Source organism: Acinetobacter sp. UBA991, assembly GCF_002292065.1.
In the GTDB taxonomy this organism is placed as follows: Bacteria; Pseudomonadota; Gammaproteobacteria; order Pseudomonadales; family Moraxellaceae; genus Acinetobacter; species Acinetobacter higginsii.
Map to the genome: position 1 here is coordinate 1 of NZ_DBBF01000040.1, position 57,671 is coordinate 57,671.

Consider the following 57,671-nt stretch of genomic DNA (forward strand, 5'->3'; position numbering starts at 1 on the left):
TATCGACAGCGAAAGATGTGACCTTCGACAAAGTGACTGTAGGTAATGTAGTTGTTGATAAATCAAGCAATACAATTGAAGGCTTGAGCAATAAAGACATTACGGCAGGTGATTTTGCAACTAAAGGTAGAGCTGCAACTGAAGAGCAATTGAAAGTTGCGATCAGTAATAACATCACTGAAGTTGTTGATGGTAATGGCAACAAGGTGAATATCATTGATCAGGTTGTAAATAAAAATCCAGATAACAAGAATCAAGATTCATTGTTCTTAACCTACGATAAGCAAGGTCAAGAAACGACGGATCGCCTGACGATTGGTCAAACGGTACAGAAGATGAATACCGATGGTATTAAATTCTTCCATACCAATGCGGATACTTCTAAAGGCGATTTAGGAGCAACCAATGACTCAAGTGCAGGTGGTATCAACTCTACTGCGATTGGTGTAAATGCAATTGTTTCAACTGGTGCAGACAGTGCAGTTGCTTTAGGTCATAACAGTAAGGCTGGAGGAAAAGAGTCAATTGCAATTGGTCAAGGTGCCGAGGCATCTGGATTACAATCAATCAGCATTGGTACTGGTAACAAAGTGAAAGGTGATCACTCTGGTGCAATCGGTGATCCAACAATTGTTGATGGTGCGAACAGTTATTCTGTGGGTAACAATAATCAAGTGCTTACAAATGATACTTTTGTCCTTGGTAACAATGTAACCAAAACAGTAGCTGGATCAGTTGTGTTGGGTAATGGTTCAGCAGCGACAACGGGTGCGGGTGTTGCGGGTTATGCATTATCTGCTATCACAAGTGCAGATAAGACAGCAATTGATAAAACAACTTCAACTACTGGTGCAGTTGCAGTGGGTGATGCGGCGAGTGGTATTTATCGTCAAATCACGGGTGTTGCAGCAGGTAGTGACGATGCCGATGCCGTGAATGTTGCTCAGTTGAAAGCTGTGGGTAACCAAGTTGTCAAGACTCAAACTGCGCTTGTAGATAGTTTGGGTGGCGGTGCTAAAGTTAATAATGACGGTACAATTACAGGACCGACTTATAATGTAGCCCAAGGTAATCAAACCAATGTTGGCGATGCATTAACGGCACTTGACAAAGCGATTGGCTCTGTAGGAACAACATCGAAAACGACTGTAACCAATGGTCAGAATATTGTTGTGAATAAGAGCAAAAATGCAGATGGCTCTGATAACTATGAAGTTGCAACAGCAAAAGACTTAACTGTTGATTCTGTGAAAGCAGGTGATACTGTTCTGAATAATGCTGGTATCACAATTGGTAATAATACGGTTGTGTTAAACAACACTGGATTAATCATTGATGGTGGTCCAAGTGTGACGACTAAAGGCATTGATGCAGGCAATAAGCAAGTTATCAATGTTGCAGCAGGTACGAAAGCAACTGATGCAGTAAACAAAGGTCAATTGGATAGCGCAATCAGCAATGTGAATAACACTGTGAATGAGCTTGCTAATAATGCAGTGAAATACGACGATGCCAACAAAGACAAGGTTACATTGGGTGGTGGAGCCAATGGCACCACGATTACCAATGTGAAAGATGGTACTGTTGCTCAGGGTTCTAAAGATGCTGTGAATGGTGGTCAGTTGTGGAATGTTCAGAAGCAAGTTGATCAAAACTCAACTGATATTCAGAACATTAATAACAACATTAGTAACATTAACAACGGTAAGTCTGGTCTGGTTCAACAGCAGACTGCCAATGGTGAAATTACGGTTGGTAAAGACACTGGTGGTACAAGTGTCAATGTGGCTGGTAAAGATGGTGATCGTGTTGTAACTGGCGTTAAAGATGGTGCAATTAGTGCGACATCCAAAGATGCGGTGAATGGCTCTCAGTTGAATGCAACAAACAAAAAAGTTGTTGAATTCTTAGGCGGCGGAGCTGGTTATGACAACATTACCAATAGTTTCACCAACCCAACCTACAATGTTGGGGGCAAAGATTACAACAATGTTGGCGGAGCAGTTGATGCTTTAAACAAAGCCGATCAAGCATTGAATAGTAAAATTGACAATGTAAGTAATCGTCTTGAGCAAGCATTCTACTCAACCAATCAACGTATTGATGACGTAGAGAAAAAAGCCAATGCTGGTATTGCCGCGGCAATGGCATTGGAAGCTGCACCATATATCGCTGGCAAATATACTTACTCAGCAGGTGCTTCTTATCATGGTGGTGAAAATGCAGTCGGCGTAACCTTACGTAAGACTGCAGATAATGGTCGTTGGTCAATCACGGGTGGTGTAGCTGCTGCATCACAAGGTGATCCAAGCGTACGTATCGGTATCAGTGGCGTAATTGACTAAGGGACTCGTTATGTAGGAGAGCCCTTAGGCTCTCCTCATCTCCAATAGATAAAGAGAGTTAAAATATGAAAAATATGATAAAAGCATTGGTTATCGGGATCACATCTTCTTTCGCAATGGTGACATTTGCAGCAGATGATGAAGTTGTTGTTCAACAAGAGGAAATCAAATTTCCAGCAGTTGAAAAGAGCTATCTCAAACAAGTGCAGCGTTATGAATACGATAATGTTGCTCGTTTAGGAACAGGTTTAACCAAAGACCAAATCCGACATGTATTGGGAAATCCTCAATTTAGTGAGGGTCTGTTCTTTGTTAAAACTTGGAACTACGTATTAGATGTTCGTCAGCCGAATAGCCAAGATTATTTACGTTGTCAGTTGCGTGTAGACTTTGACAAGCAAGCATTATCAGAACGCTTATCGTGGAAAGGCGAGGCCTGTGAAGGTTTAATGGCTTGGGGAGCGAATAATCAAGTTCCAGCAGATACCAATTTAAATAGTCTACGTTCATCAAGTGTATTTTTTGCATTTGATCGTTCAAATGCCAATGCAATTGAACAGGGACCTAGTTCAGTGGCAGCAATTGCACAACGGATCAAACAAGCGCCAGCGAATAGCCCTGTAATTGTTGCTGGCTTTGCAGATCCTTTAGGTAAATTTGCCTATAACCATCAATTATCAGCACAACGTGCCAATACCGTTGCTAAGCTGTTGGTCAATGAAGGGGTTGATGCGAATCGCATTCAAATTCAAGCTAATAGCCAAACGGATCTATACCAGCAATGTGCTGGACATAGGGCAAATAGTCAACTTGTAGGCTGCTTAGCTCCAAATCGACGTGTAAATATAAGCTGGTAAATTTATTCAATAAGAAATGGCTGCTTAAGGGTGGCCTTTTTTATTCCCGTGTAATACCTGATGGTAAAAAACTCTCCTTAATTTGAACGGTGTTCAGTACTTTGCTATAAGTGGCATTAATATTTGTCTATTTTTTTAATCTTCCTTTTTGTTTTAATTTATTGATTTTATGCGGTTTTTAATTTTCTGGTTTTATTCTGCATAAATAATAATTTTTGTGAACTGTCTGACAATTTGCTTTAATTTTGTTTAAAAAGTGATCTAATATACGCCGCATGAAATAACATTTTCAGATGTCAGTTTCATGTATCTAAATAATTAGATTGAATATTTGTGGGGTAAGTAACGAGAGTGGTTTCACTTCTTGGCTTGATAAAAATATTCAAATTTTTTAAAGCAGTTTTATAGAGGGAAAAACAATGTTGGATTCTAAAGAACTTATTGTACTCGATCAGATACTTGTCCTCACCAAAGAAGGCAAAAATGATTTAGTTTATGAAAATGACACATTACTAAAAGTAAAGATGATCTCGAATCAACACATTGTGGTCGAAGATGATTATCAGACCAATTTTCTATTAAAGCGACAAGATGAAAATGTCGTTTGGTCGTTTATTTAAGCTGAGAAGAATCGCATCTGAGTCGAAAAATTGGTCATAAAATTTTATTATTCAATGGTTTATTTTTATAGTGCAATTCTGTGATTTGGATGTTTATTCTCGTATAGTCAATATTTTTTTGTATTTTGACTCAATTGACACCATCCAAAGAAAAGCAGTCAATTCTATTTCTATGCTTTATCCTTAATTTGAATAAAACTATTGGGAAATAGCTAAGGATGGAACAGGTGATGCAAAATAATAAATTCACGACATTTTTGAGGCCTTTCGCTGTGTCATGTATCTTGGCATCATCATTTGGGGTGATAAGTCCAAGTTATGCTGCGCCCGAAGGGAAACTAGATTTAACGCTTTCTCCGCATTCACAAAATAAAGTTAAGCAATTATTAAACGATCCCAAAACTTGGCAACAGATTCCTAAACAAGTCACTTTATGCGTGTTTTCTCCAAATGGTGAGCATAGTGAAGCATTTGAGCAAGCAACCAGTTACATCACAGAAATTCCAAGTATCGTCCGTGTAGCCAAACAGTTTGGTGTAAACATGAACGTGACACGTCCTTCGCATTTACAATTCAAATTAGACTTTGATTACCCAAAATTGAAAAAACAGGCATCGACTGTGGTCAATCTCAAGGTCTATACCAATGAAGCTGTATTAACTGAAGATTTCCGTAGTAAACGTTGTGATGGGGCTGGAATTAGTAATTTACGTGCAAAACAGTTTAATAAGTTTGTGGGCAGTGTCGATGCGATAGGTGCATTACAAACCTATAAGCAGCTCAGTTCAGTGATTCAGGTTTTGGCTAATCCAAAATTTGATGAAAAGATGACAAATAATGATTATGAAGTGGTTGGAATTGTACCGTTAGGTGCAGCCTATATCATGGTCACAGATCGTAATATTAATACCTTGGCAAAAGCCGCAGGTAAGAAAGTTGCCGTGTTCCAATTTGATGAGACCCAAAAGAAATTGGTACAGAACGTTGGTGCTCAACCTGTCTCTGTTGATTTGGTAACTGTGGGTGGGAAATTTAATAATAAAGAAGTCGATATTATGGCAGGTCCAGCCATTTTATTTGAGCCACTTGAATTGCAAAAAGGCATGACTGATAAATCAGGCAAGGCCGTCGGTGGGATTATTAAATTTCCTGTGATTCAAGTGACAGGGACGCTGATTATGCACCGTAATAAGTTTCCAGCAGGTATGGGATCGATTGCACGTGAAGTCATTTCTAAGCAGTTAAATCCTGCATTTGAATTTGTCGACAAGATTGAAGCAAAAATTCCTGATAAATTTTGGTTGAAATTGAATGAAAGCGACAAACCTGGTTATGTTCGATTGATGCGTGAAGCGAGGATTCAAATGACCAAAGAAGGTTTTTACGACAAAGATATGATGAAGTTGTTGAAACAGGTACGTTGTTCACAAGACCCAAGCAATTATGAATGTGCTTTGAAAGATGAGTGATAAGTCATATCCAAAGAATTGATCATTGAGTCTGCAGAAATGATTTACTTTATTTAGATTGATATCTATTAGAGTAAATCATGGATGTGATTAATAAGATTAAAAGTAAATTACAAAAACAGAATGTAAGCTTGAATACACCGGCAACATGGCAGGAAATTTTGGCTTTTGAATACAAGTATCAAGTCAAATTATCGCCAATTTTAAGAACTTACTTCTTAGAGTTTAATGGTATAGCTAACCGAGATATGGATGATAACTATTTTACATTTTTGTCGCTGGCTGACTTTCAATTATTCGAAAGTATTTCAAGCTACTATGATAAAGATAAGTATTTATATCCGAACTGTTTTGTATTTTCGGACTATCTAGTCTGGTGTTGGGGGTATGTGGTACAACTCGATCAGCTTGGTTTGGATGGTGTTGTATATCAAGTGGGAGGGGTAGAAAAAGTAAAAATTGCAGATTCTTTCACAGCATTTTTAAATCAATATTTAATCGATAGTGATGAATTATTATAAAAATAATTAATGGGGACTGTTAAAAGCATAAGGTTCATTCGAGATAAATGCTTTATTAAAGATATAATTAGAAGTTAAATTATTATTTTAATTATATTTAAAAAAGATACTCCAGAGGTGCCGCTGCATGGTCGTTACCCTGAACCCGATGAGTTCAAGGTGGAGGTGACGCATACTTAATGGGTTTCCTACTCGAGGCAGGCATACACTCAAAATACACAGAACACATCCATAAATTTAAGTATCGGCAGGGGAATAGACGTACTGGCGAACACCCTAGAGATGTTTCCTATTATAGTTAAATCAACAACGACCACAAGAGTTAAATATTGTGATTTGTATGTTTTACTAACAATTAGAAAATTAAGTTTAATAAGATTATAAAATCTAAAAACAGGATAAATCGTTATTTGAAATCAAATATGGGTCTCCAAAATGCCGCTGCATGTCTTTACCCTTGAACACTAAGGTTCAAGGTGGAGAGCGCTGTATATTATCTGGGTTTCCTACTCAGGGTAGGCATACACGCTAAATATTCAGAAACGCTTTCCGATTAAGAAGGATATCACGGCTCAGGGGAATCAGACCGGCTGGCGTACACCTCAGAGATGTTTTTAATTATAGTGAAATTAGGGGCTGTCGCAAGGGGAGAAAATAGAGAGATTTGTAAGTTTAAGTTTACAGTTAAGATGTTAAATAGAAGTGACTGAATTGAAAAATATAATAAATAAATCGATTTTTTAATTAAAAAATAATCTCCAGAAGTACCGCTGCATGTCTTTACCCTTGAACACTAAGGTTCAAGGTGGAGAGCGCTGTATATTGTCTGGGTTTCCTACTCAGGGTAGGCATACACGCTAAATATTCAGAAACGCTTTCCAATTAAGAAGGATATCACGGCTCAGGGGAATCAGACCGGCTGGCGAGTACTCCAGAGATGGATTGCATTATAGTGAACTCTGACGATGTTGCAAGGACTCCACTAATATTATTTGTAAGTATAGCTTAACAATGTGTAAGCTTATGTTTAGGTCATTTATGCAAGAAAAGAGCAGGATTATTCATTTTTTCCTGAATAACATTTAAAAAATAAACATATGAATTGACTCTATGTTAATACTTTGATTGAGGTCAAAAGATAGAGAAGTGATAAAAATTACAATGGGAGTAAGATAAAAAGGAAAAATTATTTTTGTGTGAAAGCTTGTTTAATAAAAAAGCCTGAAATTTGCATTTCAGGCTTTTTTCATTCAGATATTTTGTTCAACATCTTCTAGAATAGTTTCTAAAAGCCGTTCGCAATGAGCGTACTGTTGCAAAGATTTATTTAAGCTAAACACTTCTTGTGCCATCTGTAACGCAACCATAATCACAAGCTTATTATGTTCAACTCGTGGGGCACTACGACGCATGTCATGGAATTTTTGATTAAGTAGCTCTGCGGCACGCTCTAACTCTTCACGTTTTTCTTCTGTCGTATTAAGACGGAAAGTCTGTTCAATTAAGCGAAGTTCGACAACGATTGGTTCACTCATGATCAGATCTCCTCTTGGGTTTCAGCATTAGGGTGAGCAAGCTGCTGAATTTCTTGTGCATGCTGATCCTGTGCTGTGCCTAAAATTGAAAGGCGCTGAATAATAGCCTCGACTTTAGATTTTGCTAGCTCATTTTTTTGTAATAAGCGATCACGATCTTGTTGTAAATCTTGAATCTCTTGCTGACTATGGCGTTGTTGTGCTTGTAATTTTTCTTTATTGACACGTAGGTCATTACGCTCAGCCAAGATTTCTTGAAAGCGATTTTTCAAATCAGTGGTGCTTTTCTCTAAACGGCTATAACGTTCCGCTAAAGTTGTTGCATCTTGATTCAGTTGTTTAAATTGATCTTGTAACTGAGTCAGTTGTTCAGTTAAGTTATCAACTTCTTCCTGCTTTTGCGTGATGATGCTATTTTTCTGCACAATTTGTGCATGTTGGTCCGTTTCAGCTAATTGCTTAGCTTCGGTGAGCGAAGTATTTTCTCGCTCTAAGTGATGTAAGCGTGTTTTTAAAACACCAATATGCGCTTGTAGACGCTGTAATTGTTCTAACATAACGAAGGTCGCACAGAGTTGCAATCAAAGGTAATATATACAGCAGTATAGAGGTTGGATAAACGAATGCAAGACGATATTTCAGGTTGGACAGAATGGAATGCTCATTTTGATGGGATTGAAGAAATTTCAAGCCCAAGTGAGTTACACGGTTTACTAACTGGTATAGTTTGTGTGACACAAGCGCCGACTGAAGATGAATGGTCACAAATCTTAAACACCCTGAATGTGCCTGCTTTACAGCCAGAAGCACTGCAAAGTTTAACCGATGAAGCAGAAGATGTGGCACATGCTTTATCGGATGATGAATTAGATTATTTACCGATGCTCCCAGATGACAACCATTTGCTAGCTGATCGTGTTCAAGCCTTGGCAGATTGGTGTGCAGGGGTGGTACTGGGTTTTGGTTTGGCTTCTGGTCATATCCGTGCTGAGGAACAAGAGCTGATTGAACATTTACAAGATGTTGCAGCTGTTGAGTTCGAAGACTCGGATAATGATGAAGAAGGTGAAGAAAGCTATCAGGAACTGTATGAGTTTGTACGCTTGATTCCTGTGAGCTTATCGATTGGTCGCACCAAGATTCCTGTAGCCGAAAGTTCTTTATTGCAAAACTTTCATGCCAAAAGCAGAAATCAAGACAATCCAGCTGATCCACAAACAGTAGTAGAAATGTTTACCCCACATCGTCCGAGTTAACTCGGGCGGTGCCTTAACACCTTATAAATAAAGATACTTACAATCATTCATCTTCATCAGAAGGACTATATGAAATTAAGTCAAGCCGATTTTAAACAACGTCGTGATATTCTCGCTAAAAAAATAGGCAGCAATAGCATTGCAATTATTGCGACACGAGCAGAAATGTATCGTAATCGCGATGCTGATTATAAATATCGTGCCGACAGTAGTTTTTATTATCTCACTGGATTTGCCGAGCCCGAGGCGGTTGCGGTTATTGAAACCTTTGCCGAAGGTGAAGAGTATAGCTACAGTTTGTTCTGCCGTGAACGTGATCGTGAAATGGAAATCTGGCATGGCTATCGTGCTGGTATTGATGGTGCGATTGAAATTTATGATGCAGATGAAGCTTATGCGATTGACTTATTAGATGAAGAAATCATCGAAAAAATTCTAAATAAACAGCGTCTTTACTATCGTATTGGTCAGCAAGCTGAGTTTGATGCACGTGTTAGTCAGTGGATTCAAAAGGCAGATGCAGAACAGCGGCGAGGTAGTGCTGCACCTGCTGAGTTGATTCAGCTTGATCGTATTGTTGATGAAATGCGTTTGAAAAAATCAGCCCAAGAAATTGAGTTGATGCAGATCGCATCGAATATTAGTGCCGAAGCACATACTCGTGCTATGCAAACTGTTAAACCTGCGATGATGGAGTATGCACTGGAAGCAGAACTCAATTATATTTTTGGGAAAAACGGTTGCGTACCGTCATATAACAGTATTGTTGGTGGCGGTGAAAATGCCTGTATTTTGCATTATGTTGAAAACAACAAGCCACTCAAAGATGGTGATTTAGTACTTATTGATGCAGCGTGTGAATATGAATTCTATGCGTCAGATATTACGCGTACATTCCCTGTCAACGGTAAGTTTAGTCCTGAACAGAAGGCGTTATATAATATTGTTTTAGAAGCGCAGCTTGCTGCAATTGATGCGACACGTATTGGCAATCATTATAAATACCCACATCAAGTTGCAGTGAAAATCTTAACTCAAGGTTTGGTTGATCTTGGTTTGATGAGTGGCGATGTTGATGAATTGATTGAAAGCGAAGCATTCCGTCAGTTCTTTATGCATGGTACAGGTCATTGGTTGGGTATGGATGTACATGATGTTGGTGCATACAAGACTGGCGAAGACTGGCGCGTTTATGAAGCAGGTATGGTGGTCACTGTTGAACCCGGCTTATATGTTGCACCTGATGATGAAACCGTCGATGCAAAATGGCGGGGTATCGGGATTCGTATCGAAGATGATATTGTCGTTACGGAAAATGGTCCATTGGTTTTGACCAAGAATGTAGTGAAAACTGTTGAAGAGATTGAAAGCTTGATGGCAAGCCATTAAGTTGAGATTGAGAAAAGGCTTATCGATCGATAGGCCTTTTTTATTTCGTTTGATGACCAAGACAACTTTTGAATATATTTTAAAAACATAGACCAAACAAAGTACAAATTCCAATCCTGATTTGAGTTAGAGTAAGATAGTCCCGAAACATCAAGTCATGAAAAACTGATAAGGAATAATATTATGCAGCAACAAGTCATCATTGTCGGTGGAGGTATGGTTGGACTCAGCCTTGCTTTAATGTTGGCAAAATCTAATATCGCAGTAAAGTTATTAGAAGCTGTGAAATATCCGAATTTTGATGATGAAAATGTTGCGCCTTATCATTCCAGTTTTGATGCGCGTAATACCGCATTATCACGCCGCAGCGTACAGATTTACCAAAAGTTAGGTTTGTGGGAAGCCTTACAACAACATGCTACCCCAATTCTGCAAGTGCATATTACTGAGCAAGGCAGTTTTGGTAAGGCTCGTCTCGTTGCAGAGCAAGAAAAAGTAGAAAGCTTTGGGCAAGTGATTGAAAATGCTTGGTTAGGTCGAGTATTACTCACCCAAGTGCGTCAACAGCCGTTGATTGAGTTGATTGATGGTGTGCAAGTAACTTCACTGACGCAAGATGCAGATCAGGTACAAATCGAAGCCATGCGTAATGGCGAATATATCCATTCCTTAAAGTCCAAGTTAGTCATTGCTGCTGATGGTCGCGATTCTTTCTGCCGCCAAGCCATTGGCGTGGGTGTAGATGAACATGATTATGACCAAGTCGCGATTGTGACCACTGTACAGACTTCTAAGCCGCACCAGCAGGTTGGCTTTGAACGTTTTAGTGCGTTGGGACCATTGGCACTTCTACCTTTACCAGGCGAATACCGCCGTTCAGTAGTTTGGCCTGTGAAAAAAGGTACTGAAGCAGAATGGTTAGGTGAAGAAAATGATCAACATTTCCTTGATGCTCTACAGGAAACCTATGGGGATCGAGCAGGGAAATTTGAAAAAACAGGCAAACGTTTTAGCTATCCATTGTCGCAAGTGTTAGCAGATAAGCAGGCGGTTGGACGTGTGGTGTTGATGGGGAATGCAGCACATACCATTCACCCAGTGGCAGGGCAAGGTTTTAACCTGTGCTTGCGTGATGCAGATGTGCTGGTTCGGTTCCTGATGGAGCAGTTAGCAAAATCAGATGATATTGGCGCGCCTGAAAATTTATTGGCCTATGAACAATCACGTTTGAAAGATCAGCAACGTGTAATCAAGTTCTGTGATTCGGTGGTGCGTGGTTTTAGTAATCAGAATCCAATCCTCAAATTATTACGCAATACAGGATTGATTGCTTTTGATGTGATTCCAGGTGTTAAGCCTTTGGTTGCCAATTATGCAATGGGGCTAAAAGCATGAGTGAAATCTTAGATGTCGTTATTGTCGGTGGTGGTTTAGTTGGCGGTTTAACAGCTTTATTACTCGCGCAAGGTGGGGTACAGGCGACGGTGCTAGATGCTGCACCTGTACTTGATCAGGATAAAACTTTGTCAGTCATGAATCCAAGGGTATTGGCACTCAGTCAAGCCACCATTCATTTACTCAAAACAGTGGATGTCTGGGATGATTTAGCACGCCAAATGCCCTATTCAGGCATGCAGGTCTGGAATAAAAATGGCTATGGTGAAATTAATTTTGGTCATGCTTCGGAGCAGCAACCTCAATCAGATCAGGCATTAGGTTCAATGGTTGAGCCAAGTGTTTTGAATGTTGCGATTCAACAAAAAATGCTGCAACAGCTCAAAGACTATCGTACCCAAGTCAAAGTCATTCGGATCGAACAGATTCCGCAAGGCTGGTCAATTCAATTGGCAGATGGCACGACATTAAAAACCAAGTTGCTGATTGGTGCAGATGGTGCGAATTCTTTTGTACGTGAGCAGGCGTATATTGATTTAGATGTACTGGATTATAAGCAGGCTGCGATCAGCTGTGCGATTAAAACCACGCGCCCGAATCAATATGTGGCTCGACAGATTTTCCTACCGACAGGACCATTGGCTTATTTACCGATGGCAAGTCTTGATCCTCAAGAAAACGGTTATTGGCAATCAATTGTTTGGACTTTACCAGATGATTATGCTGATGAGTATTCAGCACTCAGCGATCAAGCATTTATGCAACTATTGACGCAAGAAAGCCTACATATGTTGGGTGAGGTGGTTGAGGTGCGTTCTAGAGCACAATTCCCATTAAAAGCACGTGCAGCGCAACGCTACATCAAATCAGGCTTAGCACTGATTGGTGATGCCGCGCACGTGATCCATCCTTTGGCTGGACAGGGTGTGAATATTGGTTGTTTAGATGCCGCTGTGTTGTGTGATGTGTTACTACACGATTTAAAACGTGGTGTGTGGGCCAACGAACAGACTTTATTGCGTTATGAACACCAACGTAAGGGTCAAAACGACGCCATGATGCATAGTATGTCTGCGATTGGATGGATTGAAAGTTCAGAATTATTTCCCTTTGTTTGGGCAAGAAATTTTGGTTTGAAACAGGTTGAACAGTTCGATTGGTTTAAGGATCGTTTTATGCAACAAGCCAATGGATTAGGGACATTGAAAGACACACAATATGCATGTTAAAAAATAGTAGATATTTTTTAAACAATCATTTATAAATCAGAGTGAATTTGGTCATAAAAAGTACGTTTTAACAAATATTGTGCTTTGCTAAATCTGAAGAGCTTGCTAAATTCCACCTAGTTCTGATGGCCAAATAGCGATGATGAGAGTTGAGTCATTGTGGGGAGATGAAGATGACGGAAATGAATGATTACGACGAAAACACAGAAGATTCTGCTGTAGACGACGAAGAGGCGAAAGCGGCAGAAAGTGGTGCAGAGAGTGAAGAATCGAGCGCCAATGACGCTGATCTTGCTGAAGCGGAAACTTTAACCGTGACTGCGAAGCAGAAACAACGCCAAGCTTTAGAAGATGAAGTGGCTGCGTTTCTTGCACGTGGTGGGCGTATTACTGAAGTTCCGCCAGGTGAGCATCAAGATTAAGTCTGAATTGATATAAAAAAGCATCACGGTTGTGGTGCTTTTTTATGTTGGTGTGACTCATGTTCACACTCAAGTGGTTGGTGTAACTCTTTTAAAATGCCACATTGTTCAATGGTACGATGTTGTGAACATTGTTGTTTTAAATGGCTTAGATCTTGTTTGAGATGTTCCAGATTCTTAATCTTCTGTGAAACCTCGGCAAGATATTGATCAATCAGATGATCGACCTCCATGCAGGTTTGATTTGGATCTTCGGCTAGACCCTTAAGCTTTTGAATATCTTGTATGGTGATGCCCAGTTCTCGGCAGTGTTTTAAAAATAACAATTCTGAAAGCATTTGTTCCGAATAATGACGGTAATTTCCCGCCGTTCGTTGGGCTTTGTCCAGCAACCCAATTTTTTCGTAATAGCGAATCGTATCTACAGATACACCTGACTTTTTTGCTAATTGTCCAATGCTAAAACTGATCATGCTTGACTCTGGAGTTACTCTAGGGTTTTAAATCACTATAAAATATTCAGTGAGAAAAGTCATGGCAGGATGTGGATGCAACACAACGTGTTCGCCAACACAAAAAATTAGTCCAAAGTTTAGAAAGGCTTTATGGATTGCTTTAGTTTTAAATGCATTGATGTTCTTTGTCGAAATTATCGGAGGATCACATGCACGTTCTGTGTCGCTCTGGGCGGATGCCTTGGACTTTGCGGGTGATGCAGCAAACTATGCCATTTCTTTAGCTGTATTGTCCATGACCTTGTACTGGCGAGCGACCGCAGCCTTAGTCAAAGGAATCACCATGGCTGCCTTTGGTATTTTTGTGATTGTTAAAGTATTCTGGTCATGGTGGCTAGGTGTAACACCTGAACCAATGCTTATGGGGGCGATTGGTGTACTGGCATTGGTTGTCAATGTTATCTCTGCATTGATGCTCTATGCATTCCGTGATGGCGATGCAAATATGCGCTCGGTATGGTTATGTAGTCGGAATGATGCGATTGCTAATATCGCCATTATCATCGCAGCTGTTGGTGTATTCGGCACAGGAACCATGTTCCCTGATTTATTTGTAGCCTTTATTATTGCGTATTTAGGTGTTTCTTCTGGTTTGGCAGTGATTAAGCAGGCGAGAATGGAAAGAAAACGAGATCAGGTTAATATCATGACTAAGGCCTAAAACACATTGTTGTTATTTCATATTGAGATGATAAGGGGAGATTTAAAAAATCTCCCTCTTAGGTTTTATTGATCTTGTTGGGTGAGTTCCAAAGCACGTTGGTACGCCACTTTCTTTTTTATACCCGTCAAATCAGCAGCCAATTGTGACGCCGCTTTTACCGATAAATCCTGTAATAAACGTTTCAACAACGCATCCAGTTTATCCTGCTCCATATCTTTTTCCGCAGATGCTCCACCGACCACAACCACAATTTCACCCTTTTCTTGGTTGTGATCATTTTCGATAAAAGTAACCAATTCTTTTAAAGTCATCTTCTTGATGGTTTCAAAAGTTTTGGTAATTTCGCGGGCAAAACCAACAGGTCGCTCTTCACCAAAGACTTGCACCATATTTTTGATGCTGTCCAAAATACGATGAGGTGCTTCGTAGAAAATCAAGGTCTGGGTTTCATCCTTGAGCTTTTCAAGCTGGCTGATTCGTTGCGATGCTTTCGATGGTAAAAAACCCTCAAAGCTAAAGCGGTCACTCGGTAAACCCACTGCACTTAATGCCGCAATTGCTGCACAAGCACCCGGTACTGGAATGACACGAATGCCATGTTCTTGAGCGGCACGAACCAGCTTAAAACCTGGGTCGCTAATCAGTGGAGTACCAGCATCACTGATTAATGCAACATTTTCTCCTTTTAACATTCTTTGGAGAAGTTGATCAATTTTGTTACTTTCGTTGTGATCATGACACGCTGTGAGTGGAGTTGAGATATTATAATGTTTGAATAATTGAGCAGATTGACGAGTGTCTTCTGCGGCAACTACCGATACAGATTTTAAAATATCAATTGCACGAAAGGTCATGTCATCTAAGTGCCCAATCGGGGTTGCTACAACAAATAATTGAGCACTCATAAAAGGTAACTCCCTAATGTATTACAAAAAATATTGGCTGCTACTATGTTTGGCGGCATGTGTGAGTCCAGTTTATGCGGACGTACTGGTGATTCTACCCGAATCTGGTACGATGGCGCGAGCTGGTCAAAGCATCAAACGTGGTTTCTTGAGCGCTTATACAGCATCTGGCAGCAAAGAAAAAATCATTTTTGTAGATTCAGCGAAAAATAACATCGATACGATTTTTAAGAAAAGGGTCAACAGTAAGACTCGACTGATTGTTGGGCCATTGGCACGGCCTGAAATTGAAACTGTGATGCAACTGAATCCAGCAATTCCTGTAATTGCATTAAATGATGTGAATAACCAGACCACCAATGTATGGCAATTTAGTTTGGCAAAACAGCATGATGCTGTTGCATTAACTCAATTATTGAAGAAAGACAAAATTAAAAATCTATTGGTATTACGTCAAGCTGGAACTGAATCTGCAACAGAACTATTTATGATGGCACTCATGTCTGAATTTGGCTCAGATATTCATGTGGTCAATGAACGTCCTAAAAAACTTGCGCGTAAAGAAGGGCTGTTATTGTTGGGCGATCAACAGTGGTTAGAGCAACTAGGTCCTTTACCTGAAAAAAATATTTATGCTACTGCGTTGAGTATTGAGCAAGACAAGAGCATTCCGATGGGACTCAGTTTTTGTGATACACCAGCTTTATATAACGGACAATGGGCAGACCTAGTCGCTGCATATAAAGAACAACCAGAAAATATGGCATTTCAACGCTTATTGGCCTTTGGTGGTGATGCATGGAGTATTAGTCAGCAATTTTTAAATAGTCCAGATCGACACTTTTCCTTTGAAGGTCGAACTGGGGCAATTGATGTGAAAGACGGGAAAGTTTATCGCCAACCTTATTGCTATCAACAGCAGAAAAAGGGTATTCAAGCATTAAAATAAGATCGGGCAGGTATGTCACAATCAGTACATGATTTAGGGCAATGGGCTGAACAGAAAGCACTTGCTCTTTTACAGTCCCAACAATATCTATGTGTAGCGCGGAATTATCATTCACGTTATGGGGAAATTGACTTAATCGTTGAACGGGAAAAGGAACTCGTTTTTGTCGAAGTCAAAGCCAGATCGAAAGCAAGTTATGCGAAAGCCTATGAGGTGGTTTCACTCGCCCAGCAACGTAAAATTATTAAGACAGCTCAATTGTTTTTACAGAAATCTCCACATTATGAGGACTTTGATTGTCGTTTTGATGTGATTTGTTTTGATTTTCCACAGAAAATTGCAAAAACAGTACAACCAGATTTTTCAAAATTGCAGTATGATCAGCAATGGATTGAACACGCATTTACTTTAGATTAATTAAGAAGTCTAATTTAAAGCTAAATATTGAAAATTGAACAAATTTGTTTGTAGATAGGGAGTCTTGCCAAGTGTTAAAACGTTTATCGATTACGTTGCTTTGCGCTGCAAGTTTATCGGGATGTGCTAGTTTTATTTCTGGTGGCACAGGAAGTTCACCCGTTGGAACGAACAGTGGTGAACGCAGTCTTGGGCAGATTTTTATTGATTCTTCGATCAAGCGTACTGCAAATATTAATTTGTACAAATTAGATCACCGCTTTAAACAGTCTCGTATCAACATTGAAAGTTTCCACAGCAATGTTTTATTGACTGGACAAGTCCCTGATCCATATTTAAAACAATTGGCAGAAGATAACTTACGTTCGATGTCAGATGTAAAAGCCGTACATAACTATATTACGGTAGGTGACAAGGTCGGTTATAACACCATCATGCAAGATGCAACGGTGACTGCAAATACCCGCGGTTTGTTGATGAAAGCCCCTGTAGTATCTGACAGCAAAGTATTAGTGCATACTGAAAATGGTGTGTTGTACGTGATGGGACGTTTAAATACTGCTGAATCAAGAGATTTAGATGACGTCTTACAAAAAGTTGGAAATGTGACTAAAATTGTGACACTCATCGACAACACGGATCAACCTTCAGGCACTGTTGCTAGTTCAACAGCAGCAGCACCAATGGTGGGCACTGTGACTACACAGCCTTTAGTTGAGACACCTGTTGCAATTGATCCTGATCAGGCGGAACCTGCGACCATTACTCCAACTAATCCTTAATTTATGAAGCAACTTATTCAACAAGTACAAGAAAATGTAATAAAGGCGAAAAACCTCTATCAGGAGTTTCGCCTTTATGATTTTGCCAGTTATTCGATCAATTACCTGACACCCAAAGATACCTTTGAAAAAGAAGAGCATCTTGCCTATGGATTGAAAGCAAGACAGCGTTTGGATCTGTATCGAACTAAAAATCCTAAAAAGCAAAGGCCACTTATCGTATTTGTACATGGTGGCTCTTGGCAGCATGGTAACAAACGTGAGTATCTGTTTATTGGGGAAACTTTTGCCCGTGAAGGTTATGATGTTGCAGTGATTAACTACCATCTTGCACCAGAACATATCTTCCCGACCTTTATTGATGATATTGCTCAAGCCATTCATTATTTAAATCAGAATCAGAGCAAGCTAAATATTTCGACAGATAACATCATTTTAATGGGACATTCTGCGGGTGCGTTTAATGTCATGTCTGTGGTGTATTCTGCCTATTCACAAAATTTTAAATACAAAGAAAATATTAGAGCAATTGTGGGGATGGCTGGGCCATATCACTTTGACTACAAGGGTGATCCTTTAGCTGAACATGCTTTTGATCAGAAAGTATCGTATCAACAAGTGATGCCGTATTACTTTATTGAGCCGAATCAAATTAAGCATTATTTGTTGATGGCTGAACAAGATCAGTTGGTGGGCAAGGAAAATAGTTTTGATCTAGATAAAGCACTCAGAGAAAAAGGCAATCATAGTCATATCGCCGTGATTCCAAAGACAGGGCATATTACCATTGTGGCGACACTGGCCAGTTTGATGAGCCATTATTTCAAAACCAAACGGACGATCCTGCACTTTTTGGATGAAGCCTTAGACCCCTAATCAATAAAAAAGCATCGTTTAAGATGCTTTTTTATTGTCGATGATTTGCATGATCATGCTATGGGCAATACTGCCTTTAAACGGAATTTCTGGAAGTTGATCAAATTTAAAAAACGCTGCTTCACTGATTTCCTCGAGCTGCAATTGGATATCACCTGAATCATATTCAGCATGGAAGGCAATCATTAAATTACTAGGAAATGGCCAAGGCTGGCTCGACATATAACGAATATTTTTAAGTTTGAGTCCAACTTCTTCAAATGCTTCACGTTGCACGGCTTCTTCTAAAGTTTCACCCACTTCAACAAAACCAGCAATTAAGCCATGCATATTACTTTTGTTATGCGCTGATTTGGCAAGCAAAATCTCATCGTTACCTTTGGTGATAATGGTAATGATACAAGGCTGTACGCGAGGATATTGATGGTAAGCACAACTTGGGCAAACCATGGCATATTCTTTAGGGTGAATTTCAGTCGCATGACCACAGTGGCTACAGAATTTATGGTTACGTCGCCATTCAAGTAATTGAACTGCTCGACTGGCTTGCAGGAAATCACTACTTGACCAAGACTGAATCAGTTCCCGAATCGGAACTAATTGATAGCCTTCAGGAATAGATTCATTTTCAAGCAGATCACGTGCGATGACGTGATCATTATGATGGATGGGGAGGTCACTTGCTAATTTCTCAACTTGGGGCAGTTGTAGATTTTGGTCGACTAACAGTTTTTGGTGTTGAAAAATATAAGCAAGTGATAGTTGAGTCATTATGCGGCTATGGTTTGTAATTGCTGACTGTTTGATAATGCCACATCAAACATAGATTGCAATACAGGTTGCTTGTTCTTTAAGTTCTCAACCAGTAAATCTAGACCTGCGACAACGTTTAAGACGCAATTAATTTGTTCGGCATCGAGAGGTTGATTTTGCGCTAAACGATATTGGGCAAAGTGCGCTGCACCTAATAAAGCAGTTTGTTGAGCTGAACTACCTAAGAACAGAGCAGCGCCTGAAAGTTCCTTCAGATACACGGGTAACGCTTCTAAGCTATGTGCTGTAGGATCTTGTACATAGAGACTTAAGGTTTGCGTTAAAGTATCAATCAAGGTTTTGGTTTCAGTCAATAACGCTTTATGTGCTTCATCTAAACGATCAAGCGAGATTTGCATGTTATTAACACGTAACTGTAAACGACTAGACGTGTAATTACGTTCCAAAATCCCAATCGAATTCATTGAAGCCAAAATACTGTTCATTAACTGTTGTACCGAAGTTGCATCAGTTAATGTATTTGGTTGGCTTAATTTTTCCGCTTGCTGAGTTAACTCTCGTGCTGCTTCATTAAGATTCAGTACTTTGAAAACATTCGAAAGCTGATGTAGTTTTTGTTGCAGTTCTTGGGTTTTTTCAGCTGACATATTTTGATGGTTGTATTCAATCTCATTACGGATTTGAGCCATCTCATCTGTCATTAACTGACTGATGGTGTGTACCGTTTCATAGTCAGGGCCGTATAAATGACGGCTTAGTACTTGTAGCTGCGTATCGCTAAGTAACTCATCACCAATATTGAGTTGATCTCGAATATGCTGTGACACATCATCTTCTTGGCTAATACAAATACATAGGATGTCTGCAAGATCAGCAATGCTGTTTTTAAAGCTGGCCGATTGAGCGAGGAATTTACCGATATTGGTTTCAATTTGAATCAACGTACGTAAGCGTGCTTCGGTAATTGAAAGCTCATCAATATGGCTTAACCCTACATTGACCAACTGCCAGTATTGTTGGCTTGGTTGACCCGCCGCTAAACCTGCAAGATAAACGCCGACCAATTTGATCCCTTGTAGATCAAGGGGGGTTTCAGATTGCTTAATGAGCTTGTTTAAACACAATTTATAAAGTTGATGAATATATTGTGATTGTTCCAAGCTTGGTGCCTGAGGCAAATTAAAACTCGGGGTAATGAACTCAAGCAATGGTTGTACCGTTTGACCTTCTTTGGTCAGTGGTTTACCTAGGGCTTTTTCTAAACGGTTCAGTGTATCGAGTAGGAATTGAGGAACTTTTACTTCACGTAAACAAATGAATTCGATATAACGCTTCAGCATGGTAGTACCTTCACTGAGCGCAATAACATCATTGGTTTGGATTTGCTGTGGTTGCGCCATAATTTTGCGCATCAGCTCGGCAGAGTATTGAGTAATTTGTGATAAATGTGGCATATCAATTAACGCGAGAACTTGCGTACATTGTTCAAACTGGTTCAGCGCATCATCAATCCCGAAAGGTAGTGCTTGTTCTTCGGCAAGGGTATTGACTGCTGTTTCTACCAATTTAATCGAATTGTCGATTTCATTTTTTATTATTAATAATGCCGTTGGGTCGAAATGAATCGAGGTTTGGTAAGACATATGACCTACACCTTTCCTAAGTTGTTATATCCATGGACCTCCTTTTTTAGGAGGCCTAAATCTTTAAAGGTTAATATAACTTAACTTTAGAGGCTTGAAATACAAAAAATTACATTGACTGGAAAATTTATTTTGCGAAAAGGCAAGGCTCTCCATGTTTTTGTTCAAATTGTTTGACCCAGGTCTCATGTTCATTTAATTCATGTTCAGACGGTTGAATCACAGGTAAGTCAACTTGGACACGTAGGCGGGTGGATTTATTTTGATTTTGTTCTGTTTGAGAAAGGGCGTCCATATCAAATGAGACTTGCCCACCCGTCATGGCAAGATAAACATCGGCTAAGATTTCAGCATCGAGTAAGGCACCGTGGAAAGTACGATCTCGTGCTGGAATTTCATAACGGCGTACCAAAGCATCCAATGAGTTCTTTTGACCAGGGTGCTTATTCTTGGCCAGTGCCAAGGTATCGGTAACCTCACAAACCTCAGACAATAAAGGTAAGCCAGCACGTTTGAACTCCATATCTAAGAAGTTCATATCGAAGGTCGCGTTATGCGCGATAATTTCGGCGCCTTTTAAGAAGGCAAAAAGCGTATCGGAAATTTCAGCATATTTCGGTTTGTCTTTTAAAAAGTCATCGCTGATACCATGCACATTTTCAGAGTCACCGACGGGTTTTTCTGGATTGATATAGATATGAATTGAACTACCCGTGAGTTTACGGTTGATCATTTCAATTGCACCGACTTCAATAATACGGTCGCCATCTTGATAGTAAAAACCTGTGGTTTCCGTATCAAGAATGAGCTGGCGAGGGCCCTGTAGATGAACTTTGGCTTCTGTAATGACAATATTTGGATGCTGATTTAATGGAGCGGCTTCGACGACCACTTCATCTGATGCTGTATTGTCACCCATATTATCCAAGACTTCTTCAAGTTCTGATTCTTCGATCATTTCATCGCTATCCATATCAATATCTAATCCGAAAGGGTCATTTAAGAGCCAATCGGATTCAGGCTTTTTTGTATCAGCGTTAGCCTGTGTTGGCGATTTTAGTTGTTGAGCGGTTTGTTCTGCACCTAAATTTGCCAATTGGTCTGCCATTTCATTACCTGCATGTCCAGCATGGCCTTTAATCCAGTTCCATTCGATCTCTCGGTTGGCACAGACCGCATCCAGTTTCTGCCATAAATCAGGATTTTTAACATCTTTCCAGTTTTTCTTTTTCCAGCCATGAATCCATTCAGTAATGCCTTGTTTGACATAATTGGAGTCTGTCCAAATAATTAAACGGGCATCGGTCGGGCAAAAAGAAACGCCTTCGATCGCAGCTTGAAGCTCCATACGGTTATTGGTTGTTTCAGGTTCGCCACCAAACAGCTTGTGTTCACCTTGTTCGGTAATGACATACGCGCCCCAACCCCCAAGACCTGGGTTACCCTTGCATGCGCCATCAACGTAAAGTGTGATTGTTTGTGACATATTTGAACCTGAACAATAAGCAGAATAAGAAGTTGAATATTTTAATCGCACAAAAAGTTAGCCAATATTCAAGTGTTACTTAAACATAGAACAAAAGAATAAGACTTTTACTTGAGCTAAAATAAGCAGGGAATTTTAGCATCCCCATAACAATAACAGCTATTGTAAAGCTAAATTTGGCTTCTGAACGTTACAAAACTCATCTTTTTTAATTTCTTGTAACATTTCCATGCAAATCACGTTAAATTATTGCCTTGTCTAAGTGACATGCTTTACTACAATGGCTAAGTCTGTTGACGTTTCACAGATGACAGAAGAGTTTTGCCTTGTGCTGTGACCAAAGCAGTGCTTTGTACTTGCTCAAGTCATGGCTAAAACTTTTCCAAACTTCGTTGTGAAACTTGACAAAGAGCGATGATTGTCTTTGTCCCATGCCTTGTTTGAATGGTTTAGCCTATAACGTATGCATGGTTGAAACATCAATAGCCCCTAATTAAGAAATAAACTAGCGTGAGTTGACTGGAAGTTTTTATGTATAAATCGAGCACATTGGTGTCGCAAGCATCTGCAACATCATTATTCAAAATTACTGTACTCACTTCTGCTCTCGTTGCGTTGGGAATCACCACAGGTTGTTCTTCAACACCTCAATCAAGTAAAAGCTCGTCTTCAAAGCAAGCTGGCTCAGGTTATTTAGATGCAAGCAGTTTAGATTCACTTGAAGACTTATTGTCTGCAACCGACATGCGTGCTGTGGAAGGCGACCGTTTATTGGTACTGAAACATGGTGATGTGTGGAAACGAATGACGGTTGGATTCAAGATGGACTTGAACCATTGGGATTCACGAATTGAAGCACAACGTAGCTGGTTTATTTCTCGTCAACCATATTTAGATCGTTTAAGTGCGCGTGCCAGCCGCTATTTATATCACACCGTAAAAGAAGCTGAACGTCGTGGTATGCCGACAGAATTGGCATTACTGCCGATTATCGAAAGTTCGTATGACCCAGCAGCAACCAGTAGTGCAGCAGCAGCAGGTCTATGGCAGTTCATCCCAAGTACAGGGCGTATTTATGGTTTGCAACAGACCAGCCTCTATGATGGACGTCGTGATGTAGTCGAATCGACACGTGCTGCGTATGAATTCTTTGGTAGCTTATACAATCAGTTTGGTTCGTGGGAACTGGCATTAGCTGCATATAATGCGGGACCGGGTCGTATTCAACAGGCGATTAACCGTAACCGCGCTGCAGGTTTACCAACCGATTATTGGTCATTGAAGCTTCCACAAGAAACCATGAACTATGTTCCACGGTTTTTGGCTGTTGCTCAAATTATTAAAAACCCAGGTGCATATGGTGTGAGCTTACCACCAATTGCAAACCGTCCTCACTTCCGTGAAGTAAGTCTGGCTGGTCCAATGGAACTCAATCAGATTGCATCGATTACGGGCTTAAGTCGAGCTGAACTCTATGCACTGAATCCAGCTTATCGTGGCGAAATGGTTGACCCAATGAGTCCAATGCGGATTTTAATTCCAGCAGATTTAAGTCCCTCAATCGATGCGAAATTACGTTCTGGTAAGGCAAGTTCTGGTGGATTCTGGGCTAGCAATAAAAACCCACCGCCAATGAATACCAATCCACTGAGCAGCTCAACGACGATTCGTACAACGACCAATAGTGGGCAAAGTATTACTGCATCGACAGCAACGCCACCCAATTTAACGGCAAGTAATACAACACGTCCAACAACTTCCTCAATCAGTACCAGTAAAGTTAATACGCCTAGAGGTTCGGATGCGTTGGCTTCATTTGCTGCAGGGGCTGATGTTCCAAGCGCACCACGTATTCCTGTCGCAATCACGCCTGCCGCAAATGTGAAGCCTGTGGTGACTGAACCACCAATTTCTTTAAAAGAACGTGAGCAAATTAGTGCCGCAATAAAAGAAGAAGGCAAAAAAGAAACGGTTGCACAAGTCTTAGAGCCACAAGCGACTCAAGCTGAGAAAGATCAAGTTGTTGCAGAAATTAAGGCAATTGCACCAAAAGGCACAGAAATTGTTGATCCATTCGATGGCAAAATTAAATTAACTGCGATTCAAACCAGTCAATCGGTTGCTGATGAAAAAGGTCAAGAGGTGAGCCGAGGCTTCTCTTATCCAAAAAACTTGGTTGAAGATACTGCCACTGCAAACAGTGAAGACGCCAAACGCAACCAAGGCAAGCCATACATTAAAACCGATACGGATGTTGTTGTCGTTGCACCAAAAGGCAAGCGCAGCACCTATGTGGTACAGCCTGGCGATACCTTAGCTGTGATTGCGCAAAAAAATGGCGTGAACTGGCGTGATGTTGCCAAGTGGAACCAGATTGATCCAAACGGTACCTTATTTGTTGGTGCAAGCTTATATTTATATGATGCCAAACCAGAAGCACCTAAAGCTGCTGAAAAGCCAGAGAGCTATGTAGTGCAGTCGGGTGATAGCTTAACTAACTTGGCTTCACGCTTTGATTTAACTCTAAAACAGTTGGCGGATTATAATAATTTGTCTGTGACTGATGGTTTGTTCGTTGGGCAAAAATTAACATTGATTGAGCCAAAAAATAATGCCCGTACAACGCAACAGGCAGCACGTGTGACTGACAGTAAGGCAACAACGACTCAAAAAGTTGCAACCAAATCATATACGGTGAAGCGTGGCGAATATTTAAAGCTGATTGCGGATCGTTATGCATTATCGAATCAGGAATTGGCTGATTTGACCTCTGGTTTAACTGCGAGCAGTAGCTTGTTCGTTGGACAAAAAATTAATGTGCCGTTACACGAAGTTTCTCAGACTCAGGAAACACCTGAGCCAACGAAGACGAACGTAAAATACGAAAATGTAAGTGCATCGACTAACTATAAAACTGAAAACTATACCGTACAGCGTGGCGACACTTTATCAAGTATTGCAACCAAGTCGAAAATTAGCTTGAGTGAGTTGGCTGAGCTAAATAATTTGAAGTCAAATAGCGGCGTGCGTTTGGGTCAAAGCATCAAGATTCCTGCGGGTTCAACTGTACCTGATCAGTATGTGGTGCAGTCGGGTGATAGTTTGAATGCGATTGCAGCCAAGTACAATCTTCAACTGAGCTATGTTGCCGATCTGAATGGCTTGGAAAGAACGTCGGGTGTACGTGTTGGTCAACGTTTGAAACTGACGGGTGATGTGCCTACAAAAACCACTGCGAGCAATACGACCAAATCGAGAGAAGAAACTACACCTGATATTTATACGGTTAAATCTGGTGATACTTTAGGCAATATCGCGAGTCGTCATAATTTACAGCTCGATTATGTTGCTGGTTTAAATGGTTTAACACGCGGCAGTAATGTTCGTATTGGGCAAAAGCTAAAATTGACAGGTGATTTACCGAAAGCTGAAACCGCAAAGGTAGAGAATAGTAAAACAACACCAAAAACATCAGCACCAAGCCGTAATACTGAAAGATATAGTGTCAAAGCAGGTGAGTCTTTGAACAGTATTGCTAATCGTTTTGGGATGTCTGGTCGTGAACTGGCTGAGTTAAATGATCTAAAAGCCAATGCAAGCCTGCAACGTGGTCAAAGTATTTCAGTCCCTAAAACAGTGAGTGAATACAAAGTAAAACGTGGTGATACGCTGATTGGTTTAGCAAGTCGTTATGGTTTAGATACAGGTGCGCTGGCAGAAATGAATGATTTAACGCCAAGTACCCAGTTACGTATTGGTGACGTGATTAAAGTGCCTAATCTGTAATTGTAAATGATTCATTTACGTTTAATCAAAAGGCTTAGTCTATATGCTGGACTAAGCCTTTTTGCTCAGTCTCCATTTGCGGCAATGCAAACCACGCCGTATTTGGCGATGCATGTACAGCCTAAATATGCACAGTTGAAGGTGATGCCTTATGCTAATCCGAATGCACCGAAGGGTGGTACGCTGAGCCAATCGAGTTTAGGGACATTTGATAATTTAAACAGCATGAATGGCAAGGGCAGTTCAACCGAAGGCGTTAATTATCTGTTTGATAGTTTGATGGATCGTTCGCTGGACGAGCCGCGTGTGATGTATCCGCTGCTTGCAGAAAAGGTCAGTTATGATCCTGATCAGCTGCAATCGGTGACCTTTCACTTGAATCCACAAGCACGATTTAATAATGGTCAGCCTGTAACTGCTGAAGATGTGAAATTTACCTTCGATACTTATCAGACCAAAGCCAATCTGGGCTTTCAAATGTATTTGTCAGATTTGGCTAAAACTGAAATATTATCTAAACATCAAATCAAATTTATTTTTAAGTCTAAGAACAATGTGGAAATGCCACTGATTGTGGCGAGCCTGCCGATCTACTCAAAATTGGATTGGAAAAATAAGAACTTTGGTCGTGTCACCCTTCAACCGATTATCGGTTCAGGCCCTTATGTGGTAGATCGTATTGATGCAGGGCGTAGTATTACCTATAAGCGCAGTCCAAACTATTGGGGCAAAGATTTGCCAGTAAACAAAGGCCGCTATAATTTTGATCGACTGAAATATGTGTATTATCGAAATTTAGATGTGAGTTTTGAAGGGTTTAAATCTCGACAATTTAATTTATACGAAGAAAAAAATATCCGTAATTGGGTCACAGCCTATCAGTTTCCAGCAGTGAAATCAGGTTTAGTCAAAAAGTATAAAACGCAGTTAGGTACTCCTCTAGATATCCAAAGTTTGGTGTTTAATATCCGCCGTGCGCCACTCAATGATATTTATCTACGTCAGGCATTAACCTACGCTTATGATTTTGAGTGGCAAAATAAGGCACTGTTCTTTAATCAAAATCAGCGTTTACAAAGTTACTTTGATAATACTGATTTGGCTGCAACTGGTCGCCCGAGTGCTGCTGAACTAAACCTATTAAAGCCATATTTGGCCCAATTCAATCCAGTGATGCGACAAGGTATTTTGGCTGATTGGCGCTATCCTGTTTCCGATGGCAGTGGTTTCAATCGGCAGAATTTATTGACTGCACAACAGATCTTAAAAGATGCTGGTTATCAAATTCGCAATGGGCAGTTATATGATCGAACAGGTAAAGCCATTCGAATTGAATTATTGATGCAACAAGAAAATCCACAGCGTGAATTAATGCCTTTTGTGCGCAATTTGAAGCGTTTAGGTATTCAGGTTCAACTACGGCAGGTGGATGTACCGCAATATATGGAACGGATTCGTCATCAAGATTTTGATATGATGGTGCTGAAACTGCCACAGACTTTAACTCCAGGAAAAGAACAGGCCCAATTCTGGGGGAGTGCAGCAGCAGATGAGGCGGGTAATTATAATTATTCAGGGATTAAGAATCCTGCGATTGATCAGATGATCGCGAAAATTGTGGCGGCAAAAACACGCGATGAGGTGGTGTTGTATACGCGTGTGCTTGATCGTTTATTGCGTGCAGGATATTACCAAATTTTGACTTATGGAAAGCCTGAGCGTTGGTTTTCCTACTGGGATATCTATCAGCAGCCTTCGGTTAAACCAAAACTTTCTGTAGGATGGGAGTATTGGTGGGTCGATGCAAATAAGGCTAAGAAACAGGAGCAGTCTATACAAAAGCATTAATTAGAATGGTTTGGACTAGCGTTTGATGAAGTCGTTAGATTAATATAACGGAGTCTTACCGAGTTCTCATCTTAATTTCAAGATAAGCTTTCAGCTGGAGTTACTTTTGTTTCGCCCAAAGTAACCAAAGGCATTGTCATCCACAAAACCTGTTTAGTTATTGGGCCTCTTTTATTCTTTCGCAAAACATTATCTTGTTTAAAACACGCAGGTTGTGGATGACGTTTCCGTGTATTTTATCTCATGTTAGATTTCATAAAAACTTAGTAAATAAATTAATAAGGGTTCGACTTCAATGGTTCACTATATTCTAAAAAGAATGTTATTGATGATCCCGACATTATTTTTCATTTTATTGATTAATTTTTGTATTGTGCAAATTGCCCCAGGCGGACCAGTCGAACAAGCGATTCAGCAAATCCAAAATGCGCAAGGCTTAGGGGTAGGCAATAATGCGCCCTCAGGTTTGACCACCTTGGCACAATACGAGGGTGCGCGTGGTTTAAGCCCTGAAATGATTGAAATAATCAAAGCCCAGTATGGTTTTGATCGTCCTGCTACTGAACGCTTTTGGCTGATGTTGAAAGGCTATTTAAGCCTAGATTTTGGGAACAGTTTTTTTAAAGATAAACCTGTGACCCAACTGTTATACGAAAAGCTGCCTGTTACGCTGTCTTTGGGCTTGTGGAGCACCTTTCTGATCTATCTGATCGCAATCCCGCTAGGTATCAAAAAGGCCAAAAATAATGGCTTGCTGTTTGATCAATCTACTTCCTTATTATTAGCCGTAAGTTATGCCATTCCATCCTTTGTATTTGCTATTGTGTTGATTGTTTTCTTTGCGGGTGGCAGTTATTTGCAATGGTTTCCATTACAAGGTCTGGTTTCAGAGAGCTTTGCCCAATTGAGCCTCTGGGCAAAAGTACAAGATTATTTGTGGCATATGTATTTGCCCATCTTGAGTATGGTGCTCGGTAGTTTTGCGGCGTTAACTTATCTGACGAAGTATTCATTTGTTGAAGAACTGCAAAAGCCCTATGTACTGACTGCAAGGTCAAAAGGACTGAATGACAATCAGATTCTTTATGGGCATGTGTTTCGCAATGCAATTTTAGTGGTTGTGGCCGCTTTACCAGAAGCTTTGGTCGGCATTTTCTTTGTCGGTAATTTATTTATCGAAATCATTTTTAATTTAGATGGAATTGGTCTATTAGGTTTTGAAGCGATTACTCAGCGTGATTATCCTCTGATTTTTGGTACTTTATTTTTATTTACCTTATTCGGGATGATATTGCGTTTAATCGGTGATGTACTCTATCAAGTGATTGACCCACGCATTGATTTTGAATCAAGAGGTGGAAAATAATGTCCCCTTTGATGCGTGCACGTTTTGATCGATTTAGGCAAAATAAATTGGGATTTCGCTGTCTGATTTTATTTTTAACGATCTTTGTATTGTCCTTATTTGCTGAATTGATTGCCAATGATAAACCATTGTTGGTTCGCTATCAGCAGTCTTTTTATTTCCCGATTTTGAAAGATTATCCAGAAACGACCTTTGGCGGCACCTTTGAAACTGCTACAGATTATCAAGACCCAGCCGTAAAACAATTGATTCAAAAACATGGCTGGATGATTTCTCCACTGGTTACTTTTGCTTATCAAACACCAAATTTATCATTGGCAGTACCTGTGCCTTCAGCGCCAAGTTCGCAAAATTGGCTTGGAACTGATGACCAAGGCCGTGATGTATTTGCCCGAATTTTGTATGGCCTGCGTGTTTCTCTTTTATTTGGGTTTGCTTTAACCCTATGTTCTGCGGTGATTGGCATCATGGTTGGCGCAATACAGGGCTACTATGGCGGCTGGGTTGATTTAGTTGGGCAGCGGATTTTGGAGGTCTGGGGTGGTCTACCAATGTTGTTCATTGTCATGATCTTGGTCAGTATGTTTAGTCCCAGCATTTATTGGCTATTTTTGATCATGTTGCTATTTGGTTGGACTCAGTTGGTTGGGCTCGTACGTGCAGAGTTCTTGCGTGCGCGAAATTTTGATTATGTCCGTGCAGCGCAAGCGTTGGGCGTAACGGATCATAAAATTATCTTTAAGCACATTTTACCGAATGCAATGAGTTCAAGTTTGTCACAGATTCCGTTTATGTTGACCGCCAATATTATTGCCTTAACTGCATTGGATTTTTTAGGTTATGGTCTACCGCCTGATGCTGCATCATTGGGTGAATTATTATTACAGGGTAAAAATAATCTAGATGCGCCGTGGTTGGTGCTGTCTGGCTTTTTTACATTGGCGATTGTACTTTCGTTATTGATTTATATCGGGGAGGCTGCACGTGATGCATTTGACCCAAGACGATAAACCGCTTGATCAATCCCCGTTATTAACGGTTCAACAACTGAGTATTCGTAGTGAAACAGGACAAAGCTTGCTTGAAAATTTGAGCTTTGATTTATATCCAGAGCAGACGGTTGCGATTGTTGGAGAGAGTGGCTCTGGTAAAACCATTAGTTTGTTGGCTGTGCTGGGTGTGTTGCCTGAACATTTTACAGTACAAGGCAAAGTGGAACTCGATGGAGAAAATGTGCTGGCTTTGAGCAAGAGTCAGTTACAGCAGATACGTGGCAAACGCATAGCTATGATTTTTCAGGAGCCGATGACCGCTTTAAATCCTTTGCACAAAGTAGAGCAGATGCTAGGCGAGAGTCTAATGCGACTCGGTATTGCCAAGACTGAGATTCGAAAACGGTGTGTGGCGTTGTTGCAGGATGTCGAGATCCACGATGCAGCACATATACTGAAGTGCTATCCACATGAGTTGTCTGGTGGGCAGAGGCAACGAGTCATGTTGGCAATGGCTTTGGCTTTAGAGCCTGAGATTTTAATTGCGGATGAACCAACCACGGCTTTAGATGTGGTATTACAAGCACAGATTTTAACGTTGTTAAAACGCGTACAGCAGCAACGAAAGATGGCGATTATTTTGATTAGCCATGACCTTAATTTAGTTAAGCATTATGCAGATCAGGTTGTGGTACTGAATCAAGGACAAGTTGAAGAGCAGGGTGAAGTTCAGAAGATATTTACCTATCCTGAAACGAGCTATACACAGCATTTGCTCAATCATAATTTTGGACAAGCTTTGGCGATACAGCCGACGCAAACCTTGCTTGAATTAAATAACGTCACAGTAAAATATCCGATTCAGCAGGGATTATTTCATTGGATTAAAGCTTATAAAGTTGCAGCAGAATCCATCCAGTTGAGTCTGTCTCAGGGAGAGGCTTTAGGCATCGTTGGAGAGAGTGGTTCAGGTAAATCATCTTTGGCTTTTGCAATTGCAAGGCTGATCAGTAGCGAAGGTTCTATTCATTTTCAGGCACAAGATTTAAACCTGTTGACTCAAAAACAGCTTCGACCACTTCGACGTGATTTTCAGATTGTGTTTCAGGATCCATTTAGTAGCCTGAATCCTCGTATGTCAGTTGAACAGATCATTGCCGAAGGGCTTCATCTTCAACCCATTTCAAAGCAACAGTGCCAAACTGAAGTTGACGCTGTTTTGGCAAAAGTCGAATTATCTTTAACGGACAAAGATAAGTATCCGCATCAGCTTTCTGGTGGGCAGCGGCAACGTGTGGCACTTGCAAGAGCATTGGTGCTAAAACCAAAGCTACTGATTCTGGATGAACCAACCTCCGCCTTGGATCGGACTACGCAGTTGGCCATCATTCAATTGTTACGTCGTTTGCAGCAGCAAGAGCACATCAGCTATATCTTTATCAGTCATGACTTACAAGTCATTAAAGCACTGTGCCAAAAAGTCCTAGTGATGCATCAAGGCAAAGCCTTGGAATATCAAGCCACAGCACTTTTATTTAGCCAGCCTCAGACTGAATATACCCGTCAGCTTATTTCTGCTAGCGAATATTAGCATTGTAATTAAATTGACATATGCTATTGTCAGTTCATCGGAAGAATGCTTGACAGTAACAATAATCAGATTAAATTAGAGCAAATACTCTAATTGTAGCAGAGGATGACCATGAGTCAGATTGCAGACAGTATCCAGATTCGCAACACCACATTTAAAAACCGTATTATCAAAGGGGCAATGAGCGAAGCACTCGCGAATGATGCAGGACAACCCAATGATCTATTGATTGGTTTATACGAAGCGTGGGCAAAAGGTAGTTTGGGCTGTGCCATTACGGGAAACGTAATGGTGAATGTAGGCGCTAAAAATGAACCGGGTGTGGTTGCAATTGAAACCGAGCGTGATCTGGAAAAACTCAAGCAATGGGCTGCTGTGGGGAAAAAACATGGCATGGTGCAATTGATTCAGTTGTCACATCCTGGTCGCCAATGTCCAAAAGGTCTAAATAAGGAAACGGTTGCACCTTCAGCTGTGCCTTTTAGCCCAATGCTTGCAGCAATGTTCGGTACGCCACGCGAGCTTAAACATGAAGAAATTTTAGATATTATCCAGCGTTTTGCGACAGCTGCAGCAGTATGTGAGAAGGCAGGTTTTGAAGGTGTACAGTTGCATGGCGCACACGGTTATCTGATTAGCCAGTTTCTATCACCTTTGACCAATAAGCGCACGGATCAATGGGGTGGTTCGATTGAGAATCGTATGCGTTTCTTGATTGATGCTTATCAGGCGGTACGCGATGCAACTTCTGAAAACTTTATCATTTCGGTCAAACTGAACTCAGCAGATTTCCAACGTGGTGGGATCACAGAAGAAGATGTCATTACCGTTTTCAAAGCGATTGATGCTGCGGGAATCGATATTATTGAAATTTCTGGGGGAACCTATGAAGCCCCTGCAATGGCAGGTGCTAAGGCAGAAAAACGTAAAGCCAGTACCATTGCGCGTGAAGCTTATTTCTTGGAATTTGCAGAAAAAATTCGCCAACATGTTGCCTGTAAATTGATGGTAACAGGTGGTTTCCGTACTGTAGAAGGAATGAATGCTGCACTGGAAAGTGGTGCATGTGATTTTATTGGTATTGCACGTCCATTGGCGGTTGAAGTTGATTTAACAGATCGTTTAATTGCAGGGCATGATGTCCGTTATGCAGTCAATCAAATTAAAACAGGAATTCCATTTGTCGATAAAATGGCAATTATGGAAATCATTTGGTATGCAGCGCAGTTTAAAGCCATTGGACAAGGTAAAAAGCCGAATCCAAAATTATCACCATTGTTGGTATTCTTAAATTATGCGAAAGGGAATATCAAAGCGGTTGTAAAAGGTCGGGTCAATTCACGTAAGTCTGCATAATATATTTTAGGGCTCTTCGGAGCCCTTTTTATTATTCTAAGCAAATAAAAAAGCCACTGTCTTAAGATGCAGTGGCTTTTTCAAATTTGGCGTCCCTACGGGGATTCGAACCCCGGTTACCGCCGTGAAAGGGCGATGTCCTAGGCCTCTAGACGATAGGGACTTCTTGAGGTGGGTGTATATTAGGGTTCTGTCACCAAACTGTCAAGAAGGTGTGGAGACAGTTTGTTCAAAATATAGCAAAACAGTTCAGCAGTCTTCTGAGTATCGTATAAAGCAGAGTGTGCTTCTTTACCATCAAACTCGATTCCCGCCTGAATACAAGCACGTGCCAACACGGTTTGGCCAAACATGACCGCACTGAGTGTCACGGTATCAAATACCGAAAAACTGTGAAATGGATTTTGATTTTTTGTTCCGGTACGTGCAATTGCTGCTTGTAAGAAACCTAAATCAAAGTGTGCATTGTGACCAACCAATACAGCATGAGTACAATGCTGAGCTTTACGAACTTCAGTCAATGATTTGAAAATACGACGCAAGGCAGTGCGCTCATCTTCAGCCATTGCAACACGCATTGGATTGAAAGGATCAATACCAATAAAATCTAATGAACGGCGGTCAAGATTCGCGCCTTCAAAAGGGTTGATATGTGCTTGGAATGAAGGGCCAGGTATAAATTGCCCGTGTTCATCATAGATGATCGGAATACACGCAATTTCGAGTAGGGCATCGGTTTGCGAATTAAAACCTGCTGTTTCCACATCGACAACAACAGGTAAGAATCCACGAAAACGCTGTCCGATGACAGGGGCTTTATTTTCTTCTTGGGTCACACTTTTCTCCAATGCAAGGTTTTGCCTGCATGAAGTGGGATAATTTTTTGGTCATCGAGATAGTCTAAAGATTCTGCGATAGTAATATCTTCTTTGACTAAGGTAATGGTTGAGGTATTACGTGGCAAACCATAGAAGTCAGCACCGAATAAGCTTGCGAAGCCTTCTAAGCGTTCTAGCTTTCCGACTTGATCAAAGGCTTGTGCATACAGCTCAATGGCATTTGGTGCGCTATAACAACCCGCACATCCACAGGCATTTTCTTTGGCATCTTGTGAATGGGGTGCACTGTCAGTACCTAAGAAAAATTTCGGATTACCACTGGTTGCGACTTCCAACAATGTTGTTTGATGGGTTTGACGCTTTAAAATCGGTAAGCAATAGAAATGCGGTTTTACGCCGCCAACCAACATGTCGTTACGGTTAAATAATAGATGTTGCGGAGTAATGGTTGCTGCAACATTACGATCTTGTTCGAGTACAAAATTCGCCGCATCACTTGTTGTAATGTGTTCTAACACGACTTTTAATTTTGGGAACTGTTTGAGTAAAGGCGATAGCACTTCATCTAAAAATCTTTTTTCACGATCAAAAATATCGACGTGATTATGCGTCACTTCCCCATGCAGTAACAATGGAACCTGATGTTCTTCCAGTTGTTCAATCACGGCATACACTTTGCGAATATCACTAACACCATTATCCGAGTTGGTGGTCGCACCCGCAGGATAAAGTTTGATCGCATTGACGAATTCAGACTCTTTAATTTTACGCACTTCGTCAGGAGAAGTGTAATCGGTAAAATAAAGTACCATGCGCGGATCAAAATTTAAGCCTTCAGGCACATGGGCAAGAATACGCTCGCGATAAGCTAAAGCTTCTTCTACCGTTTTAACGGGTGGGACAAGATTGGGCATACAAATTGCGCGGGCAAATTGTTTGGCTAAATCAGGAACAGTACGTTTTAAAGCTAAACCATCACGCAGGTGTGCGTGCCAATCATCAGGTTGCAAAAGTGTAAGAGTATTCAAGGTCTACTTCAAACTTAAAAATAATACAAATAATAATGCATAAAGTGTGAAAATGGTAACTAGAATTACGGATAAGTGGTTAAGCAAAGCGCATGACAAAATGATAATTTATGTTATTTTTTATGCGGCACAAAAATAGTGCAGCATAAAAAGAGTATCTGGGATGGACAACGGCTATGATCTTGATCAATTGCGGAGGTCGAAAGAAGACCTCGAGCAGCTTGTTGCCCAACATTCTAAATCTAAGAATACCCATCAAACTTTACCGCAAAAATTAGAAAATGAATTCTGGAAATTTAATGTAGACAGAACACGTCTCAATGCGATTCAGTTCTTTGGTCAGGGGGTGATTACCTATACTATATTTGTGCTGTTGATCCTGCCATCTAATTTTCTCGTGATTCGTGGCAGTACATATTTTGCCCTCGATTTTATCTACAGTATTCTCAGCTTAATTGTTGTGGGGATTGCACTGTTCTTATTCTGGGCTTTTTCACGCTTTAAAAAACTCAATCCTTTATTTTACCCTGCCGCTTGCCTGATAGTGTTCCTGACCATTGTATTCACCTCATTTTTGATGATGAGTGTTTCAAATCTGGTACTGCAAAATCAGGCCATGGTCCTCATTGCATTTCTGTATATGTTGGGTTTTATCCTGAGTGGCATTCGACCACTACATATGTTATGGATTGGTACCTTTGCCGCAATTTCGATTTTGTTTCTTTTATATTGGTTTGATAACCCTAGTGATTTTCTCATGATTGGGCGCACACTAATAGGAAGCTTACTGCTGGGTTTTTCGATTAGTGTGATGTTGACTTCAAAAGAAAGAAAAATATTTATAAAGTCCAAAATTTCAGAAATTGATGAGCAGATTTTACGGATACAAGCATCTGAGTTATTACATCTGAGTCAGCATGACGAACTGACCGATGTGTCAAATCGACGTACCTTTGAAGAGATGTGTACCTATTACTATGATTTAGCCTGTAAAGAGCGCAAATCGCTTTCGGTCTTATTTATCGATATTGATTATTTTAAAAACTACAATGATTTTTATGGGCATCAAATGGGGGATCAGGTGATCTCAGCTATTGCGAAAACCATTAAAAGCTCGATTCGACATATGGATTTTATTGCTCGTTATGGAGGGGAGGAGTTTGTTGTACTGTTGCCTGAGACCTCTGCACAAGGTGCTTATGCAGTTGCGACCAATATCTATCGTGCCATTGACCGCTTAATGATTCCACATGATAAATCATTGGTATCTAATCATGTAACTATTAGTTTGGGGATTACGGTATTTAACGGCAATCCGAAAATTAGTCAAGAGATGTTGATTCATACAGCAGATAAAGCTTTGTATCGAGCAAAACAACTTGGGCGCAATCAGATTTATTATCAGCCCTTACCGAATATAGAAGAAAGTATTTTGAAATAAAAAACCGAATATCAAGCACTGATATTCGGTTTTTGTAGAAAATGCCTAGATTATTCTAAGAATTTTACAGTAACACCTGAACGTACTTTAGCACCTAAGTCATTGGCATCCCAGTTGGTTAAACGGATACAGCCGTGTGATGCAGTCTTAGAGATTAAAGATGGGTTTGGTGTACCATGAATACCAAATGATTTTTTGCTTAAACCAATCCAAATATTACCGACTGGTGCATTTGGACCAGGTGGTAGAGAAAGTGGTTTAAGGTTTTTACCTTGCACAAAGTTAGATGGTGAATAACTATACCAAGGGTTTTTGGCAACACCGACTACTTTATAGGTACCTGCTGGAGAAGGCGTATCAGTACTGCCAATTGTTGCAGGAAATGATGCAATCATTTGATTACGGCTATTGAACAAATAAAGCTGTCTTGCGCCTTTGTGTGCAACGATCAAATGAATATCTTCAGGTAAGTCATTGCGGACATTGGCCACAATAATTTTTTCACCCGCTTTTTTAAATGTTGCAGTTGGATTCAGTTTCTTTAAGAAATTCTCATCCATATGGAATTTTTCACCTAACATCTCTGTTACGCGGGTGTAATACAAACCTTTCATTTTTGCTTGTAGTGCATAATCAGAAGGGATTGAGTCAGCATATGGACCTTTTAAGTCTGCGTCGGTAATGGTGTACTCAACATAAGCTGGCTTAGTCTGCTTAGCAACCAATGCATCCCAAGTTTCCTTGGTTAACTGACCTGTTGGTGTTAAACCATTCATTTGCTGGAATGATGCAATCGCTTTTAGTGTATTTTTACCGTTTGAACCATCAATCGCACCTGGTGATGCATGTGCATTGTTCAACATGACATGTGCGCGTGCGTAGGCAGGAAGTTGTCCTTTTGGCAAAGCTTCAGGATATTCAGCATTATTCATGCTGTCTAAAGTCCATGAAATTTTAGCAGCTGGAGCAGCGGTTGTTGCCGTGGTGGTATCCGGTGTATTTTCTAATTTTTGCGATACGACTGATGCCGCACCCGTATTGACTTGAGGTTCAGATACCGCTGGAGCTGCAACACTTGACGCAGGATCAGCAACAACACTTGATGCCGAACGGTCAATGGCTAAGGGATCAATCGGATCTTGGACCGAACCTGTAATTTGTTTTGGATTTAATGGTTGCTCAGTTGTTGGCGCAGCAAAAGCAACATTAGCAAGAATACAACTTAAACTCATAGCGAGTAATGAGCGAACAAACATGTAATTCAACCTTAAGAATTATTCATATTGAGATATAAGATATTGCAAGTATTACAGAAAATAATGCAGCTTGCAGTAGCAGTTTTGTGTAAAAGCGAAATTTATTTCAGCTCATAAATTTGAGTACGATTGAAATTATAAATTCCAAGCTAACTTTGTTATGATGCGCGCTATATGAAACAATTTAGAGATGGGTAATGACAACGTTGAAAAATGATCGTTTTTTACGAGCTTTATTACGTGAACCTGTAGACACCACACCTGTATGGATGATGCGTCAAGCAGGACGTTATTTACCAGAATATCGTGAAACTCGTGCGCAGGCAGGGGATTTCTTATCTCTATGTAAAAATACTGACTTTGCTTGTGAAGTGACCTTGCAGCCATTACGCCGTTATGAACTGGATGCTGCAATTTTATTTTCAGATATTTTAACGGTACCTGATGCTCTAGGTTTAGGTCTGTATTTTGAAACAGGTGAAGGGCCGAAGTTTCATAAAACAGTACGTACTGAACAAGATGTGGCAAACTTGCCAAAACTCAATGCCAAATCTGATCTGGCTTATGTCATGAATGCTGTTTCGACCATTCGTTCTGCTTTAAATGGCCAAGTTCCTTTGATTGGTTTCTCTGGCAGTCCGTGGACTTTAGCAACTTATATGGTTGAAGGTGGATCAAGTAAAGAGTTTCGCTTCATTAAAAATATGATGTACGCACAGCCAGAAGTGTTACATGCTTTGCTAGATCATTTAGCTGATTCAGTGATTGATTATTTGAATGCGCAAATTGATGCAGGTGCACAAGCGATTCAGATTTTTGATAGCTGGGGCGGTGCGCTCGCGCATAGAGAATATGTTGAATTTTCATTGAACTACATGACCAAAATTATTGCAGGTCTTCAACGTGAAAAAGATGGTCAACGTATTCCGATTATTGTGTTTACCAAAGGTGGTGGTCAGTGGTTGGAAACGATGCTCACCACAGGGGCTGATGCGTTTGGTTTAGATTGGACCACACCGCTTTATACTGCACGTGATGTGGTTGCAGGACGAGCTGCATTACAAGGTAATTTAGATCCAGCTGTGCTTTATGGTTCAGCCGCTTCAATTGAAAAATCAGTGAAAGCCATGATTGATGATGCTTATGCCAATGGTGAAAAAACAGGCTATATCGCAAACTTAGGTCATGGTATTACCCAATGGGTCGATCCAGCACAACCTAAGATTTTTGTAGATACTGTACATGAATACAGTGCTAAATATTTAGGTTGATATTTTTAAGCATTTCAAGATAAACACGCTAGGATCAGTTTTGTGCCGTTGATTGTATTACCGCTCAACTTTATCTTTAAGGCAGCTTCGGCTGCCTTATTTGGATTGTTGCTTTTGATTGCATTTGCAGTCACCGCACCGATGGGAAGTCATGAATATTGGGGCTTCTTTCGTTATGACTATTTGCTGTTTTATGCCTTGATCATTCAAGTCTGTCTGATCTATTTAAAGCTCGAGTCATGGGCAGAAGCAAAAGTCATTGCTTTATTCCATATCATGGCGATGGGAATGGAAATATTTTTGACCCATCCAGCGATTGCCTCATGGCAGTACCCACAACCAGCGGTATTGAAATTACTTACTGTGCCATTGTTTGCGGGGTTTATGTATTCAGCAGTGGGGAGTTTTTTTGCTCGCTCATTGCGGCTCTATAACGTTTCATTCGAGAATTTGCCGAATTTTGGCAATATGCTGTGTTTGGCAGTGTTGTCTTATCTCAACTTTATGACCAAGTTTTTTATTCCTGATATTCGTGTTGCATTATTTATTTGGAGTATTTTGATTTTCTGGAAAACAAAACTTTATTTTCAATTGCAACAGCATCGTTTTAGGGTGCCGATGTTGCCGATTTTATTGTTGCTTGCCTTCTTGATCTGGATTGCAGAGAACATCAGTACCTTCTATAAAATTTGGTTGTACCCAAGTCAAGTCGATGCATGGCATATGGTGGGGTGGGGTAAATTAGGTTCATGGTATTTATTATTATTGCTGAGCTTAGTGTTGGTATTAAAAATCTTGGGGACGCGAGATAAAAATGGGGCTTGGCGGTTAAATTAGGCCATTCGAAAATCGTTTAAAATGAGCATCTAATTTCCTTTTGTTATGAATATTTCAGATATATTTCAAAATTTATTTGCTAAAGCGCGCTAAGCTCGCTATTTTAACTTTTGTGTAGGAAGAATTACACAACACAATAGTGATAACAAATACTGAAGAATAATTGATACTGGAGATCGTTCCTATGTTAAAAAAAATTGCATTAGCTGCTCTATTGACCGCTGGTTCAACAGTTGCAATGGCTGATAATGATGTCGGTTGTGGTGCTGGTACACAAATTTGGGCAGGTAAAAAAGGTGTTGCACCTAAAATTCTTGCTGCGACAACCAATGGTATTTTTACCAACCAATTATTAGGTATTACTTTTGGTACTTTAGGATGCCGTCAAGGTGGTACTGTCACAGCTCAAGTGGTGACTTTTACCAATGAAAATGCTGAATCTTTAGCGCGTGATATGGCCGTTGGCCAAGGCGAAAGCTTAAATGTACTTGCTGAATTAATGCAAATTAAAGCCAATGACAAAGCACGTTTCTTTGCTGTGTCTAAAGCAAATTTTGCTGAAATTTATTCAAGTAAAAATGCAAACTCGCTTCAAGTGCTAGACGCTTTACAAAGTGTGATGGCAAAAGATGCAGTGCTTAAAGCATACGTTTAATTTGCTACATGTTAAAACCCTGTCTTGATGACAGGGTTTTCTTATACCTACGATCATTATTCTTAAAAATTGCGATTGAATGAAATTAGCTACTTTTGTACTTGCGTCTTTGATGTGTCACTTTGCCCACGCGATGGTTGAATCAGATTTTCAAACTTATTTGGACATCGCGAAACAAAAACAATTAGATCAGCACATCACATGGCAGCGCTTGATGTATGCCGACCAAAAACAAAATAGTGAAGTTACTTATGCGGGTTATTTTTACGCAAAAGATGGTAAAACAAATTTAAAGAATGAATTACAAGCTGACATTAAAGCCTTATTTGTAGAAGCTCCAGATAACCAATCCATCCGTTGTAAATTTCCCGCGCGTAGCCGCTGGTTGATGCAACAGCTCAACCTTAGTGATCAACAGCTGCCAAAAGTAAATTGTACGGAATTTGAGGACTGGATCAATCAAATCAAACCGTATAAAGCGACTTTGATTTATGCAACAGATTTTATGGGTAATCCAAGTTCGATGTTTGGACATACGCTATTGCGTTTAGATCCAAAGGATCAGAAGCAACTCAATCTAGTGTCCTATGCAGTGAACTATGCTGCCACAGTGAAAGGTGATGATAACTGGTCTTATGCATGGAAAGGTTTAACAGGGCAATATCCAGGTGAATATTCTTTAATGCCGTATTATCGTAAAGTAAAAGAATACGGTGATTTTGAAAGTCGTGACCTGTGGGAGTATGAGCTGAATTTAACCCCAGAGGAAACTCGGTTTCTAGTTGAGCATATTTGGGAAATGCAGCATGTGAGTTTCCCTTATTATTTTGTTAGCGATAACTGTGCCTACCGTTTACTTGGCTTAATTGATTTAGTACGTCCAAATTTAAACTTAAAACAGCAGTTTAACTATGCTGCCATTCCAATTGAAACCTTGAAGGCTGTCGATCAACAAAATTTAGTAAAAGAAGTCGTGTATCGACCAGCTTTGGAAACCCAATTACTTGCTCAAGCCAAGCAGCATGGCACAGCTTTAGCCAAAGTCGCTCATCAGGTTGCTTTTACCGAGACAGATCAGACTCAACCCATTTTAAAAGCATATCAGCCACAAGATCAGGCCAAGATTTTAGAAATGGCTTATGACGATTTATATCTACAATATATTAGCCATAAGGTAGATGCGGATTTTGCCCAACCTCAATTACGTCAGTTACTTGCTCAGCGTAGTCAAATCGAGATTGATAAACAACGTCAAGAACCGATACGTCCGAAAAAGCAGCCTGTAGAAGGGCACCATGCCCGTAACTTGTCGGTAAATGTGGGTGAAGTACAAGGACAGAAGTTTATTGAACTTGGGCATCGTCAGGCTTATCACGATTTAATTGATCCACAAGGTGGCTATCGTGCAGGCACACAACTTTTGTTTTTAGATGGCAGTCTGCAATACCGCGACGACAAGCTTAAGTTAGAACATTTAGATCTACTGTCGGTAAATTCCTATAACCCGATTCAACCATTTAAATCACCACTCACTTGGGGTTTTAATTTAGGTTGGAAACAGGAGTCAGTTGAGAAAGGGCAGTTTAGTGAGGATCAGCAACATGGTGTGATGAATCTAAATATGCAAGTTGGCTATAGCGTGGCAGATTATGATCGTCGAAATTTGTGTTATGCCCAATTGCAAAGTCATATTCAAGGTGGCAAAAATTTAGATAAAGGCTGGCGTGTTGGAGTAGGGCCAACGGTAGGATGTATGAATCTGTGGACAGACAATATTAACAGCGTGGTACAGATTGAGTTACCGTATTGGCAAGATCGGAGTCAGTGGAATTTAAGAGTCGGTATGCAACTTCAATATAGTTTGAATACAAATCATGCTTTACGTTTAAACTGGGATTTTGAACAGCAGGATCATAAAGACTGGAATAAAATCGGTGTGGGTTATGTACACTTTTTTTAAAGTTGATTGTTTTATAGGAAAATAAAAATGTGGTCTGAAGTGGCTCAAAAAATAAAAAAACTTAAACAGTTTGACCAATGTTTTGTTGTAGATGGTGCTAGTCTGAACCAATATATTATTAATTCAGTTGATGAAGAAAAGTTGTTTCAATTAGAAGAGCAACTAAATATTCAAATTCCAACTCAGTTTAGGAGTTTCTTATTGCAGTTGGGTATGGGGTGTTGTGGACCTGATACAGGTATCACGACTTTAGATGATTTTGAGTTGTATTCTATGGATTTAACACCAGAATATGGTGAATGGCTTGATGCTAATGTGAGGAGCTTTATGCGCATTGGCTGGGGAAGCTATATTAGTGAATATTGTATTATTACGAATGGAATGCATAAAGGAATGATATATGAGTTTGAAGAAAATTCATTTTTTATAAAAAGAGCTGATAGCTTTATGGCATGGTATGCTGAATGGCTAAGAATACAATTACGTTGTTTTGAGGTAATTATCGATGAAATAAGAGAAAATGATGATATTACTGAGATTATGATGAATTTATATACGAATTATAAAATACAGCCAGCTTTGACATTAACTAGGTTAAAGAGTTTGCTAGGATGGAAAGACTTTGAAAGGCATATTACACTCAGCTTGATACCCTCTTTTTATTCAGAGCAACAAGTGCGTAAAATTTATTTGCCTGAAAAAGTGGCCTGTGAATTTAAAACAAGAATTGCTCAATATTTTAATAGTGAACCACATTCAGTTTTTTAGAAAAGATAAGTTCAAATCTCAACAATCACATAGTATTTTTTAACTGCTTCAATCACTTCAAATGTACCGACAAATGCGGGTGGAATAATCCCTGCATTTCCAGCAGTCACTTCAATAAAAGAATTGGTTTTTGCATCGTGAATACGCACAATTCCTTCAATGATCTGAAAAAACTCTTGTTTGTTTTCAGAAAATTGAATATTCCAAGCACCGACTTCACATTGCCAGATGCCACAGTCCATATGTGGATGTTCATATAAACTATAGGTTAAACGTTCGGGATTACCTTGAACCAAACGATCGGGACGAGGATAATCAATACTTGCTTCATTTGCGATTAAATCGCCGAAACCTGCTAACTGAACAGATGGCATTAGAAAAACGCTCTACTTTCTTGATCGACTAATTTGAGCAAGTTGGGAATACGATGTTGTCCTGACATCCTCATAATATATTGTTTCGCTTGTTCTAAATCGATGCCAATGCTTGTGATATATAACGGTTTAAGACTTTTACCACGTATAATTTCACATGCTTTAGGCGTATCTTTGAAATAATTCTTCGCCACACCAATCACTGGGATTTTGGGGATCAAGTTTTGCCAGAGATGACTGCCTAAACCAGCATTACCTTCATGACCCAAGGTGACATATCCATCAATTATAATGTAATCAATTGGATCATGAATGTCATGTAGTAACGCAAGAATACAAGGTAATTCTCGTTTATAAAAATTACCTGATTCATATTCAGCAATTGGATGAATGTGTTTTGTATAAATCTGTTTTGGAGTTGTACTTTCCCATACGGGAAAAATTACACCTGCAATGAAAGCTGAATTTTCTTTATAATGAACATCAATGGCTAGAATCATTATTCAGAAAGCTTAATAGTTTTCAGGAACAGCACTTAAGAATTCACGACGTACATCTTTGTCGGTTTTAAAATCACCAACAAAAGAAACCGTACGTGTGGTTGATTCTTGTTTACCTACACCACGCATCATCATACACATATGCGCAGAGTCAATTACAACTGCAACACCACGTGCTTGAGTCACTTCTGCAACTGCTTCTGCAATTTGCTGCGTCAAGTTTTCTTGAACTTGTAGACGACGTGCAAACATTTCTGTAATACGCGCAAATTTTGATAAACCTAAAACTTGACCTTCAGGTAAATATGCAATGTGCACACGACCATAGAATGGCAGTAGATGATGTTCACAAAGTGAATAAAATTCAATATTTTTGACCAATACCATTTCATGGTTATCGGAAGGGAAGAGCGCGCTATTTGTAACTTCTTCAAGCGTTTTGCTATAGCCAGAAGTTAAAAAAGAGAAAGCTTTAGCCGCACGCATTGGCGTATCTTTTAAGCCCGGGCGATTTAGGTCTTCACCAACGGCAGTTAAGATATTTGCGTACGATTGCTGCATAGACATAACAATGTTCACTTAGGTGGGTTGAACAAAAACGGCAATTGTATCAGAAAACGATTGGAAATCTTAATTTTGATAAAAATGCCGATTACTGTTTGTACTTAGGGTTCTTTTCGGCACGTTTGAGCAGGACTAAAACCGCTCCTGTACCGCCTTGATTTTCTGGCGCACTAACGAAAGCAAGCACATCACGATGCTGTCTGAGCCAACCATTGACATAGGTTTTTAAAATTGCTTCGGGCCCTTTACCGTGCACAATTTTAACGACATTTTGATTTTCATCTTTTGCCATTTGAAGTACTTGTAAGACCGCAGCACGTGCTTGCTCAACGGTACAGCCATGTAGGTCAACCGCCTCGAACCAGCGAATTTTGCCTGCTTTTAAGTCTTCAAATACTTTGTGCTGTAAAGTCGCAATGCGATAGCTTAAAGTTGCTTGGCTGGCAACAGGATTTAAGATTGCTTGGGTATCGGAAATTTCTGTAAGCTCTTGCTCTGCGCCACCTTCTGCCGCAGCACGTTTTGCCAAGGTTTGAGCATCGACTTTTTTACTGCGTGCAACGCGAGTATCGGCAATATTTTGATTGTCGATTGGTTTTACCCCAAGCAGGGCTTTTTTAAAAAGCTCAGTATCTTCCAACTCTTCTGCAACGGCTGGAGCTTTTTGTGACTCTGCTTGTTTTGCAATAGCACTCGCTTGAGGATTAGAGATTTGCTTTTTAAAGGCTTTCAGTAAGTTAAACTGGTCTTTAGAAAGCGATGAATCGTGTTTACTCATAAGTTTAGAAAAATAGGCAAGATACGAGAGATATAAAATTATAGTCCGAAACCGTGATGATTTGAACTGAATTGCATTCATAGGGAAAAGGAATGCAATTTAAATCATTAGACAGAATTGAATGTGTAGGTGAGAAATTAATTTAGTTTTTACTTCTACTGTGATCTTTGTATTAAAAAACTAAATGTTTAATGGCGTTTATTACTTAAGGAAGAGTAATGATTTTGATAATGCGTGATTGGTTTAAACCCCTATTCTTAAAGCGATCATAAAGTTCAAAGCATATATGCTCATTTACTTGAACACGCGGCAGAGTATGATCAAAGTCAAAATAACGAATATAGCCAGATTGGTCCATGACAATCGTCAGGCGCTCGATTTGACTTCGTTTCTTGGGGAACATTTTATATTGTTTTACGATGCCACACTCTTCAGTTTTAATGTAGGTCTTTGCGGGGGACAAATACATGGCAATGCCAATAAGAATAAGCCCAGGAATTAAAGTAAAGAAATAGGCGACTCTTGGATCTTTAAAACTCTGAATTTTTTCGTAGAAAAATAGATGACTATAAATAGGAAAGCTAACTAAAAAGATCAGCCCCAAGATTAATAAAAAATTACTCATATTGTTTCATCGATTTTTATCTTTTAGTATTTTGAACTCTAATTTTTATTCTTTATTTAGAGTCTATATTTAGTTCTAGCAACTTTTTTAAAGGTTCAAGGTAGAATTTTACCTTGAACCTGATTTGCTTAGATCTGCTCAGGTTGCCCAAACAATGCATGAAATGCTTGATCAGGGCGAGGCTGTTTCATAAAGCTTTCACCCACAAGGAAAGTATGAATGTCATTGGCTTGCATCATCTCTACATCAGTAGGCATGGCAATACCACTTTCAGTAACTAAGATACGGGAAGCAGGCAATAATTTCTTTAAACGCAATGAGGTATTTAAATCCACATCAAAGGTTTTAAGATTACGGTTGTTCACACCCAAAATACATTGCTCAGAAAGTTTTAGCGCACGTTCCAATTCATATTCATCATGCACCTCAACCAATACATCCAACTGTTGTTCAAATGCTGTTTTCGACATTTCTTCCAGTTGTTGATCTGATAAACATGCCACGATCAATAAAATACAATCAGCATGTAGCGCACGTGCTTCAACCACATTATAAGGATCAATCAAGAAATCTTTACGCAAAGCAGGTAGGGCACAATGCTGACGTGCAATCGCAATATTTTCGTCTGCACCTTGGAAGAAATCCACATCGGTCAATACCGATAAACAGGCTGCACCTGCTTGTTCATATTGTTGTGCAATTTCCGCAGGATTAAAGTCTGCACGGATCACACCTTTAGAAGGTGATGCTTTTTTAATTTCTGCAATTACAGCAGGGCGTTTATGCTGTAAAGCATTGGCAAAACCTCGCACAGGCGTTGCTTCATTTGCCCACTGCTCAACATCATGCAAGCTACGTTGTTTTAAACGTGCTGCAAGCTCCTCATGTTTGCGGTCAACAATTTTACCTAAAATGGTATTTTGAATATCGATCATGAGAAGTCCTTAGTCTGCCTGATATTGTTTCAATGTTTTGGTAAATTCAGCCAAGATACTCATTTTTTCTAAGGCTTGTCCGCCGTAAAGAATATCTTGAGCCAGCTCAACGGCTTGTTTATAGGTTTTGGTAATACCTGCGACGTAAATGCCTGCACCTGCATTGAGTGCAATCATATTTGCTGCTTTTTCGCCTACGTCTGATTTGTCACGACTCAAAGCATCTTTGATTAGCTTTAAGCTTTCTTCTGAACTATTGACGACTAAACCGGTGAGTGTTTGAGAGGCGATACCAACGTCTTCGGGGTTCAACGTCCATTCTGTAACTTCGCCATCTTTAAGCTCAGCCACAGCGGTTGGCGCAGCTAGACTGATCTCGTCTAAACCATCTTTAGAATGCACCACCAGTACATGCTCGGCACCAAGCTGTTTTAATACTTCAGCAATGGGACGGCAAAGTTCATCTGAGAATACGCCAATTACAAAACGATTTACGCCAGCAGGGTTGGTGAGTGGACCAAGTAAATTAAAGATACTACGAATGCCCAATTCACGACGTGGCGCTACCGCATATTTCATGGCTTTATGGTGATTTGGCGCAAACAGGAAACCTACGCCCATTTCACGGATACAACGTTCTGTTTGCTGCATGTCTAAATCAAGTTGAATGCCAATCTGTTCCAGCACGTCAGAAGAACCTGATTTACTTGATACACCGCGGTTACCATGTTTCGCAATAGTTGCTCCCGCAGCAGCGATCACAAAACTTGAAGCGGTTGAAACATTAAATAAGTTTTGACCATCACCACCTGTACCCACGATATCTACCAGATGAGGAATATCACTGACATCAATTTTAATCGCGAATTCACGCATAATACGTGCAGCGGCTGTAATTTCATCAATACTTTCACCCTTCATGCGCAAGCCCATCATTAGCGCACCGATTTGAGCATCAGTGGCTTCACCTTGCATGATACTGCGCATGACATCTTCCATTTGTGGCTGGGTCAGATGGATGTTCTTGGTAATGTTATTGAGTGCCTGTTGGATATTCATAGTCATGAGTTACAGCATTTAATGATTAAAAAATTTGGATGAAAGTGGTTGATGATGAAGGATAGCTCAGCTTTATGTGGTGTGTGTCCCACCCGCTAAAGGGCTATGTTAGCAGAAAATAACTCAAGATTTGGGTTGTGGCTAGAGAGTTTTTAAAATTTAACCCGTTTAGGCGCATTGGTAAATTTGTGACTGGGAGTGATTGAATGAAAAAGGTTTTATTTTATGGGGGAGTTATTTTAGTTTTTATGATAAATAATCAACCATTTGGTATATCTTATTCACACATATCCCTATAAAAAATGTGTATAAATCAACTAAATAAAAGTAGATATATTAGGGCGGTCTTCATTTTACTCATTCATAAATATGTATCTAAATTACTTGAAATATCTTGGGGCTGTTAAAAACAAAGGTTGTTTTGTTTTTGTCTTTATTGCATGTCTTCATCCATTAGAGAGCCATGCGGAGACAAATGTAGAACAGCCACAAACAACGACAACATCGGATAAAGTGGTGCATGTTGCGGTGACAGGTTCACGTATATCCAAAGCCCAGAAAGATGGCCCAACCAGTGTGACCGTGATTACCGCAGCCGATATCGAGAAACACGGTTTTAGTAATGCCTTTGATGCCTTGAATAACCTGACGCAAAACACAGGTTTTGTACAAGGCGCGGATTATGGCAATACTTTTACTCCCGCAGCCAATGCGATTAGTTTGCGCGGTTTAGGGCCGAACCATACCTTAACCTTAATTAATGGACACCGAGTTGCAGATTATCCAGTGCCTTATGACGGCGCTGTGAATTTTGTCAATTTAGCCAATATTCCGACTGCGATTATTGACCGCATTGAAATCTTAAATGGTGGAGCTTCCGCGATTTATGGTTCAGATGCGATTGCGGGTGTAGTCAATATCATCCTGAAAAAGAAAACTGATGGGACACAATTCAATATCAAGGCAGGTGGCACTAAAGAAGGTGGTGAAAATTTACGTCTACAATTGAGTGGCAGTAAAACATTGGACAAGCTCAATCTGGTTTATGGTGTTGAACTGAGTGGGCGCGAACCAATTTGGGCGGCTGACCGAGATTTCATGTCGAGCCGAACGCTTCGAGGGGAAAAGCCAGACACGATCGTTGGACGTAAAAATGCCAAGACAGGCCAATATCTTTCAATTAATGGCTGTGAGGCATTTGATGATCTATTTAAAGGCTCAGTAAAAAATATTGGAAAAGCGGGGACCGATAATTGTGCCAGTGGTTTAGCCAGACCGACCTATTGGACGGTTCAAACCAAGAATCGCAGCCAAAATGGTTATCTCGGTTTAGATTATGAGCTGAATGAGAAAACTCAATTATTCGCGGATGTTTTGATTGGTGCCAATCAAATTGAAAACAATACTCGTGGCCCGACATGGACTTCTTTAGGCGCAAGTAGTGGCTATTTCCTCAATCAAGACACAGGAAATTATGAAATCTGGACACGACGTTTTGCACCAGAAGAACTCGGTGGTGTCGAGCAAGCCAATAAAAAATGGAAAGAACTCTCCTCCAATTTGAACTTTGGTATCCGTGGCGATATTGGAGACAGTAGCTGGCGTTATGAAGCAGCCTATAATGGCTCGATTTATACCAGTCAATTACGTAAACAAGGGCTGGTACGTTCGAATGTTGATGAATATTTCTTAGGTCGGCAATTGGGGACAGATCAAGATGGTATTCCAATTTATTCCCCGCATTTAGATCGTATCAGTCGGCCACTGACCGCTAGTGAGTTTAGAAGCATTTCAGGCACAACTGAGGAAAACGACAAGTCTTGGGCACAGAGTTTAACCCTGAGTGCAAATGGTGATGTGTTTGAATTGCCTGCAGGAACGGCCAAGCTTGCTGCTGTGGCAGAAATTGGACGCCAAGGTTTTAAAATCAAACCCGATAAGGCGGTGGAAAATGGGGACTTCTATAATGCCACTTCCAGTGGTGAATATGGTGGGGCACGTACCCGTCAGGCATTAGGTACGGAATTATTCTTACCTTTAGCTAAACCGCTCAACCTCACCTTGTCTGGACGCTATGACCGTTATGCTTTGTCAGATAGTAGTATTGATAAATTCACATTTGGTTCAGGCTTAGAATTTAGACCACATCCAACCTTATTGGTGCGAGGCAACTACGCAACCAGTTTTCGTGCACCAGATATGAACTATCTGTTTTTGAATAAACAAAGAGGGTATTTCCCAAGTACCACCGATTATTTACGTTGTAGCCAAACGGGACAAGCATTAGATAAATGTAGCTTTAAAGATTATTCGCCTGGTGCGAACTACACACTAACGGGCAACAAAGATTTAAAGCCAGAAGAAGGCAAATCTTATGGTGCAGGTTTTGTTTGGTCTCCAAGCAATAAGTTTGATATTTCCGTCGATTATTGGGATATCAAAATTGATAATCTGGTAACCAATTTAAGTGAAGATAAGATTTTACGTTTAGAAGCTGATTGTCGTTTGGGTGCACAAGATATCAATTCGGCACAATGTGTTGATGCGTTGGCACGAGTAGAGCGCAATCCTACAAATGCAGTGGTTGATCCAAATGTGATCAACAATATCAATATTGTTCCGATCAATGCTGCCTCAGATCATACTCGTGGGATTGATTTCACCAGCAAATGGCGTTGGAAAACAGAAAATTTAGGTAACTTCCTGTGGACGGTGAATTATAGCCGTGTGCTTGAACGTGAATATCAACAATCAAAAGATGGCGAGAAAGATAACTATTTAAAAGACTTAACCATTCCAGATTGGCGAGACCGCTTTAATACCAGTCTCCGTTGGAGTCTCGGTGATTGGGCATCAACCGTATTAGTCAATCGCTACGGCAAGATTCCAAACGGTAATCAAACAGCTTACTTAAGCCCGACTTATTTGGTCAATTGGAGTGGAACTTATCAAATTTCACCCAAGGCCTCTGCATCAATCATTGTGAATAACCTATTTGACAAAGTGAAACACGATGACACAGGCGGATGGCCATATTATCCAGTAGGATCATATTCACCAATCGGCCGTCAGGGTTGGTTGGAGTTTAATTATAAATTCTAACAATGATGTGTGGACGCAGCGAAGTGGTACACCATTTGCTGCGTCTTTTTATTTTAAAAACTACAGAGGACAGATCTCCTATGTTGGTCAAACCTTCATTTAAAAAACAATTGCTACTTACAACATTACTTTCATTATCTGCAACCCAGATTTTTGCATCAAATAGCAATGAACAAATTCCAATCGGCAAATTGCCTGAATGGGCCATACCCGAATCTTATGATTTAGATTTTAAAATTGATCCTGCACAAAAAAGTTATACCGGTAAAACCACCATTCATTTAAAACTGACCCAAGCAACCGATCATGTTTGGATTCATGGCAAATCTTTATCGGTAAAAGAGGCCAACATCCTATCCGCAGCTGGACAGAAAACCACGGCCAAATATGAGCAAGCTTCAGAAGTTGATGGTGTCAGTCTGATTAAATTTGCCCAGACATTACCAGCAGGTCAGTACAGCTTAGTATTGGATTTCAATGCCGATTATGATCAGCAACTGGACGGTATTTATAAAATTGAGTTTGAGGGTAAACCTTATGTCATGACTCAAATGGAGGCGATCAGTGCACGTCAATCCTTTCCATCATTTGATGAGCCACGTTTTAAAACACCCTTTAATATTCGATTAACCATACCAAGTAAATATTCAGGTTTTGCCAATACAAATCAAGTCTCTGAACAGACCGAAAAATCGGGTTGGAAAACTTTAAGCTTTGCCCCGACCAAACCACTACCAACCTATCTACTGGCATTGGCGGTTGGTCCTTGGCAAGTACAACAAGGTCCTGATATTGGTGCGACTGAGTGGCGTAAACAGGCGATCAAATTACGAGGTCTTGCACCCGATGCTAAGGCTGAAAAAATGCAGCATGCCTTGTCTGAAACTCCCGCAATTTTAAAAACATTAGAAGATTATTTTGCATTCGGATATCCATTCGACAAGCTAGATTTGCTTGCTGCACCTGACTTTGCGGCGGGTGCGATGGAAAATCCCGGACTGATTACATTTAGAGACTATCTAATGCTACTGGATAAAGACTCTCCCGTGTCATTTGTACAAAGCTCTTTTAATGTCAATGCGCATGAATTGGCACATCAATGGTTTGGGGATGTGGTGACCATGCCGTGGTGGGATGACCTGTGGTTGAATGAATCTTTTGCCACGTGGATGCAAAGTAAGATTACCCAACAATTACATCCTGAATTTAACGCTGATCTTGAACGTGTCGTTGATACTGCAGGGGCGATGAAAAGTGATAGCTTGGTCAGTGTACGCCGTATCAGTCAGCCAATTTTAAGCAATGCCGATATTCAAACGGCTTTTGATGGCATTACCTACCAAAAAGGTGCAGCTGTTTTAAATATGTTTGAGAGCTATCTAGGCGAAGACAAATTCAAACAAGGGGTGCGTAATTATATTCACAAGCATCAATATGGTAATGCCACAGCCAATGATTTAATTAGTTCCCTTGCAGAACAGTCTGGTCAAGCTGAGCGTTTTAGCAAAGCGGTGAAAAGTTTTATTGATCAACCGGGCGTACCTTTGCTGAGTACCTCATTGCAGCAACAAGGCAATAAAGTCTTTTTAAATGTGAAGCAAACGCGTTACTTACCTGTTGGTTCTAAAGGCGATGCCAACAGTCTTTGGGGGGTACCGTTATGCGTACGTTATGAAGTTCCCAATGCAGCAAGTAAAGTTCAATGTGAGTTAATCGATCAAGCGGAAGCTAAAATTGAACTCAAAGGTGCACGTATTAACAGTTGGTATATTCCAAATGCAGATGCAGCAGGCTATTACCAATTTAGTTTGCCTGAACCAGAACTTGCTCGTCTGACTGCCGCTACAGAAAAACTCTCTAATACTGAACAATTGGCCTATGCCTATGCTGTTTCAGCGGCATTTAACCATGGTGATATTAACCTGTTGGCGGTGGTGGATGTGGCGAAGAAGTTTGCGAACTCGAATAGCCGACAGATTAGTACGGCATTGTTTCAGCAGCTCAGTACAATCCAGCGCCATGTGCTGAAGACTGAGGCAGAACGTGAGCATTTTAGAAAAGTGCTCACGAATTTATATCTACCCAAATTAAATCAATTGGGTTATGCGAGCAAAGCAGGTGAGTCTGCTGAGGATAGTTTGTGGCGTAGTGAGTTAGCCCAATTTCTTGCATTGGAAATTCAGGTGCCAGAAGTGCGTGAGCAATTGTTAAAACAATCCGACGCTCTATTCGCTCAAAAGCAATTGAATTTTGCAACATTACCCCCCGAGCTTTTACCAACGATTTTAGCTGTACGAGTACAAGAAAAAGGGCAGCCTACCTTTGATCGTTTAGCGGGGGAGTTACAACACATCACGCAACCGACCCAACGTTTGGCGATGCTTACTGCCTTAGGCTCAGCAAATCAGGTGGAAACACGTCAGCAGGCACGTCAGTTAGTTTTAGACCCACGTGTGAAAGTTGGTGAAGTACGTACCGTGATTAACTCAATCAATAGCTATAGCGGTGAACAAGGCGGACTTTGGTCATGGTTTAAGGCCAATCACGATGCTGTGTTTGATCGTTTAGGTAAGTCTTCTGCTGGACGCTTCCCTGCATTGTTTAGTGGTGCAGCTTGTACACAACAAGAAGCGACGCAGTTGAATGCCTTCTTTGCACCGAGAACAAAAGAGTTGGTCGGAGTCGAGCGTGGTTTAAATCAAACCAAGGAACGGATTCAACTGTGTGAATCCTTAGTGGCGAAACAAGATGGTTCGCTCGTGCAACAGTTGAAGTTGTAATTTATTCAGTTATAAAAAAGCCAACGATGATGCGTTGGCTTTTTTATTTTCAGTGTGTTTTAAGCATCATTATCGGGCTGTGGATTTCTGACACCGAGTAATTGACTGGTCGCTGTGCCTGCAGTCATCGAACCGTTGACGTTTAAAGCAGTACGGCCCATATCAATCAATGGCTCAATTGAAATCAATAGCGCAACTAAAGTAATCGGTAAGCCCATGGCTGGGAGGACGATTAAAGCAGCGAAGGTTGCACCGCCACCAACGCCAGCTACACCAATCGAACTGAGAGTCACCACCACAACCAATTGGGCAATCCATAACGGATCAAGTGGATTGATACCCACTGTTGGCGCAACCATAACCGCCAGCATCGCAGGGTATAAACCAGCACAACCATTTTGACCAATGGTTGCACCAAAGGAAGCCGAGAAGCTGGCGATACCTTCAGGCACACCCAATTGTTTGGTTTGTGCTTCAATATTGAGTGGAATACTCGCGGCACTTGAACGACTGGTAAATGCAAAAGTTAAAACAGGAAAAACTTTCTTGAAAAAGTCGATTGGATTGACACGTACAAACAGCAAAATCAGCGCATGTACGAGGAACATGATTGCAAGTCCAAGATAAGATGCAACGAGGAACTCACCTAATTTAACGATGTCGGCTACATTTGCTGTTGCCACCATTTTAGTCATCAATGCTAATACACCATAAGGCGTAAATTGCATCACTAAGCGGACAAGACTAATCACCAAGGCTTGCAGCGCTTCAATCCCGTGTCTGATTCTTTCGCCATTGACGGTGTCTTTATCCATCAGTTTAAGTGCTGCCACACCTAAAAATGCAGAGAAAATCACCACACTGATGATCGCTGTTGGACGAACACCGGTTAAATCAGCAAATGGGTTTTGAGGGAATAGTGAAAGCAAGAGCTTTGGAACATCTAAATCTGTCACTTGCCCAATGTATTGACTTTGGATGGTTGCCAGACGTGCTGCTTCTTTGGTGCCTTGTACCAGTCCTTCAGCCGTTAAGCCGAATAAATTGGTGATTCCAGCACCGACAAGTGCTGCAATAGCCGTGGTCACTAACAAGATACCAATCACGAGTACACTGATTTTTCCAAGAGACGTGGTTTGATGTAGTTTCACCACTGCACTTAAAATTGAAATGAAAATCAGTGGCATGATCACCATTTGTAATAGTTGTACATAACCATTACCAACAAGGTTAATCCATGCAATTGAATGTTCAATAACAGGGTTATCACCATAGACCGCTTTAAGGGCTAAACCAAAAAAGATACCTACGATCATACCGATCAGAACTTTTTTGGAGAGACTCCAATCTTTACGGTAGCTAAAAAACAATCCTGCCATGAGCAGGACGAAAACAATAATATTCAATAAAACCAAGGTATTCACAATAGGTTATCCTGATAGATCATTCAGGGGGAATGCTAAGAACAATGACTTAGATTCTATCATCCAGCCGCCCTGAAACTTAATCATTCCTATGACTATAGTTAATCTAAAAAAGTAAAATGCAATCAGACAAAACAGAAATTGAGGATTGAACTTACTTTTTATAACGTGTGAAAAGTGGATTAATTATTGAAAAAGAATGACTTGTTTTTAAGTGTAAGTTTTCAGATTAATTTTAATGCTGAAAATTTGTGCAGTATGTATGAGTTATATATTGTTTTTATATGTTCAAAATAAAAACAGCCTACTTATAAAAATAGGCTGTTTAGATGCTTAGTATTGTTAAATCTTGAGATTAAGCATAAATATCCAAGAAGTTTTTGAAAATTTGATGGCCGTGTTCACTCAAAATAGACTCAGGGTGGAATTGCACACCTTCCACAGGAAGTGTTTTATGTTTGACACCCATAATTTCTTCAATCGTACCATCTGTTTGATTGGTCCAGCAGATAACTTCTAAGCATTCAGGCAAAGTTTCCTGTTCAATCACCAGTGAATGGTAACGTGTAGCGGCAAAAGGCGACGGCAAGTTGCTAAAAATCCCTTTGTCACTATGGTGCATATCGGATAGGCGGCCATGCATCACTGTTTTAGCGCGAATGATATTGCCACCAAAAGCCTGTCCAATCGCTTGATGACCTAAGCAAACGCCAAGCAAAGGAATTTTGCCAGCAAAGTGATTGATGGCTGGAATAGAGATACCCGCTTCACTCGGTGAGCAAGGACCCGGGCCAATCACCAGATATTTTGGCTGCCATCGCTCAATATCCTCTAATGTCACTTGATCATTACGAACAACTTTTACTTCTTGATTCAACTCGCCAAAGTATTGAACGATGTTGTAAGTAAATGAGTCATAATTGTCAATCATTAGAAGCATTTTAGAATCAACCTATTGATTATATTAAATGTTTGATTGAGTACTGTGTGGTGTTACTCACATTGTTACTCACATTAAGAAAAGTGGCTGTTATAAATAAAGTAAAGCCGCTTTACTTAAGCGGCTAATGTAGCAGATTTTGATTCTCTTGTGACTACCTCATTCACATATGAATTTAGGTAGTAACTGAATCGACCATCTTTAATAGGGGATTCAATTTCACCTTGTTGTATTCTGGAATAAAACTTTGTTTTCTTCCAATTCAGTCTACGGCAAAATTCTTCAATACAAACTCGCTCCTCATTGACTCGGGCTAACTGCTGTTTCATTTGCTTAACCTCAAGCAAAATCTCCTGAAGAAGTTCTTGTTCGCTTGTTTGCATCTATCACCCCTCCGCATCCGCTTTTAAATCAATTCTTAGCTCTCTACCATCTTCACAGAGGAAACTATGCCGCTGGTCTTTCTTTTGATCATCATGCCAAGTGATTTCATCTAGTCCATTGTGAATGTCTAGTGCTTCACAGTTAGCTTTAAAAGCTATTATTCCATCAGCAAGCTCAGCCATGCAGTCATGCAATCTGTCTGAAGGAACTTTTAATAAGTCAGACAAGGTTCTAATCTCGTAAGAATTTGACATTAAGATTCCTCCGCATCCGCTTTTGCTTTTTCGAAAAAGCGTTTAGCCTCTTCAAAATCTGATGTTTTTAATATTGGATAGCCTTTTTTATGACAGTCAACTATCTCACCAAACTTAAAAACACGTTCAGCCATTTCTAAATTGTCACACCAGTACATTGCTTCATTAAACCAAGATTCTGTATAGAACATTTCCTTGGCGTGATCTTCTGCAGTACCTTCCCAAACTTGCACCTCAAAGCAATCATCGAAAATCTCTAAGGCAAATTCATTTCCTTCCTTCTCATTCATGCTTTTGTAGCGAGCAACTGCCTTTTCTGCTAATTCTTTGGATGCAGCAGGGCATTGCTCAAACGGGCTATCACATTCAGGTCGGATAGCTACACACCATAATTCTGATTTACTCATTTCCGCCCTTGCTGCTTCTATCATTGCCTTATCAATAGCCTGTCTTTTAGTCTCAGAAATTGACTCTCGTATATAATCCCACCCAGAAATATAATAAATTTCAGCAACACATTGGCCTTCTGCAATTAACTCCCCATCATCAGACCAATGAGTGTGTTGGCAGATAGTTCGAGTAGGGGTGTCGGCTAGCAAGAAATCCAACCGTGCCGTATCTTTAGCTTGATCTTTTGGCACCACCACGCAGCCTTCAAGCTTTTTAAAAACACTACTGAGCATTTCAGCAAGTTCATTTGCATCAATAATTGGTAGCTGTGGATGAGCATCTTCAACAGCAAATGATTTAACTGCAATCCACGACTGGATTTCATTTTCTAGAGTTTCAATATTCATGCTGCCACCTTCAAAGTTTCAATTGCGTCATCGATTGCTTTGTTAAACTTGCAAACATCTTGTTCTAATGCTTCGATTGCCAAGTCTTTAGCAAAGACGCGGATAATAATGA

51 protein-coding genes, 1 tRNA gene, 3 other RNA genes and 1 pseudogene (1 of these 56 running past the window's edge) are annotated in these 57,671 nt (G+C 40.3%); 29 read left to right on the forward strand and 27 right to left on the reverse strand.

Annotated elements, in window-relative coordinates; all coding sequences use genetic code 11:
- The 5 genes from B2727_RS16260 to B2727_RS16280 all read left to right on the forward strand — a co-directional run.
- Positions 1-2,345 (forward strand): YadA-like family protein (locus B2727_RS16260; RefSeq protein WP_291349695.1); only part of this gene is annotated, 2,345 nt, incomplete at its 5' end.
- A gap of 65 nt (positions 2,346-2,410) precedes the next feature.
- Positions 2,411-3,202 carry a trimeric autotransporter adhesin/peptidogylcan-associated protein TpgA gene (gene tpgA, locus B2727_RS16265; protein ID WP_005202348.1) on the forward strand — a complete coding sequence of 264 codons (792 nt, stop codon included), beginning with the start codon at positions 2,411-2,413 and terminating at the stop codon, positions 3,200-3,202.
- A gap of 419 nt (positions 3,203-3,621) precedes the next feature.
- Positions 3,622-3,822, forward strand: coding sequence for a hypothetical protein (locus tag B2727_RS16270; protein WP_004808602.1), 201 nt, complete (start codon positions 3,622-3,624; stop codon positions 3,820-3,822).
- A 230-nt stretch (positions 3,823-4,052) separates the two neighbouring features.
- Positions 4,053-5,291, forward strand: coding sequence for a putative solute-binding protein (locus B2727_RS16275; protein ID WP_005202349.1), 1,239 nt, complete (start codon positions 4,053-4,055; stop codon positions 5,289-5,291).
- Between the two features lie 80 nt (positions 5,292-5,371).
- On the forward strand, positions 5,372-5,812 hold the full coding sequence (locus tag B2727_RS16280; RefSeq protein ID WP_005202350.1) for an SMI1/KNR4 family protein: 441 nt from the start codon (positions 5,372-5,374) through the stop codon (positions 5,810-5,812).
- Between the two features lie 104 nt (positions 5,813-5,916).
- Here the strand turns inward: B2727_RS16280 and ssrS (B2727_RS16285) are convergent.
- The 5 genes from ssrS (B2727_RS16285) to B2727_RS16305 all read right to left on the reverse strand — a co-directional run bounded on the left by ssrS (B2727_RS16285) (position 5,917) and on the right by B2727_RS16305 (position 7,904).
- A non-coding RNA gene (ssrS, locus tag B2727_RS16285) (6S RNA) lies at positions 5,917-6,098 on the reverse strand.
- A gap of 137 nt (positions 6,099-6,235) precedes the next feature.
- Positions 6,236-6,424, reverse strand: a non-coding RNA gene (gene ssrS / locus B2727_RS16290) — 6S RNA.
- 139 nt (positions 6,425-6,563) lie between these two features.
- Positions 6,564-6,753, reverse strand: a non-coding RNA gene (gene ssrS, locus B2727_RS16295) — 6S RNA.
- Positions 6,754-7,062: 309 nt separating this feature from the next.
- Entirely contained in the window at positions 7,063-7,347 is a 285-nt protein-coding gene (locus tag B2727_RS16300) for a cell division protein ZapA (protein ID WP_005202351.1), read from the reverse strand.
- A gap of 2 nt (positions 7,348-7,349) precedes the next feature.
- Positions 7,350-7,904, reverse strand: coding sequence for a hypothetical protein (locus tag B2727_RS16305; RefSeq protein ID WP_004808598.1), 555 nt, complete (start codon positions 7,902-7,904; stop codon positions 7,350-7,352).
- A 66-nt stretch (positions 7,905-7,970) separates the two neighbouring features.
- Between B2727_RS16305 and B2727_RS16310 the strand changes: the two genes are divergently transcribed.
- The 5 genes from B2727_RS16310 to B2727_RS16330 all read left to right on the forward strand — a co-directional run bounded on the left by B2727_RS16310 (position 7,971) and on the right by B2727_RS16330 (position 13,038).
- Positions 7,971-8,603 (forward strand): UPF0149 family protein, encoded by a 633-nt coding sequence (locus B2727_RS16310; RefSeq protein ID WP_005202352.1) that lies wholly within the window; start codon positions 7,971-7,973, stop codon positions 8,601-8,603.
- 69 nt (positions 8,604-8,672) lie between these two features.
- Entirely contained in the window at positions 8,673-9,992 is a 1,320-nt protein-coding gene (gene pepP / locus B2727_RS16315; protein ID WP_005202353.1) for a Xaa-Pro aminopeptidase, read from the forward strand.
- A 183-nt stretch (positions 9,993-10,175) separates the two neighbouring features.
- The gene (ubiH, locus tag B2727_RS16320; protein ID WP_005202354.1) at positions 10,176-11,387 is read left to right on the forward strand and encodes a 2-octaprenyl-6-methoxyphenyl hydroxylase; all 1,212 of its coding nucleotides are present in this window, start codon (positions 10,176-10,178) and stop codon (positions 11,385-11,387) included.
- On the forward strand, positions 11,384-12,616 hold the full coding sequence (locus B2727_RS16325; protein ID WP_005202356.1) for an FAD-dependent monooxygenase: 1,233 nt from the start codon (positions 11,384-11,386) through the stop codon (positions 12,614-12,616). Before ubiH ends, B2727_RS16325 begins: the two co-directional genes overlap by 4 nt.
- A 173-nt stretch (positions 12,617-12,789) precedes the next feature.
- Positions 12,790-13,038, forward strand: a complete 249-nt coding sequence (locus B2727_RS16330) for a hypothetical protein (protein ID WP_005202358.1) — start codon at positions 12,790-12,792, stop codon at positions 13,036-13,038.
- A gap of 23 nt (positions 13,039-13,061) precedes the next feature.
- On the opposite strand, the gene B2727_RS16335 is transcribed toward B2727_RS16330, so the two are convergent.
- On the reverse strand, positions 13,062-13,511 hold the full coding sequence (locus B2727_RS16335; protein WP_005202360.1) for a MerR family transcriptional regulator: 450 nt from the start codon (positions 13,509-13,511) through the stop codon (positions 13,062-13,064).
- Between the two features lie 61 nt (positions 13,512-13,572).
- Here B2727_RS16335 and B2727_RS16340 point away from each other — a divergent pair, with 61 nt between their 5' ends.
- Entirely contained in the window at positions 13,573-14,214 is a 642-nt protein-coding gene (locus tag B2727_RS16340) for a cation transporter (RefSeq protein ID WP_005202363.1), read from the forward strand.
- A 65-nt stretch (positions 14,215-14,279) separates the two neighbouring features.
- Here the strand turns inward: B2727_RS16340 and rsmI are convergent, their stop codons facing one another.
- A complete protein-coding gene (gene rsmI / locus B2727_RS16345) occupies positions 14,280-15,122 on the reverse strand; it encodes a 16S rRNA (cytidine(1402)-2'-O)-methyltransferase (RefSeq protein ID WP_005202365.1) in 843 nt (280 codons plus the stop codon).
- Between the two features lie 16 nt (positions 15,123-15,138).
- Here rsmI and B2727_RS16350 point away from each other — a divergent pair, with 16 nt between their 5' ends.
- The 4 genes from B2727_RS16350 (at position 15,139) to B2727_RS16365 (ending at position 18,146) form a co-directional block, all read left to right on the forward strand.
- A complete protein-coding gene (locus B2727_RS16350) occupies positions 15,139-16,071 on the forward strand; it encodes a penicillin-binding protein activator (protein WP_005202366.1) in 933 nt (310 codons plus the stop codon).
- A gap of 12 nt (positions 16,072-16,083) precedes the next feature.
- A complete protein-coding gene (locus tag B2727_RS16355) occupies positions 16,084-16,488 on the forward strand; it encodes a YraN family protein (protein ID WP_005202369.1) in 405 nt (134 codons plus the stop codon).
- Between the two features lie 71 nt (positions 16,489-16,559).
- Positions 16,560-17,270 carry a BON domain-containing protein gene (locus tag B2727_RS16360; RefSeq protein ID WP_004808582.1) on the forward strand — a complete coding sequence of 237 codons (711 nt, stop codon included), beginning with the start codon at positions 16,560-16,562 and terminating at the stop codon, positions 17,268-17,270.
- 3 nt (positions 17,271-17,273) lie between these two features.
- Positions 17,274-18,146, forward strand: a complete 873-nt coding sequence (locus B2727_RS16365) for an alpha/beta hydrolase (RefSeq protein ID WP_005202371.1) — start codon at positions 17,274-17,276, stop codon at positions 18,144-18,146.
- A gap of 18 nt (positions 18,147-18,164) precedes the next feature.
- Here the strand turns inward: B2727_RS16365 and nudC are convergent, their stop codons facing one another.
- The 3 genes from nudC to dnaQ form a co-directional block, all read right to left on the reverse strand.
- Positions 18,165-18,917, reverse strand: a complete 753-nt coding sequence (gene nudC, locus B2727_RS16370) for an NAD(+) diphosphatase (protein WP_004808578.1) — start codon at positions 18,915-18,917, stop codon at positions 18,165-18,167.
- On the reverse strand, positions 18,917-20,563 hold the full coding sequence (locus B2727_RS16375) for a hypothetical protein (protein WP_005202373.1): 1,647 nt from the start codon (positions 20,561-20,563) through the stop codon (positions 18,917-18,919). Before B2727_RS16375 ends, nudC begins: the two co-directional genes overlap by 1 nt.
- Positions 20,564-20,690: 127 nt before the next feature.
- On the reverse strand, positions 20,691-22,049 hold the full coding sequence (gene dnaQ, locus B2727_RS16380; protein WP_005202374.1) for a DNA polymerase III subunit epsilon: 1,359 nt from the start codon (positions 22,047-22,049) through the stop codon (positions 20,691-20,693).
- Positions 22,050-22,580: 531 nt separating this feature from the next.
- Here dnaQ and B2727_RS16385 point away from each other — a divergent pair.
- The 6 genes from B2727_RS16385 (at position 22,581) to B2727_RS16410 (ending at position 32,988) form a co-directional block, all read left to right on the forward strand.
- A complete protein-coding gene (locus tag B2727_RS16385) occupies positions 22,581-25,835 on the forward strand; it encodes a LysM peptidoglycan-binding domain-containing protein (protein WP_005202376.1) in 3,255 nt (1,084 codons plus the stop codon).
- 6 nt (positions 25,836-25,841) lie between these two features.
- The gene (locus tag B2727_RS16390; RefSeq protein ID WP_005202380.1) at positions 25,842-27,683 is read left to right on the forward strand and encodes an extracellular solute-binding protein; all 1,842 of its coding nucleotides are present in this window, start codon (positions 25,842-25,844) and stop codon (positions 27,681-27,683) included.
- A gap of 295 nt (positions 27,684-27,978) precedes the next feature.
- Complete coding sequence (gene yejB, locus B2727_RS16395; RefSeq protein ID WP_005202384.1) at positions 27,979-29,049, forward strand: microcin C ABC transporter permease YejB; 1,071 nt, start codon at positions 27,979-27,981, stop codon at positions 29,047-29,049.
- Positions 29,049-30,059 carry an ABC transporter permease gene (locus tag B2727_RS16400; RefSeq protein WP_005202386.1) on the forward strand — a complete coding sequence of 337 codons (1,011 nt, stop codon included), beginning with the start codon at positions 29,049-29,051 and terminating at the stop codon, positions 30,057-30,059. Before yejB ends, B2727_RS16400 begins: the two co-directional genes overlap by 1 nt.
- Complete coding sequence (locus B2727_RS16405) at positions 30,037-31,632, forward strand: ABC transporter ATP-binding protein (protein ID WP_005202388.1); 1,596 nt, start codon at positions 30,037-30,039, stop codon at positions 31,630-31,632. Before B2727_RS16400 ends, B2727_RS16405 begins: the two co-directional genes overlap by 23 nt.
- A gap of 111 nt (positions 31,633-31,743) precedes the next feature.
- Positions 31,744-32,988, forward strand: a complete 1,245-nt coding sequence (locus tag B2727_RS16410; protein ID WP_005202390.1) for an NADH:flavin oxidoreductase/NADH oxidase family protein — start codon at positions 31,744-31,746, stop codon at positions 32,986-32,988.
- An 87-nt stretch (positions 32,989-33,075) separates the two neighbouring features.
- Here B2727_RS16410 and B2727_RS16415 read toward each other — a convergent pair.
- From B2727_RS16415 to pyrC, 3 genes are all read right to left on the reverse strand, one after another.
- Positions 33,076-33,151: transfer RNA gene (locus B2727_RS16415), tRNA-Glu, on the reverse strand.
- A 19-nt stretch (positions 33,152-33,170) separates the two neighbouring features.
- Complete coding sequence (gene rnt / locus B2727_RS16420) at positions 33,171-33,836, reverse strand: ribonuclease T (RefSeq protein ID WP_026057574.1); 666 nt, start codon at positions 33,834-33,836, stop codon at positions 33,171-33,173.
- Positions 33,821-34,855, reverse strand: a complete 1,035-nt coding sequence (gene pyrC / locus B2727_RS16425) for a dihydroorotase (RefSeq protein WP_005202392.1) — start codon at positions 34,853-34,855, stop codon at positions 33,821-33,823. Before pyrC ends, rnt begins: the two co-directional genes overlap by 16 nt.
- Before the next feature lie 163 nt (positions 34,856-35,018).
- On the opposite strand from pyrC, the gene B2727_RS16430 reads away from it, so the two are divergent.
- Positions 35,019-36,296, forward strand: coding sequence for a diguanylate cyclase (locus B2727_RS16430; RefSeq protein WP_005202394.1), 1,278 nt, complete (start codon positions 35,019-35,021; stop codon positions 36,294-36,296).
- A 50-nt stretch (positions 36,297-36,346) separates the two neighbouring features.
- On the opposite strand, the gene B2727_RS16435 is transcribed toward B2727_RS16430, so the two are convergent.
- Positions 36,347-37,552 carry a L,D-transpeptidase family protein gene (locus tag B2727_RS16435; RefSeq protein ID WP_004808556.1) on the reverse strand — a complete coding sequence of 402 codons (1,206 nt, stop codon included), beginning with the start codon at positions 37,550-37,552 and terminating at the stop codon, positions 36,347-36,349.
- Between the two features lie 197 nt (positions 37,553-37,749).
- Between B2727_RS16435 and hemE the strand changes: the two genes are divergently transcribed.
- From hemE to B2727_RS16460, 5 genes are all read left to right on the forward strand, one after another.
- Positions 37,750-38,823, forward strand: coding sequence for a uroporphyrinogen decarboxylase (gene hemE / locus B2727_RS16440; RefSeq protein ID WP_005202395.1), 1,074 nt, complete (start codon positions 37,750-37,752; stop codon positions 38,821-38,823).
- 42 nt (positions 38,824-38,865) lie between these two features.
- Positions 38,866-39,660: a DUF817 family protein gene (locus tag B2727_RS16445; RefSeq protein WP_005202396.1), complete on the forward strand. Its 795-nt coding sequence runs from the start codon at positions 38,866-38,868 to the stop codon at positions 39,658-39,660.
- 184 nt (positions 39,661-39,844) lie between these two features.
- Positions 39,845-40,315: a DUF3015 family protein gene (locus B2727_RS16450; RefSeq protein WP_005202397.1), complete on the forward strand. Its 471-nt coding sequence runs from the start codon at positions 39,845-39,847 to the stop codon at positions 40,313-40,315.
- 79 nt (positions 40,316-40,394) lie between these two features.
- On the forward strand, positions 40,395-42,275 hold the full coding sequence (locus tag B2727_RS16455) for a DUF4105 domain-containing protein (protein ID WP_005202398.1): 1,881 nt from the start codon (positions 40,395-40,397) through the stop codon (positions 42,273-42,275).
- A gap of 27 nt (positions 42,276-42,302) precedes the next feature.
- Positions 42,303-43,043 carry an SMI1/KNR4 family protein gene (locus B2727_RS16460; RefSeq protein WP_005202399.1) on the forward strand — a complete coding sequence of 247 codons (741 nt, stop codon included), beginning with the start codon at positions 42,303-42,305 and terminating at the stop codon, positions 43,041-43,043.
- A gap of 11 nt (positions 43,044-43,054) precedes the next feature.
- Here B2727_RS16460 and B2727_RS16465 read toward each other — a convergent pair whose 3' ends face one another.
- The 7 genes from B2727_RS16465 to trpD all read right to left on the reverse strand — a co-directional run bounded on the left by B2727_RS16465 (position 43,055) and on the right by trpD (position 47,878).
- A complete protein-coding gene (locus B2727_RS16465) occupies positions 43,055-43,417 on the reverse strand; it encodes a cupin domain-containing protein (protein WP_005202400.1) in 363 nt (120 codons plus the stop codon).
- Entirely contained in the window at positions 43,417-43,917 is a 501-nt protein-coding gene (locus tag B2727_RS16470) for an endonuclease V (RefSeq protein ID WP_005202402.1), read from the reverse strand. The genes B2727_RS16465 and B2727_RS16470 overlap by 1 nt, the downstream gene beginning before the upstream one ends.
- 12 nt (positions 43,918-43,929) lie before the next feature.
- On the reverse strand, positions 43,930-44,478 hold the full coding sequence (gene folE / locus B2727_RS16475) for a GTP cyclohydrolase I FolE (RefSeq protein ID WP_005202404.1): 549 nt from the start codon (positions 44,476-44,478) through the stop codon (positions 43,930-43,932).
- A 91-nt stretch (positions 44,479-44,569) separates the two neighbouring features.
- Entirely contained in the window at positions 44,570-45,259 is a 690-nt protein-coding gene (locus B2727_RS16480) for a Smr/MutS family protein (RefSeq protein ID WP_017402419.1), read from the reverse strand.
- A gap of 205 nt (positions 45,260-45,464) precedes the next feature.
- Entirely contained in the window at positions 45,465-45,884 is a 420-nt protein-coding gene (locus B2727_RS16485; RefSeq protein WP_005202407.1) for a hypothetical protein, read from the reverse strand.
- A gap of 128 nt (positions 45,885-46,012) precedes the next feature.
- A complete protein-coding gene (gene trpC / locus B2727_RS16490) occupies positions 46,013-46,819 on the reverse strand; it encodes an indole-3-glycerol phosphate synthase TrpC (protein WP_005202409.1) in 807 nt (268 codons plus the stop codon).
- Positions 46,820-46,828: 9 nt separating this feature from the next.
- A complete protein-coding gene (gene trpD, locus B2727_RS16495) occupies positions 46,829-47,878 on the reverse strand; it encodes an anthranilate phosphoribosyltransferase (protein ID WP_032812186.1) in 1,050 nt (349 codons plus the stop codon).
- Between the two features lie 369 nt (positions 47,879-48,247).
- Between trpD and B2727_RS16500 the strand changes: the two genes are divergently transcribed.
- Complete coding sequence (locus tag B2727_RS16500; RefSeq protein WP_005202411.1) at positions 48,248-50,980, forward strand: TonB-dependent receptor plug domain-containing protein; 2,733 nt, start codon at positions 48,248-48,250, stop codon at positions 50,978-50,980.
- Between the two features lie 7 nt (positions 50,981-50,987).
- Positions 50,988-53,760, forward strand: a pseudogene (locus B2727_RS16505) (M1 family metallopeptidase).
- 59 nt (positions 53,761-53,819) lie between these two features.
- Here the strand turns inward: B2727_RS16505 and B2727_RS16510 are convergent.
- From B2727_RS16510 to B2727_RS16535, 6 genes are all read right to left on the reverse strand, one after another.
- Positions 53,820-55,184 (reverse strand): L-cystine transporter, encoded by a 1,365-nt coding sequence (locus B2727_RS16510; protein ID WP_005202416.1) that lies wholly within the window; start codon positions 55,182-55,184, stop codon positions 53,820-53,822.
- A 355-nt stretch (positions 55,185-55,539) separates the two neighbouring features.
- Positions 55,540-56,124 carry an anthranilate synthase component II gene (locus tag B2727_RS16515; protein WP_005202428.1) on the reverse strand — a complete coding sequence of 195 codons (585 nt, stop codon included), beginning with the start codon at positions 56,122-56,124 and terminating at the stop codon, positions 55,540-55,542.
- Between the two features lie 116 nt (positions 56,125-56,240).
- A complete protein-coding gene (locus B2727_RS16520; RefSeq protein ID WP_291349715.1) occupies positions 56,241-56,507 on the reverse strand; it encodes a hypothetical protein in 267 nt (88 codons plus the stop codon).
- 3 nt (positions 56,508-56,510) lie between these two features.
- On the reverse strand, positions 56,511-56,762 hold the full coding sequence (locus B2727_RS16525) for a hypothetical protein (RefSeq protein ID WP_291349717.1): 252 nt from the start codon (positions 56,760-56,762) through the stop codon (positions 56,511-56,513).
- On the reverse strand, positions 56,762-57,169 hold the full coding sequence (locus B2727_RS16530; RefSeq protein ID WP_291349732.1) for a hypothetical protein: 408 nt from the start codon (positions 57,167-57,169) through the stop codon (positions 56,762-56,764). The genes B2727_RS16525 and B2727_RS16530 overlap by 1 nt, the downstream gene beginning before the upstream one ends.
- A 386-nt stretch (positions 57,170-57,555) precedes the next feature.
- A protein-coding gene (locus tag B2727_RS16535) for a lambda exonuclease family protein (RefSeq protein WP_291349719.1) crosses the window boundary here: on the reverse strand, positions 57,556-57,671 show its final stretch. The gene runs 493 nt beyond the window's last position; 116 of the gene's 609 nt are visible here — the last part of the coding sequence; the start codon falls outside the window, past its right edge; its stop codon occupies positions 57,556-57,558.

Coding starts and splice junctions, on each gene's coding strand:
- B2727_RS16310 (WP_005202352.1), top strand. CDS start 7,971: ATGCAAGACGATATTTCAGGTTGGACAGAATGGAATGCTCATTTTGAT.
- B2727_RS16465 (WP_005202400.1), bottom strand. CDS start 43,417: ATGCCATCTGTTCAGTTAGCAGGTTTCGGCGATTTAATCGCAAATGAA.
- B2727_RS16385 (WP_005202376.1), top strand. CDS start 22,581: ATGTATAAATCGAGCACATTGGTGTCGCAAGCATCTGCAACATCATTA.
- B2727_RS16355 (WP_005202369.1), top strand. CDS start 16,084: ATGTCACAATCAGTACATGATTTAGGGCAATGGGCTGAACAGAAAGCA.
- B2727_RS16400 (WP_005202386.1), top strand. CDS start 29,049: ATGTCCCCTTTGATGCGTGCACGTTTTGATCGATTTAGGCAAAATAAA.
- B2727_RS16430 (WP_005202394.1), top strand. CDS start 35,019: ATGGACAACGGCTATGATCTTGATCAATTGCGGAGGTCGAAAGAAGAC.
- B2727_RS16480 (WP_017402419.1), bottom strand. CDS start 45,259: ATGAGTAAACACGATTCATCGCTTTCTAAAGACCAGTTTAACTTACTG.
- folE (WP_005202404.1), bottom strand. CDS start 44,478: ATGCAGCAATCGTACGCAAATATCTTAACTGCCGTTGGTGAAGACCTA.
- B2727_RS16340 (WP_005202363.1), top strand. CDS start 13,573: ATGGCAGGATGTGGATGCAACACAACGTGTTCGCCAACACAAAAAATT.
- B2727_RS16270 (WP_004808602.1), top strand. CDS start 3,622: ATGTTGGATTCTAAAGAACTTATTGTACTCGATCAGATACTTGTCCTC.
- B2727_RS16410 (WP_005202390.1), top strand. CDS start 31,744: ATGAGTCAGATTGCAGACAGTATCCAGATTCGCAACACCACATTTAAA.
- B2727_RS16450 (WP_005202397.1), top strand. CDS start 39,845: ATGTTAAAAAAAATTGCATTAGCTGCTCTATTGACCGCTGGTTCAACA.
- B2727_RS16330 (WP_005202358.1), top strand. CDS start 12,790: ATGACGGAAATGAATGATTACGACGAAAACACAGAAGATTCTGCTGTA.
- B2727_RS16325 (WP_005202356.1), top strand. CDS start 11,384: ATGAGTGAAATCTTAGATGTCGTTATTGTCGGTGGTGGTTTAGTTGGC.
- B2727_RS16525 (WP_291349717.1), bottom strand. CDS start 56,762: ATGTCAAATTCTTACGAGATTAGAACCTTGTCTGACTTATTAAAAGTT.
- B2727_RS16460 (WP_005202399.1), top strand. CDS start 42,303: ATGTGGTCTGAAGTGGCTCAAAAAATAAAAAAACTTAAACAGTTTGAC.
- ubiH (WP_005202354.1), top strand. CDS start 10,176: ATGCAGCAACAAGTCATCATTGTCGGTGGAGGTATGGTTGGACTCAGC.
- trpD (WP_032812186.1), bottom strand. CDS start 47,878: ATGAATATCCAACAGGCACTCAATAACATTACCAAGAACATCCATCTG.
- tpgA (WP_005202348.1), top strand. CDS start 2,411: ATGAAAAATATGATAAAAGCATTGGTTATCGGGATCACATCTTCTTTC.
- B2727_RS16485 (WP_005202407.1), bottom strand. CDS start 45,884: ATGAGTAATTTTTTATTAATCTTGGGGCTGATCTTTTTAGTTAGCTTT.
- nudC (WP_004808578.1), bottom strand. CDS start 18,917: ATGACTCAACTATCACTTGCTTATATTTTTCAACACCAAAAACTGTTA.
- yejB (WP_005202384.1), top strand. CDS start 27,979: ATGGTTCACTATATTCTAAAAAGAATGTTATTGATGATCCCGACATTA.
- hemE (WP_005202395.1), top strand. CDS start 37,750: ATGACAACGTTGAAAAATGATCGTTTTTTACGAGCTTTATTACGTGAA.
- B2727_RS16520 (WP_291349715.1), bottom strand. CDS start 56,507: ATGCAAACAAGCGAACAAGAACTTCTTCAGGAGATTTTGCTTGAGGTT.
- pepP (WP_005202353.1), top strand. CDS start 8,673: ATGAAATTAAGTCAAGCCGATTTTAAACAACGTCGTGATATTCTCGCT.
- B2727_RS16280 (WP_005202350.1), top strand. CDS start 5,372: ATGGATGTGATTAATAAGATTAAAAGTAAATTACAAAAACAGAATGTA.
- B2727_RS16365 (WP_005202371.1), top strand. CDS start 17,274: ATGAAGCAACTTATTCAACAAGTACAAGAAAATGTAATAAAGGCGAAA.
- B2727_RS16455 (WP_005202398.1), top strand. CDS start 40,395: ATGAAATTAGCTACTTTTGTACTTGCGTCTTTGATGTGTCACTTTGCC.
- rsmI (WP_005202365.1), bottom strand. CDS start 15,122: ATGAGTGCTCAATTATTTGTTGTAGCAACCCCGATTGGGCACTTAGAT.
- B2727_RS16515 (WP_005202428.1), bottom strand. CDS start 56,124: ATGCTTCTAATGATTGACAATTATGACTCATTTACTTACAACATCGTT.
- trpC (WP_005202409.1), bottom strand. CDS start 46,819: ATGATCGATATTCAAAATACCATTTTAGGTAAAATTGTTGACCGCAAA.
- B2727_RS16470 (WP_005202402.1), bottom strand. CDS start 43,917: ATGATTCTAGCCATTGATGTTCATTATAAAGAAAATTCAGCTTTCATT.
- B2727_RS16335 (WP_005202360.1), bottom strand. CDS start 13,511: ATGATCAGTTTTAGCATTGGACAATTAGCAAAAAAGTCAGGTGTATCT.
- B2727_RS16435 (WP_004808556.1), bottom strand. CDS start 37,552: ATGTTTGTTCGCTCATTACTCGCTATGAGTTTAAGTTGTATTCTTGCT.
- B2727_RS16500 (WP_005202411.1), top strand. CDS start 48,248: ATGTATCTAAATTACTTGAAATATCTTGGGGCTGTTAAAAACAAAGGT.
- B2727_RS16350 (WP_005202366.1), top strand. CDS start 15,139: ATGTATTACAAAAAATATTGGCTGCTACTATGTTTGGCGGCATGTGTG.
- B2727_RS16300 (WP_005202351.1), bottom strand. CDS start 7,347: ATGAGTGAACCAATCGTTGTCGAACTTCGCTTAATTGAACAGACTTTC.
- B2727_RS16305 (WP_004808598.1), bottom strand. CDS start 7,904: ATGTTAGAACAATTACAGCGTCTACAAGCGCATATTGGTGTTTTAAAA.
- dnaQ (WP_005202374.1), bottom strand. CDS start 22,049: ATGTCACAAACAATCACACTTTACGTTGATGGCGCATGCAAGGGTAAC.
- B2727_RS16530 (WP_291349732.1), bottom strand. CDS start 57,169: ATGAGTAAATCAGAATTATGGTGTGTAGCTATCCGACCTGAATGTGAT.
- B2727_RS16390 (WP_005202380.1), top strand. CDS start 25,842: ATGATTCATTTACGTTTAATCAAAAGGCTTAGTCTATATGCTGGACTA.
- B2727_RS16405 (WP_005202388.1), top strand. CDS start 30,037: ATGCATTTGACCCAAGACGATAAACCGCTTGATCAATCCCCGTTATTA.
- B2727_RS16275 (WP_005202349.1), top strand. CDS start 4,053: ATGCAAAATAATAAATTCACGACATTTTTGAGGCCTTTCGCTGTGTCA.
- B2727_RS16375 (WP_005202373.1), bottom strand. CDS start 20,563: ATGTCTTACCAAACCTCGATTCATTTCGACCCAACGGCATTATTAATA.